The following is a 57,671-nucleotide window of genomic DNA, read 5'->3' on the forward strand; positions in this document are numbered from 1 at the left end:
CGCCCGCTCCCGGGCCGGCGTGCTCACCGGCGGCCGGCTGACCGTCGAGGACGCCTACGCGTACAGCAAGTTCGCGCGCGTGGCCCTCGACACGAACGACATCGACTTCCGCGCGCGCGTGCACAGCGGCGAGGAGGCCGACTTCCTGGCCGCCCGGGTCGCCGGCCGCGGACGGGACCTCGACGGTACGGGCGTCACGTACACCGCACTGGAGAAGGCACCCGCCGTCCTGCTCGCCGGAATCGAGTCCGAGGAGGAGGCGCCCGGCGTCTTCCTGAGGCTGCGCAAGGCCTGGCGCGGACACGGGCAGAAGACCTTCTCCCTGGCCACGCACGCCACCCGCGGCCTGGAGAAGGCGGGCGGCACGCTGCTGCCGGCCGCCCCCGGCACCGAGACCGAGTGGCTGGACGCGCTCGCCTCCGGGGCCGGCCTGGAGGGCGACGGAGCGAAGGCCGCCGAGGCGCTGCGCACCGAGGGCGCCGTGATCGTCCTCGGCGAGCGGCTGGCCTCCGTGGCGGGCGGGCTCACCGCGGCCGTACGGGCCTCCTCCGCGACCGGCGCCCAGCTGGTGTGGATCCCGCGCCGGGCCGGGGAGCGCGGCGCCATCGAGGCGGGGGCACTGCCCTCGCTGCTGCCCGGCGGACGCCCGGCCACCGACCCGCGCGCGCGGGACGAGGTCACCCTCGCCTGGGGCATCGCCGCCCTGCCGCACCGCCACGGCCGCGACACCGGACAGATCGTCGAGGCCGCCGCCACCGGTGAGCTCTCCGCGCTCGTCGTCGCGGGCGTCGAGGTCGCCGACCTTCCCGATCCGGCACGCGCGCGTGAAGCACTGTCCGCGGTGGGCTTCCTGGTATCGCTGGAGCTGCGCCCCAGTGAGGTCACCGAGCACGCGGACGTCGTCTTCCCGGTGGCCGCGGTCGCCGAGAAGGCGGGCACCTTCCTCAACTGGGAAGGCCGCGCACGCCTCTTCGAGTCCGCGCTCAAGCCCGAGCAGCTGACCCGCCGGGTGGCGCCCGCCGACGGACGCGTCCTGCAGATGCTGGCCGACGCCATGGACGTACACCTGGGACTGCCCGACCTGCGCACCGCGCGCGTGGAGCTGGACCGGCTCGGCACCTGGGACGGGGCGCGGGCCACCGACCCCCTGGAGACCGCGGCCGTTCTGCCGCGGCCCGCCTCGGGCGAGGCCGTGCTCGCCGGACACCGGCTGCTGCTCGACCAGGGCCGTCTCCAGGAGGGCGACGAGGCGCTCGCCGGGACGCGGCACGCCGCACACGCGCGCGTGTCGGCCGCCACGGCCGCCGAGGCGGGCGTCAAGAACGGCGACCTGCTCGCCGTGACCGGTCCCTCCGGAGTGGTCGAACTCCCGCTGCAGATCACCGAAATGCCCGACCGTGTGGTCTGGCTCCCGCTGAACTCCGCCGGGGGAGGCGTCGCCTCCGACACGGGCGCGCTGCCCGGCGCACTCGTCCGCATCGGCCCGGCGACACTCGCCGCCGAGACCCCCAAGGAGGTGGAGGCATGACCGGAACTTTCGCCGCGCCCGCGTACCTGGCCGCGGAGGACCTCTCCATGTTCGGCCGCGATCCCTGGTGGCTCGTCGTCATCAAGGCGGTCTTCTGCTTCGCCTTCCTGATGATCACCGTGCTCTTCTCCATCGTGTGGGAGCGCAAGGTCGTCGCCTGGATGCAGCTGCGTATCGGCCCGAACCGGCACGGCCCCTGGGGCATGCTCCAGTCGCTCGCCGACGGCATCAAACTGATGCTCAAGGAAGACCTGATCGTCAAGCGCGCCGACAAGGTCGTCTACATCCTGGCGCCGATCGTGGCCGCGATCCCGGCCTTCATGGCGATCGCCGTGATCCCCTTCGGACCGGCCGACAACCAGATCTCGATCTTCGGCCACCGCACCACGATGCAGCTCACCGACCTCCCGATCGCGATGCTCTACATCCTCGCGGTCGCCTCGGTCGGCATCTACGGGATCGTGCTCGCGGGCTGGTCCTCCGGGTCGACGTATCCGCTCCTCGGCGGTCTGCGCTCCTGCGCGCAGATGATCTCGTACGAGATCGCCATGGGCGCCGCGTTCGCGTCGGTGTTCCTGTACTCCGGCTCGATGTCGACCTCGGAGATCGTCGCCCAGCAGCAGGACCGCTGGTACATCGTCCTGCTGCCGGTGTCGTTCCTGATCTACATCGTGACGATGGTCGGCGAGACCAACCGCGCCCCCTTCGACATGCCGGAGTCCGAGGGCGACCTGGTCGGCGGCTTCAACACCGAGTACTCGTCGATCAAGTTCGCGCTGTTCATGCTCGCCGAGTACGTGAACATGGTGACCGTCTCGGCGGTCTCCGTGACGCTCTTCCTGGGCGGCTGGCGGGCTCCTTGGCCGGTCAGCACCTTCTGGGAGGGCGCGAACCACGGCTGGTGGCCGATGCTCTGGTTCGTCATCAAGGTGCAGTTGCTGTTGTTCTTCTTCATCTGGCTGCGCGGCACGCTGCCCCGCGTCCGCTACGACCAGCTGATGAAGCTCGGCTGGAAGGTCCTCATCCCGGTCTCCGTGGTCTGGCTGATGTGCGTCGCGACCGTACGGACGCTGCGGAACGAGAACTACGACTTCGCCGACATCGCCCTGTACGTGGCGGGCGCGGTCCTTGTCCTGCTGCTGCTCTCCTTCATCGCCGACATGTACCGCGACCGCAAGGGCGCTCAGGAGGCGCCGGACGAACCCGTCGCCTTCGACCCGATGGCGGGCGGATTCCCCGTACCGCCGCTGCCGGGACAGGAGCTGCCGCCGGTGCCGCGGCGACGCCCGCGCCGGGAGCGGGAGTTGATTGTCAGTGGTGGCGTGAATACTGACAGTGACGGAACCGATGGACCTCGTGACGGAAAGGAGGCGTCCGATGGCTGATGAGCAGAAGGAGACCAAACCCGGTTTCCAGAACCCCGTCGCAGGCTTCGGCGTGACCTTCAAGGCCATGTTCAAGAAGCGGCTGACCGAGCAGTATCCGGAGCAGCAGAAGACCACCGCCCCGCGGTTCCACGGCCGGCACCAGCTCAACCGCCATCCTGACGGCCTGGAGAAGTGCATCGGCTGCGAGCTGTGCGCCTGGGCCTGTCCCGCGGACGCCATCTACGTGGAGGGTGCGGAGAACACCGAGGAGGAGCGCTACTCCCCGGGCGAGCGGTACGGCCGCGTCTACCAGATCAACTACGCCCGCTGCATCCTGTGCGGCCTGTGCATCGAGGCGTGCCCCACGCGCGCGCTCACGATGACGAACGAGTTCGAGCTGGCCGACAGCAGCCGCGCCAACCTCATCTACACCAAGGAGCAGCTGCTCGCCGGTCTCGAGGAGGGCATGGTCGAGTCACCGCACTCGATCTTCCCGGGCATGGACGAGGGCGACTACTACCGGGGCCTGGTCACGGAGGCCGCGCCGGGCACGGTGCCCCAGGTCGCCGTCTCCAAGGGCGAGAAGCCTGAGGAAGAGGGGGCGGACGCATGAGCGCACAACTCGCCGCCCACGCCACCTCCCTCGCGGCCTACTCGACGTCCACCGGTGAGGCGTTCCAGTTCTGGATCCTCGGCACCGTCGCCGTGATCGGCGCCCTGTGCACCGTCTTCATGAAGAAGACCGTGCACAGCGCCCTCAGCCTCGCCGGGACCATGATCATCCTGGCGGTGTTCTACCTCGCCAACGGCGCCTACTTCCTGGGCGTCGTGCAGATCATCGTCTACACCGGCGCGATCATGATGCTGTTCCTCTTCGTGGTCATGCTCGTCGGTGTCACCGCGGCGGACTCCCTGAAGGAGACCATCAAGGGCCAGCGCTGGCTGGCCCTCCTGTGCGGCCTCGGCTTCGGCATCCTGCTGTGCGCGGGCATCGGCAACGCGTCGCTGTCGGAGTTCAACGGCCTGACCCAGGCCAACTCCGGAGGCAACGTGGAGGGTCTCGCGGCCCTCCTCTTCACGAAGTACGTCTTCGCCTTCGAAATCACCGGCGCCCTGCTCATCACGGCCGCCGTCGGCGCCATGGTGCTCACCCACCGCGAGCGCACCGAGCGGGCCAAGACCCAGCGCGAACTGGCCGGGGAGCGCGTACGGGCGAACAAGCAGCTCCCGCCGCTGCCCGCCCCCGGCGTCTACGCCCGGCACAACGCGGTGGACATCGCCGGCCTTCTCCCGGACGGCACCCCGTCCGAACTCACGGTCATCAAGACGCTGCGCGACCGCGGCCAGATCCGTGACGTGTCGGACGAGGCGATCAAGGACCTCAAGGCCCTGGAGCAGCGCTCCGAGGAGCGGCTCGGCCGCGAAGAGCGGGAAGAGGAGGCCGCGAAGTGAACCCCGTCAACTACCTCTACCTCGCCGCCCTGTTGTTCACGATCGGCGCCACCGGCGTCCTGATCAGGCGCAACGCGATCGTGGTGTTCATGTGCGTCGAGCTCATGCTCAACGCCTGCAACCTCGCGTTCGTCGCCTTCTCCCGGATGCACGGCAATCTCGACGGCCAGATCATCGCCTTCTTCACGATGGTCGTCGCCGCCGCGGAGGTCGTGGTCGGGCTCGCGATCATCGTGTCGCTGTTCCGTTCCCGCCACTCGGCCTCGGTCGACGACGCCAGCCTGATGAAGCTGTAAGGGGTCGCTGAATCGTGGAGAACCTCATTGCGCTGCTGGTAGCGGCGCCTCTGCTCGGAGCGGCCGTACTGCTGTGCGGCGGCCGGCGGCTCGACGCCGTCGGCCACTGGATCGGTACGGCTCTCTCGTCCGTCTCCTTCGTGATCGGCGTGATCCTCTTCGTCGACATGCTGGGCAAGGACGCCGAACACCGGGCCATGAGCCAGTTCCTGTACAGCTGGATCCCCGTCGAGGGCTTCCAGGCCGACGTGGCCTTCCAGCTCGACCAGTTGTCGATGACGTTCGTGCTGCTGATCACGGGCGTCGGCTCGCTGATCCACGTGTACTCGATCGGGTACATGGAGCACGACGAGCGGCGCCGCCGCTTCTTCGGCTATCTGAACCTGTTCCTCGCGGCGATGCTGCTGCTCGTCCTCGCGGACAACTACCTGCTGCTGTACGTCGGCTGGGAGGGCGTCGGTCTCGCCTCGTACCTCCTGATCGGCTTCTGGCAGCACAAGCCCAGCGCCGCCACCGCCGCGAAGAAGGCCTTCCTGGTCAACCGCGTCGGTGACATGGGCCTGTCGATCGCGATCATGCTGATGTTCACCACCTTCGGGACCTTCGCCTTCGGGCCGGTCCTGGAATCCACCGGTGAGACCAGCGAGGGCAAGCTGACCGCCATCGGCCTGATGCTGTTGCTCGCCGCCTGCGGCAAGTCCGCCCAGGTGCCGCTGCAGTCCTGGCTCGGGGACGCGATGGAGGGCCCGACCCCGGTCTCGGCCCTCATCCACGCCGCGACCATGGTGACCGCGGGCGTGTACCTGATCGTCCGCTCCGGGGAGATCTTCAACGCCGCGCCGGACGCCCAACTGGTCACCACCGTGGTCGGAGCGGTCACGCTCCTCTTCGGTGCGATCGTCGGTTGCGCCAAGGACGACATCAAGAAGGCGCTCGCCGGTTCGACCATGTCGCAGATCGGCTACATGATCCTCGCGGCGGGCCTCGGCCCCATCGGCTACGTCTTCGCGATCATGCACCTGGTGACGCACGGCTTCTTCAAGGCCGGGCTCTTCCTCGGCGCCGGTTCGGTCATGCACGGCATGAACGACGAGGTCGACATGAGGAAGTACGGCGGCCTCAGGAAGTACATGCCGGTCACCTTCGTGACGTTCGGCCTTGGTTACCTGGCCATCATCGGCTTCCCGGGCCTGTCCGGCTTCTTCTCCAAGGACAAGATCATCGAAGCGGCGTTCGCCAAGGGCGGTACCGAGGGCTGGATCCTCGGCAGCGTGGCCCTGCTCGGCGCGGCCATCACCGCGTACTACATGACGCGCGTGATGCTGATGACGTTCTTCGGAGAGAAGCGCTGGCAGCCGGACGAGAAGGGCCACGAGCCGCACCCGCACGAGTCCCCCAGGTCCATGACGATCCCGATGATCGTGCTGGCCTTCGGATCGGTCTTCGCGGGCGGGTTCTTCAGCATCGGCGAGCGCTTCGTGCACTGGCTGGAGCCCGTCACCGAGTTCGAGCACGGTCACCCGCCGGTCAGTGCGACGACGGTCACGCTCGCCACCATGGTCGTGCTCGTCATCGGCGTCGCTCTCGCCTACGCCCAGTACGGGCGCAGCCCGGTCCCGGTGGTCGCCCCGCACGGCTCCCTGCTCACCCGGGCCGCCCGGCGCGACCTCCTCCAGGACGACTTCAACCACGTCGTCCTCGTACGCGGCGGAGAGCACCTCACACGCTCCCTGGTGTACGTCGACCACACCCTGGTCGACGGGGTCGTGAACGGCACGGCGGCCTCGATGGGCGGCCTCTCCGGACGGCTCCGCAAGCTGCAGAACGGCTACGCGCGGTCGTACGCGGTCTCCATGTTCGGCGGTGCTGCGATCCTCATCGCCGCGACCCTGCTGATGAGGGCGGTCTGATACCGATGTCCTTTCCTCTGCTGACAGCGACGGCGGTGCTCCCGGCGATCGGGGCCATCGCCACGGCCGCCGTGCCGGCCGCGCGCCGCACCGCCGCCAAGTGGCTGGCGCTGTTCGTCTCGCTCGCCACCCTGGTGCTCGCCCTGGTCGTCCTGATCCGCTTCGACCCCGACGGCGACCGCTACCAGCTCACCGAATCGCACGCCTGGATCGCGGACTTCGGGGTGCGGTACGACCTGGGCGTGGACGGCATCGGGGTGGCGCTGGTCGCGCTGACCGCGCTGCTGATCCCGTTCGTGATCCTCGCGGGCTGGCACGACGCCGACCCCCTGGAGACCAACAGCAGCCGGTGGCGCCCGACCCAGGGCTTCTTCGCCCTGATCCTCGGCGTCGAGGCGATGGTGATCATCTCCTTCGAGGCCACCGACGTCTTCCTCTTCTACATCTTCTTCGAAGCCATGCTCATCCCGATGTACTTCCTCATCGGTGGCTTCGGAGACCGCGCCCACGCGGGCTCGGACGAGAACGCGGCGGCCCAACGCTCGTACGCCGCCGTGAAGTTCCTCCTCTACAACCTGGTCGGCGGCCTGATCATGCTGGCCGCGGTAATCGGTCTCTACGTAGTGGCCGGAAGCTTCTCGCTCCAGGAGATCGCCGAGGCCCGCGCCAACGGCACGCTGGACATGGCGACCAACACCGAACGATGGCTCTTCCTGGGCTTCTTCTTCGCCTTCGCGGTGAAGGCGCCCCTGTGGCCGCTGCACACCTGGCTGCCCAACGCCATGGGGGAGGCCACCGCCCCGGTCGCCGTCCTCATCACGGCGGTGGTGGACAAGGTCGGCACCTTCGCGATGCTCCGCTTCTGCCTCCAGCTCTTCCCGGAGGCCTCGAAGTGGGCGACGCCGGTCATCCTCGTACTCGCCCTGATCAGCATCATCTACGGGGCGCTGCTCGCGGTCGGCCAGCGGGACATCAAGCGGCTGGTGGCGTATGCGTCGATCTCCCACTTCGGGTTCATCATCATGGGCATCTTCGCGATGACGAGCCAGGGCCAGTCGGGTGCGACGCTCTACATGATCAACCACGGGATCTCGACCGCCGCGCTGATGCTGGTGGCGGGCTTCCTGATCTCGCGGCGCGGCTCGCGCCTGATCGCCGACTACGGAGGGGTGCAGAAAGTCGCGCCGGTGCTCGCCGGAACCTTCCTGATCGGCAGCCTCGCGACGCTGTCCCTGCCGGGGCTCGCACCGTTCGTGAGTGAGTTCCTGGTCCTGGTCGGCACGTTCACGCGCTATCCGGCGGTCGGGATCATCGCCACCTTCGGCATCGTCCTCGCCGCGCTCTACACGCTCGTCCTCTACCAGCGGACGATGACCGGCCCGGTGAAGCCCGAGGTCTCCGCGATGCCCGATCTCCGGGTGCGGGAGCTCGTGGTGGTCGCCCCGCTGATCGCTCTGTTGATCTTCCTCGGCGTCTACCCGAAGCCGATCACCGACATCGTCAACCCGGCGGTCCAGCAGACCATGTCCGACGTACAGAAGAAGGACCCCCAGCCCGAGGTGGAGGCCGCACCGTGAGCGCAACAGCCGTCCACAGCCTGTGGACAACGGCGGCCGACCCGATCACCAAGATCGACGCGCCGAAGATCGAGTACGGGCAATTGTCGCCCACCCTGATCGTCATCGGTGCGGCGATCATCGGGATCCTGGTCGAGGCCTTCGTGCCCCGCAAGTCCCGTTACTACGTCCAGTTGTTCGTGTCCGTCGTCGCCCTCGCCGCCGCCTTCGCCGCGGTGGTCGGGCTCGCGGCGGGCGGATACGGCACCACGAAGGCCGGTATCGCCGCGATGGGCGCCATCGCGGTCGACGGGCCCTCGCTCTTCCTGCAGGGCACGATCCTGCTGGCCGGCGTGCTCGGCGTGTTCACGTTCGCCGAGCGGCGCCTCGACCCGGTGGCGCACGGCAACCGCGTCGACTCGTTCGCCGCACAGGCCGCGTCCGTGCCGGGCAGCGACAGCGAGAAGGCCGCGGTCAAGGCCGGGTTCACCACGACCGAGGTGTTCCCGCTGCTGCTCTTCGCGATCGGCGGCATGCTCGTCTTCCCGTCGGCGAACGACCTGCTGACGCTGTTCATCGCCCTGGAAGTCTTCTCCCTGCCGCTCTACCTGCTCTGTGCCGTGGCCCGCCGCAAGCGGATCATGTCGCAGGAGGCCGCGGTCAAGTACTTCCTGCTCGGCGCCTTCGCCTCCGCGTTCACCCTCTTCGGCATCGCCCTGCTGTACGGCTACGCCGGTTCGGTGTCGTACGCGACGATCGCGCAGGTCGTCGACGGCACCGTCGAGACGGTCAACCCGGCACTCGCCGGCACCATGGGCAACGACGCGCTGCTGCTCATCGGCGCCGCGATGGTCGTCATGGGCCTGCTCTTCAAGGTCGGCGCCGTGCCGTTCCACATGTGGACCCCGGACGTCTACCAGGGAGCGCCGACCCCGGTCACCGGCTTCATGGCCGCCGCGACCAAGGTGGCCGCCTTCGGCGCGCTGCTGCGGCTGCTGTACGTCGTGCTGCCGGGCCTGCGCTGGGACTGGCGGCCGGTGATGATGGGCGTCGCGGTCATCACCATGCTGGGCGGTGCGATCGTCGCGATCACCCAGACCGACATCAAGCGGCTCCTCGCGTACTCGTCGATCGCGCACGCGGGATTCATCCTCGCGGGCGTCATCGCGGCCACGCCGGACGGTGTCTCGTCGGTGCTCTTCTACCTGGGCGCGTACTCGTTCGTCACGATCGGTGCCTTCGCGGTGGTCACCCTCGTACGGGACGCGGGCGGCGAGGCCACGCACCTGTCCAAGTGGGCCGGCCTCGGACGCAGGTCACCCCTGGTGGCCGCCGTGTTCGCGGTCTTCCTGCTGGCCTTCGCGGGCATCCCGCTGACCTCCGGCTTCGCCGGGAAGTTCGCCGTGTTCAAGGCGGCGGCGGAGGGTGGCGCGGGCTCGCTGGTCGTGGTCGGTGTGATCTCGTCGGCCATCGCGGCGTTCTTCTACATCCGCGTGATCGTGCTGATGTTCTTCAGCGAGCCGCGCCCGGAGGGACCGACGGTCGCCGTGCCGTCGCCGCTCACGATGACGGCGATCGCGGTGGGCGTGGCGGTCACGCTGGTCCTGGGTGTGGCACCGCAGTACTTCCTTGATCTGGCAGGTCAGGCGGGCGTCTTCGTCCGCTGACGGTGGGACGGGCGGGCGTTCGCGTCCGCCGACGCTGTGGCTCTTCGGGCCCCGGCTTCCGATGGGAGCCGGGGCCCGAAGCGTTTTTCGGGGCGTGGCGGAGGTGTTTCAAGGCGTGTCGGCGAGTGCGTTGCGCAGATACTCCGTCGCAGCCTGTGGATAACTCTGAGGCTGTCGGTGCGGACCCCTATCGTGGACGCAGTGGTCGAGGCACGACGTACGGGGGACGGGACAATGGGCGGGACGGGTGTGATGACAGAGGTGGCGGAGAGCGAAGCGCTCGGCACGCTCCACCGGGTCTTCGGATACGAGGCCTTTCGCGGCGAGCAGGAAGCCGTCATCGAGCATGTGGTGACGGGCGGTGACGCGGTCGTCCTCATGCCGACGGGCGGCGGCAAGTCGCTCTGCTACCAGATCCCGGCCCTGGTCAGACCGGGTACGGGCGTGGTGGTCTCACCCCTCATCGCGCTGATGCAGGACCAGGTGGACGCGCTGCGGGCGCTCGGCGTGCGCGCCGGGTTCATGAACTCCACGCAGGACTTCGACGAGCGGCGCACCGTCGAGGCCGAGTTCCTCGCGGGCGAGCTCGATCTGATCTACCTCGCGCCCGAGCGGCTGCGCCTGGAATCCACGCTCGACCTGCTCAAGCGCGGCAAGATCTCCGTCTTCGCGATCGACGAGGCGCACTGCGTATCGCAGTGGGGCCACGACTTCCGCCCCGACTATCTGTCGCTCTCCCTGCTCGGCGAGCGCTGGCCCGACGTACCGCGGATCGCGCTGACCGCGACGGCCACGGACGCCACGCACAAGGAGATCACCGAGCGCCTGGGCATGCCGGACGCCCGTCACTTCGTGGCGAGCTTCGACCGGCCCAACATCCAGTACCGGATCGTGCCGAAGGCCGACCCGAAGAAGCAGCTGCTGTCCTTCCTGAAGGAGGAGCACGCGGGAGACGCGGGCATCGTCTACTGCCTGTCGCGCAACTCGGTCGAGAAGACAGCGGAGTTCCTGGCCCGCAACGGCATCGCGGCGGTGCCTTACCACGCGGGCCTGGACGCGGGCACGCGCGCCGCACACCAGTCGCGGTTCCTGCGCGAGGACGGCCTCGTGGTGTGCGCGACCATCGCCTTCGGCATGGGCATCGACAAGCCGGACGTCCGCTTCGTCGCCCACTTCGACCTGCCGAAGTCGGTCGAGGGCTACTACCAGGAGACGGGCCGCGCCGGCCGCGACGGACTGCCGTCCACGGCATGGATGGCCTACGGCCTGAACGACGTCATACAGCAGCGCAAGATGATCCAGTCGAGCGAGGGAGACGAGGCGTTCCGGCGCAGGGCTGCCGCACACCTCGACGCGATGCTCGCGCTGTGCGAGACGGCGCAGTGCCGACGCGGACAGCTGCTCGCCTACTTCGGCCAGGACCCCGAGACCCCGGCGTGTGGGAACTGCGACACGTGTCTCGTCCCGCCCGAGACCTGGGACGGCACGGTCGCGGCGCAGAAGGTGCTGTCCACGGTGGTGCGGCTGCAGCGTGAGCGCGGGCAGAAGTTCGGAGCGGTCCAGATCGTCGACATCCTGCTCGGGCGGAAGACCGCCAAGGTCATCCAGTTCGACCACGACCAGCTGTCCGTGTTCGGCATCGGCGAGGAGCTGGCCGAGGGCGAATGGCGAGGTGTCGTACGGCAGTTGCTGGCCCAGGGCCTCCTCGCGGTCGAGGGCGAGTACGGGACGCTGGTGCTGACCGAGGCCAGCGGGACCGTGCTGCGGCGCGAGCGGGACGTCCCACTGCGCAAGGAGCCGCCGAAGCCGGTGACTTCCCGTTCCTCGTCCTCCTCGTCCTCCTCGTCCGGTTCCGGTCGGAGCGAGCGCAAGGCCAAGGCAGCGGCCGCGGCGGCCGAGCTTCCTCCGGAGCTGGTCCCCGCCTTCGAGGCCCTGCGCGCTTGGCGTGCCGGTCAGGCCAAGGAGCAGGGCGTCCCGGCGTACGTCATCTTCCACGACGCCACGTTGCGGGAGATCGCCACGGTGTGGCCCGGCTCCGTCGCGGAGCTCGGCGGCATCAGCGGGATCGGTGAGAAGAAGCTGGTGACGTACGGGGAGGGTGTGATCGGGGTGCTTGCTGCCCTGGAGCGGCCTTCCGGATCGGCTTCCGGCTCCGACTCCGGCTCCGACTCCGGCTCCGACTCCGGCTCCGGGCCGGAGAGGGTTTCGGGGCCGGGGCCCCGGAGCGACGATGACTCGGGTCTGGACTGGTCGGCGATGGAGACGGAGCCTGAGCCTGAGCCGGACGACTGGATATAGGCGCAGGTCGGTGGGGGCTGGTCGCGCAGTTCCCCGCGCCCCTGAAGAGCGGGGCCGCGCCCCGGCTCTTCAGCCTGTCCGGCGTTTGAGGTCGAGCGCGGAGCCCGATACGGGGGTCTGGGGGCGGAGCCCCCAGGGACGGGAAGGGTAGGGGCGGCGGGGGCGAGGATCGTGGGTGGCGTTCGCCCAGGCGCAGGGCACCGCGTGCGTGTCACAGAGCGCGTGACGCGTACGCCCTGACGTCGGCGTCGGCGTCGGAGTCGGTCGCGGCCGTGGCGAGGGCCTCGCGGGCCGCGGCGACGGCCGTCGCGGTGGAGGCCAGCGAAGCGTCCCCGCCTGTCCCGCCTTCCGAGAGTTCGCCGTGCTCGCCGAACTCGGTTGGCTGCGTATGTCGGACGAGTGCCAGGACGGCGGCCTTGCGGACGTCCGCGTTCGGGTCGGCCAGCGCCTTGGCGAGGGCCGGTACGGCCAACTCGGCGTCAGCCGCGGACAGCGCGGTGGCGGCGGTCGACGGGGCGGCCGTCGGCGAGATGCGTGAGGCGTTCCAGCATGAGGACGGCCGAGCCGCGTGGAGCCCTGCAGCACGGTCGCGGAGCGCGCGTCCGCGTTGACGGCCTCCAGGGTGATCTCGGCGTGCCCGAGCTGCTGCCCGGTGATGGCTTCCAGGAGGCGGAAGACGTCGGTGTTCTCCAGGTCGGCGCCGAGCAGGGCGGTGCCGAGGTCGAGTGGGATGTAGGTGAGGTCGAGGGAGAGCGGGAGGCCGTTCAGCCGCCGCAGCCGCTCGATGTAGAGGACGTCGGCGCCCACGGGCACGCGCAGCCGCTCGGCGACCGGGGCCGGTGCGGCGACCGGGCCCACGGTACGGACCTCGTTGCTGACCCGGCCGTGTTCGCGCAGGGTCTCCGCGAGTCCCATCAGCCGGTCGAGTCCGTGCGGATACTTCTCGGCGACGACGACCAAGTGGCCGCCTCCGCGGGACCTCTCGCGCCGGAGTGGCTGGCTCCGCCGGTCCGCTCCCGCCGGAGTGGCCGCCTCCGCTGGGCTGCTCCCGCTGGGCCGTTGCTGCCCTGCTGCCGATGCTGGACAGCCCCGCCGGGCCGCCGCCGTCGGATCGACCGCCCCCACCGGGGGTGCCCATGCCGGGCCCCGTTGGAACGGCCGTCGCCCTCGCCTACGTACGGGCCGCAGCGGCCGGGGACGGATGGCCGGGCCAGCCCCACCCGAGGGCAGGTAGGGCCGCCGCCCGGGACGGGGTGGCCAGGACCAGGGGACGCGGTGGCAGGGAGACAGGTCCCCGGGGACGCGGGGGCACGGCGGACGGACAGCCGACGAGCGGCGGGCGGCGCCCGGCGGGAGGCGCCCGACCGGGGATGGGCGGCGGCGGATGGGCGGTGGACAGGCGGCGCCTACGTGCCCGGTGCGATCCGGCCCGTCACCTCGCCCAGGCCCACCCGCGTCCCGTCCGGTCCCGGTGCCCACGCCGTCAGGGTCACCACGTCACCGTCCTCCAGGAACGTCCGCTTGCCGTCCGGCAGTTCGAGGGTGTCGCGGCCGTTCCAGGTCAGCTCCAGGAGGGAGCCCCGCTCGTCGGCGGCGGGCCCGCTCACGGTGCCCGACCCGTACAGATCGCCCGTGCGCAGCGACGCGCCGTTCACGGTCATGTGGGCCAACTGCTGGGCGGCCGTCCAGTACATGGTCGAGAAGGGCGGCTCGGAGACGACGTGGCCGTTGATGGCGACGGAGATGCGCAGGTCGTAGCCGCCGGGGTCGTCCGAGGCGTCGTCGGCGTCGTCCAGATACGGCAGCAGCGGATGCGTACGTGTCGGGGGCGCGACCCGGGCGTCCTCCAGGGCGTCGAGCGGCGTGATCCAGGCCGACACCGAGGTGGCGAAGGACTTGCCGAGGAAGGGGCCGAGAGGGACGTACTCCCAGGCCTGGAGGTCGCGCGCGGACCAGTCGTTGAGGAGGCAGAGCCCGAAGACGTGGTCGCGGAAGTCGCTCAGCGGGACGGCCGTGCCCATCGAGGAGGGCGTACCGACCACGAAGCCGACCTCCGCCTCGATGTCCAGCCGGACGGACGGGCCGAAGACCGGCGCCGGGTCGGCCGGGCCCTTGCGCTGGCCCGACGGGCGTACGACCTCGGTCCCGGAGACCACGACGGTGCCCGACCGGCCGTGGTAACCGATCGGCAGATGCTTCCAGTTGGGGGTGAGGGAGTCCGCGGCGTCGGGGCGGAACATCTGGCCGACGTTACGGGCGTGGTTCTCGGAGGCGTAGAAGTCGACGTAGTCGGCGACCTCGAAGGGGAGGTGGAGTGTCACCTCGGAGAGCGGATGCAGCAGGGGTGCGATCGTCTCGCGGTGGGCGGGCACCGTCACCCACGCCGTGATCGCGCGCCGCACGTCCGACCACGCCGTACGGCCGGCCGCGAGCAGTGGGTTCAGCGAGGGACGGGCGAGCAGCGCGGCGTACGGGGAGCCGAGTTCCACGGCCGCGGCCCCCGCGTCCAGGACATGGTCGCCCAGCCGGACACCCACGCTCCGACGGCCGGAGCCGCTGACGGGCCCGCTGTCGGACCCGCCAAGGGAGAACACGCCGTACGGAAGATTGTGCGGGCCAAAGGGATCGCCCTCGGTGACATCGAAGGGGGGCATCGGGTGCTGCCTCGCTTTCCGTGTGGGTGCAGCACACGTTACGGGGCAGTCGGCGCTCTTGGGCAGTGTCTAAAGAGTTCGCAATGTCCGATTAAGGGTGGGGTCGGAGTAGTTGATTCCGGCTTAGCGTCCTTCGGGGGGCGCGGACGGGGTGGGTCCGGGTCCGGTAGAGGGGGACACGTGGGGGGACCCGTGGCCAGACGTTTCGCAGGCGTGCCATTCGGCGCGGACCGGGATGTTCCGGGGCTGATCGTGAAGTTCGGCGACTACCCGCTGCACCACGGCGGAGTGGGCGCGATCCGCAGCCTCGGGCGCCTGGGCGTGCCGATGTACGCCATTACGGAGGACCGATACACGCCCGCCGCGGTCTCGCGGCATCTGCGGCGCGCGTTCGTCTGGCCGACCACGGGGACGGAACGGCCGGAGCGGCTCGTCGAGGGACTGCTGCGCGTGGGGCGCCGGATCGGCCGCCCCACCGTGCTCATCCCGACGGACGAGGAGGCCGCGGTGCTGATCGCCGAGCACCAGGCGGAGCTCGCGGGCCGCTTCCTGTTTCCGCGCGTGGACGCCGGGCTTCCGCGCCGCCTCGCCAGCAAGCAGGGCCTGCACGAACTTTGCCTGGAGCACGGCATACCCAGCCCGGAGTCCGCTTTCCCGGAGTCGTACGAGGAGATCGAGGACTTCGCGGCGAAGGCGAGGTTCCCGCTCGTGGCCAAGAACCGCGAGGCGTTCGTACGCCGCGCACGACCGGCCGTGAACGGGACGACCCGGATCGCGACCCGCGAAGGGCTGCTCGCGCTCGCGCGGGACTGGGGCGAGCACCCCGGCGTGATCCTCCAGGAGTACCTGCCCAGGGAGGACGCCGAGGACTGGATCGTGCACGCGTACTTCGACGCGGACTCGACGCCGCTCGCGATGTTCACCGGCGTCAAGGTCCGCTCCTGGCCGCCGCACGCGGGGATGACGGCGAACGCGTACGTGGTCGACAATCCGGAACTCGCGGACATCGCCGCGCGTTTCATCAAACAGATCGGCTTCAGTGGCGTCATCGACCTCGACCTGCGCTTCGACCGGCGCGACGGCCAGTACAAACTGCTCGACTTCAACCCGCGGATGGGCGCGCAGTTCCGGCTCTTCGAGAACGAGTCGGGGATCGACGTCGTCCGCGCCATGCATCTGGACCTGACCGGCCGCACCGTTCCGGAGGGGGAACAGCTCGCGGGCCGGCGTTACATCGTGGAGAACATCGACCTGCCCGCCCTGCTCGCGTACCGCCGCAGCGGCTACACGACACCGCACGCCCCCGCCCGCGCGAGCGGCACGGAACTGGCGTGGCTGGCGGCGGACGACCTGCGTCCGTTCTTCACCATGCTCGCGCGTTTCGTACGACCCGGCGTGAAGCACGTGTACCAGCTGTGGCGGACCAACCGCCGGAGCGCCCGCGCGAACGCGGGCTGAGGGCTGATGGCCTGTCCGACCACGAACGAGCAGTACCTATGAGCAGTACCTATGACGAGCCGGCAGTGAGACGAGTCGGCTGAACGACGAACCAGCAGCACATCGCACATCTTTTGGTGTGGACCACGAAGTGATGAAGCAGCGTCCTGGGGAGGGGACTTCGTGATGGAGCCGGTGGCAGTGATCGGTGCCGGGCCGTTCGGCCTGTCGACCGCCGCGCATCTGCGAGCGCGCGGCATTCCGGTACGGGTGTTTGGTGAGCCCATGGTGAGCTGGCGTGAGCACATGCCCGAGGGGATGCTTCTGAAGTCGACCCCGGCCGCCTCGAACATCGACGCCCCGCAGCGTGGGCACGACCTCGTCGACTACTGCGACGCGGCCGGCATACGCCGACTCGTCACGGACGAGGACATCGTGCCGGTCGAGACGTTCGTCGCGTACGGGGAGTGGTTCCAGCAGAAGCTCGTGCCGGAACTGGAGCGGGTGCGGGTCGTCTCGGTCGACCGGCTGCCGGGGCCGCGCGGCGGTCGCCAGGGCTCGGGGGGCTTCGAACTCAAGCTGGACTCGGGGGAGTTGTTCACCGCGCGGGCGGTCGTCGTCGCGACCGGTCTGTCCGGGCTGGCCCATCTGCCGCCCGAACTGGCCGCGGCCGCGCCCGACGGACCGACCCCCACGGGGCCCGTCTCGCACAGCTCGCAGCTCCATGACCTGTCCCGGTTCTCCGGCAAGGAGCTGATCGTCGTAGGCGCGGGTCAGTCCGCCCTGGAGACGGCGGCGCTCGCGGCGGAGGCAGGCGCACAGGTGCGCGTAGTGGCGCGCGGTGAGGGATCGGTCGCCTTCGGCGCGCCCCCCTGGAGTCAGCCGAGGCTGCGCCCCGAGTCACCCTTCGGCCGGGCCTGGTCGTTGTGGGCACTTAGCTACTACCCCCACCCGTACCGCCATCTGCCCCCGCAGGTCCGGCACTTCCTCGTCCGCCGCGTGCTCGGCCCGCTCGGAGCCTGGTGGCTGCGGGCGCGGTTCGAGGGGAAGGTGCAGGTGAGCGAGGTGTCTCGGATCGTCCGCTCCGGATCGGTGGCCGGCCGCCCGGCCCTCGCCGTCCAGACCCTCGGCGGGCGGATCGAGGAGCTCTCCGCGGACCACGTCGTGGCCGCGACCGGATACCGCGTAGACCTCGCCGCGATGGACTTCCTCGGGCACGAACTGCGTACGGAGCTGGCGGTGAGCCGGGGGACACCGAAGCTGGGCGCCGGGTTCAGGTCCTCCGTGGCCGGGCTGTACTTCACGGGGCTGCCGGCGGCGGCTTCGTACGGGCCGGTGATGCGGTTCGTGTGCGGAACGGAGTTCGCCTCACCGCGGTTGGTCGGGCATCTGACGCGGGCGCACGGCTGAACGAAGCGAAGCGAAACGAAACGATGGAAGCGAAGCGAACGAAACCAACGAACGAAACCAACGAACGAAACCGACGAACCAAACCGACGAATGAAGCCAGTGAACGGAATCAAACGAAACCAAAGGCGAGGTGAGTGAGGCAAGGCAGGGCGCGTGCGCGGCCGCCCGCGCCGAGCAACTCCTCCTGCATCCGGGCGGGTCGGGAGCGGCCTCAACTGTCCCCTTTCGCCTGCGATTTACCTCCCAAAGGCCAACGGAAGGGGCGAGCGGCGACCCGTGTGCCTGACGAGATACCGGACGACGTCCGGTTCCCGTCGAGTCGTTGGGGCGTTCGATCCGTATTCTCTGATCATGGCCGCACCGATTGCATATTCACTCATCGCCACTGACCTGGACGGGACATTGCTGCGAGGCGACGACACTCTCTCGGACCGGTCACGCGCCGCGCTGGCGATGGCGGTTGCGAGAGGTGCCAGGCATCTCGTGGTCACGGGGCGCCCGGCCCCGCGCGTCCGGCCGCTGCTCGATGAACTGGGCAGTCAGGGCCTGGCGGTGTGCGGGCAGGGGGCGCAGCTGTACGACGCAGGCGCCCACCGCATGGTGTGGTCGGTCACCCTCGACCGCGAGCTGGCCGAGACGGCACTCGGCAAGATCGAGGCGGAGGTCGGGGACGTGTACGCCGCGGTCGACCAGGACGGTGTCGACGGACTCACGCTCATCGAGCCCGGGTACGAGATGCCGCACCCGACGCTCCCGGCGGTGCGCGTCCTGCGTCGCGACGACCTCTGGACGGAACCCATCAGCAAGGTGCTGCTGCGTCATCCCCTGTTGTCCGACGACGCGTTGGCGTCCGCGGCGCGCGGAGCGGTCGGTTCCCTCGCCACGGTCACGATGTCCGGCCCCGGCACCGTCGAACTCCAGCCATGTGGCGTGACCAAGGCGACGGGTCTCGCCCTGGCGGCCGAACACCTCGGCCTCACCCCCGCCGTCACGATCGCCTTCGGGGACATGCCGAACGACATCCCGATGTTCGACTGGGCGGCCCACGGCGTCGCGATGGCCAACGCCCACCCCGAACTCAAGGCGGTGGCCGACGAGGTGACCCTGTCGAACGAGGAGGACGGGATCGCGGTGGTACTGGAGCGCCTCTTCTCCCGTCCCTGGACCCCGCCCGCCGTACGCCTCGCCCACTGGGCCCCGTTCAACCGTCCCAGCTCAAGTAGTCCCGCCTCGGCGATCCCGGCCCCGTAGGCCCGGCTCAGTAGGCCCGGCTCAGTAGGCCCCGAAGACGTTGTCGATCGAGCCGTACCTCGCGGCGGCGTAGTTGCACGCCGCCGTGATGTTGGCGACCGGGTCGAAGGGGTCCATCGAGGTGCCGGGCACGTGGTACGCGCTGAAGGTCGGGTCGATGACCTGGAGGAGCCCCTTCGACGGCGTACCGGCCGCGGCGTTGGAGTCCCAGTTGTTGATGGCCTGCGGGTTGCCCGAGGACTCGCGCATGATGTTGCGGTAGATGCCGTCGTACGACCCCGGGATTCCGTGCTGGGCCATGACGTCCAGCGCCTCCTTGATCCAGCCGTCGAGGTCGTTCGTGTACGTCTTCGCGGCGGCCTGGGTGACGGTGGACGCGGTGGTCGCCTTGGCTGTCTTGGTGCCGACCGTCAGCGTGAGCCCCGGGCGGATGTGCGACGGGTCGTCGCCGATGACCGCGCGGTTGGCCTGGTACAGCTGCTTCCAGTCACCGCTCGACGGGTACTTCCTCGCGATCTTGGACAGGGTGTCGCCCGCGACGACCTTGTACGTGATGAGCGAGACCTGCGGGACTTCGGCCGACGCGACCTGCGCGGCCTGCGCCGGCTGTGCGGCGTGGGCGCCGGTCGCTCCCAAGAGGGGGAGCGCGAGTGCGGCTCCGCCGGTTCCCGCGGCGACGATTCCGCGAGTGAGGGCATTCAGTCTGGTACGGCGGTGCTTACCTTGTGCGGGCATGGCGCTTTTCCTCTCCGGCGCCTGCGAGGTGAGCTGTCGGGTTCGGGCGGGAGATGCCCGGCCGCATGCTGCACGCGGCTTCACCCCGAGCCGTTCCGGAATCCGGACCGGCGACTTATCTGGGTCCCCCGCTCCTGCCGTACGCGAGTGAATGAGTGAGTGGGATCTCCGGGCGGCGGCAGGATTAGGCGGTCCATCCGGAGTGCCGTGAACGTATGCGAGAGCACATGTCGTGAACAAGCCCTGAATTCACACGGAGATGCCATTTGCCCGTTCAGGCTGGAGGGTAATTCTTGATCCATCCGGAAGGTGAAGTTCAACTTGCCTTACGCAAAGGAGAATCGGTCGACCCGGCGCAGTGGCGGTCCCGAATGGACGTGACCCAATTCACTGGCGCAGGTGGGGGATTAAGTGCAACAGGTGCGTAATACGGGCAAGTCGGGCGCACCCTTGGTGTCCACCCGGTCCACATAAGGTGCTACTTGTCCGTAAAGGTGCCGACGTGTCGACGAAGCCCGCGGCTATGTGGCCCGGATACGTGTTCGCGCGTGTTGGTGCGCGTTCGCGATCATTCGGGGAACGTGCGAGTTCACCCCGCCGTCCGTGGAATCCTTTTCTCCCAGGTGCGGTGGAACACGACTTCGTCGCCGTCCTTGCAGATCACTTCGTTCGCGGTGGTGAAGTCCGCCTCGTCGCAGGTGGTTTCGGAGTGCGATTCGACGCTCGCGTCCCACGGCAGATCCGGTCGGTGCAGACGGATGAACCAGTCCGATCGGGCGCGGGCCGACAACGGGTCCGACTCGTCGATCGTGTATGTGTCCAGGGCCTCTTCGGTGAATTCGAGGCCGTCGGGATACACCCGGGTTCCGCCGTACCGCGGGTCCACCTCCAGACGCCACTCGCCCTTGGCGACATCGCGGATGACGAGGCGTTCGGGGCGCGGCTCGTCCAGTGTCGCGGGGAAGTTCACCCCCATGGGCTCCGCCTGCTCCGGTTCCTCGAAGGAGATGGACGGGTCCGACTCCTGTGCGCGGAGCGGGAGTTCCAGCACGCTCCCCGAAGGGGTGAGGGTGAAGCCCGCCTCCGAACCTGGCTGGGGCCAGATCCACGGCCAGTACGCGGAGGAGACGGCGAGACGGATGCGATGGCCCGCAGGGATGGCGTGGCCGATGGCGTTCAGGTCGAGAACCACGTCCTCCGTAGAGCCGGGTTTCCAGGGGATCACCTGGTCACGGCCATGACGGGATGACAGGTTCAGGGCCCCTCGGGTGACGAGGGTCGAGGAGCCGTCGGGGGCCACGTCGCAGATTCGGGCCACTACTTGTCCTCGCGTCGCCTCCGTAGTGAGCCTCAACCGCACGCGCGGGCGGCCCAGCACCCAGATCTCCTCAGGGACCTCGAAGTCGAAGCACGCCGACTTCGCGTCCTCGTCCCGCTGGTCGGGCGGCAGGTCCGCGTCGTTGCCGAAGGGAAAGAAGCGGCCCGCGTCCAGCCCCGTGTGCTGAGGCGACCGCACCACCACGGGCTCACCCTTGAGGGCGTACGTCACCGGGGCCACCAGGGGAGAGGGCCAGGCCGGATCGCCGACCCAGCGGCCCGGCAGTGCCGGGTACACCGTCGCGGGCGGGTGGGAGTCGCTGACGTACGAGCGCAGGAGCGGCTCCGACATGATCCCGGTCTCCGTGCCCTTGAGCCAGTGGTCCCACCACCGCAGCGTCTCCTGGAGGAAGCCGATCGCCGGGCCGGGCGGCAGCCCCCGGTCGGGGTACTGGTGCGACCACGGCCCGATGATCCCCCGTACGCGGTCCGCCGGGAGGTGTTCCACGAGGCGCAGGACCGCGTCCCGGTACGGGTCGTGCCAGCCGCCGACCGTGAGCACCGCCGCCCGGATCGCCGAGTAGTCCTCGCACACGCTGCCGTGGCGCCAGTGGTCGTCCCTCGTCTGGTGCTCCAGCCAGGTGTGCAGGAACGGATCGACGGTCTCCAGTCGTTTGATCCACAGGTCGTGCCAGACCTCGCCCACGTACACCGGATCCGGCGGGCGGGAGACGAACGCGAGCATCGTCGCCGCCCACGCGTGCATGTCGACGGCGAGTACGGAACCACCCATGTAGTGCACATCGTTGTCATAGCGGTCGTCCGTCGAGCAGACCGCGACGACCGCCTTGAGCGGTTCGGGCGCGAGGGCCGCGATCTGGAGGGAGTTGAAGCCGCCCCAGGAGATGCCGAACATGCCGACCTTGCCGGAGCACCAGGGCTGGGCGGCGAGCCAGTTGACGACCTCGACCCCGTCGGCCAGCTCGGTCGCCGAGTACTCGTCGCCCGGCAGCCCCTCGGAGTTGCCGTGCCCACGGACGTCCACGCGTACGGAGGCATAGCCGTGCCCGGCGTACCAGGGATGACGCTGCCGGTCGCGCGGCGCCGTCCAGTCGGTCAGGCGGTAGGGGAGGTATTCGAGCAGGGCCGGTACGGGTTCGTCGGTGAGCGGGCGCCACACGCGCGCGTAGAGCCTGGTTCCGTCCGGGAGGGGGACGCGGAGGTCGTGGTGAGTCGTCTCGTAGGGAAAGGACGTACGGATGCGCATGGCGGTGACCTCAAGGGCTTCTGGAGTCTCAGTGAACCGGGTGCATCGTGCGGCGCAGCCAGGGCGCGGCGGCGATCACGAGCAGGCCCGCGGCGACCGCGATCGCGCCGTTGACGCCGAAGTAGGCGGGCTTGGAGACGTCGTCGTAGAGCTTCACGGTCTGGGCCTGGATGCCGTTGGCGAGGGCCAGCGAGAGGAACCAGAGGGACATCGTCTGGCTGGCGAAAGCCCGCGGGGCGAGCTTCGTGGTGGCCGACATGCCGGAGGTCTCCAGGAGGATGTCGCCGAGCCCCAGCAGGAAGTACGAGCCGACGATCCACCAGGCGGACATCAGGTAGTCCCCGTTGTCGTGGCCCGAGGTCGGCAGCACCATCAGGAGGAAGGACAGGCCTCCCAGCACCACCCCGAACGCGATCTTGTTGGAGGCGTGCGGCTGGCTGTGCCCCATCCGGACCCACAGCGCGGCCACGACCGGGGCGAGCGCCACCTCGAAGGCGCCCAGGGCGGACGCGTACCAGCTGGCGGGGAAGTCGAAGCCGAGGATCGTCGTCTCGGCGTTCGACGCGGCCAGCAGCATCATCGTCGAGTACGCCTGGAAGAGGATGAAGTTGAAGACCGTGGAGGCCAGGAACAGCACGATGTACGGGCGCAGTCGGCCGCGCTCCTCGGGCGCCACCCGGGCGCTCCTGAACATCACCGCGAAGTAGACCACCGGCGCGATCACCGAGATCAGGGTCAGCAGGTCCACGAAGCGGCCCATGGTCAGCCATCCGGCGGCCGTCAGCAGGACCGCGAGGACGGCCGCCACCAGGCCCAGGGCGATCAGACGAACCGCCCTGCGCATCGACGCCGGCGGCAGCGCGAATTCGGCCGCGTTTCTGCGTCCGGCCGCGTTCGTTCGTCCGGCCAGGTGACGGCGGCCCGTGACGTACTGGATCAGGCCGAGGGTCATACCGACCGCGGCCGCCGAGAAGCCCCAGTGCCAGCCCTGGTGGTCGCCGAGCCGGCCGGTGATCAGCGGCCCCGCGAAGGCGCCGATGTTGATCGCCATGTAGTACACGGCGAAACCGGCGTCGCGGCGGTCGTCGTCGGTGCGGTAGAGCTTGCCGACCATGGTGGCGACGTTCGGCTTCAGCAGGCCCGTGCCCGCGCTGATCAGGCCGAGTCCCGCCCAGGTCACCCGCGGTGGGCACCGCCATGGCGTAGTGACCGCAGGCGATCAGGACGCCGCCCCACAGGACCGCCCGGTACGAGCCGAGGATGCGGTCGGCCAGCCGGCCGCCGGCCACCGAGACCAGATAGACCAGCGTTCCGTACGCGGCCGAGACGGACGCGGCCGTTCCGGCGGACATGCCCATGCCGCCGTGGGCCACCGTGTCCGCGAAGTACAGGACGAGGATCGCCTGCATCCCCAGGAACGAGAACCGCTCCCAGACCTCCAGGCCCGAGAGGGTCAGCAGGCCCCTGGGCTGCCCGAAGAAGGAGTGGTCGGCCGCAAGGTCCGAGGGCGGGCCCCAGGGTTCCGGGTCGGGGTCGGGGTCGGCTTCGATCGTGTCGCGGGACAAGGGGCATCACTTCCTGAAAAGTCGCTCGCTTTCAGGACGTATCACATGGATCGGCCGTATCGGTGATATCTGAAGATCAAGAACATACCTTCCGTGATCGGATACCGCCCGGCTGGAACGAGGGGGTAAAAGGGGGCACGCGGAGCGTGTCAGGCAGGGTGATAGCAGGTGACGGGCGGGCGCTCGTTGTGATCGAAAGGCGACCGGATACGCTGACTTGAGTGCGAGCAGCGACACATCGACAAACACTCACAACATCCGCAGCACCCGGCACACTCAGAGCATCCGGACACCGCCGTTGAGAGCATCAGCAGACAGGAGACCCTCGTGACCGTCGTCGGGCCGTTCGGGCTGAGCGTGCGGGACCAGGCTCTCGAAGCCGATGTCCAGGCCGGATTGGCGGCTGTCGAGGAGGGACTGCTCGAAGCCACGAAGAGTGAGGTCCCGTTCATCACGGAGGCCGCGCAGCACCTCGTGCGCGCCGGCGGCAAGCGGTTCCGGCCGCTGCTCGTGACGCTCGCCGCACAGTTCGGTGACCCGTTCGCGCCGGGTGTCGTGCCCTCGGCCGTGGTCGTCGAGCTGACCCACCTCGCCACGCTTTACCACGACGACGTGATGGACGAGGGGGAGGTGCGCCGCGGCGTGCCCAGCGCCAACATCCGCTGGGGCAACTCGGTCGCGGTCCTCACCGGCGACTTCCTCTTCGCCCGCGCCTCGCACATACTGGCCGACCTCGGCCCCGAGGCCGTACGCGTCCAGGCGGAGGCGTTCGAGAGGCTGGTCACCGGCCAGATCCTGGAGACGGCGGGCCCGCGCGACGGGCGCGACCCGATCGACCACTACATGGACGTGCTCAGCGGCAAGACCGGCTCGCTGATCGCCGTGGCGGGACGATTCGGCGCGATGATGTCGGGCGCCGACGAGACGGTCGTCGACGTGCTGACGCAGTACGGCGAGCGGCTCGGCGTCGCCTTCCAGCTCGCCGACGACGTGCTGGACATCGCCAGCGACTCGCACGAGTCCGGCAAGACGCCGGGCACCGACCTGCGCGAAGGCATCCCGACGATGCCGGTGCTGCGGCTGCGTGAGCGCGTGGAACGGCTGGGGCTCGCCGAGGACATCGCACTGTCCGAGCTGCTCGCCTCGGACCTGTCGGACGACGCGCGGCACGCGGAGGCGCTGGCCAGGCTGCGCGTGCACCCCGCCCTGGACCACGCCCGCCGTGACACCGTGCGGTACGCGGAGGACGCCCGCGCCACGCTGGCACCGCTCCCGGAGTGCGAAGCGAAGACCGCACTGGTGGAGCTGTGCGACGCGGTGGTGCACCGGGCGGGCTGACCTGCGCGTCTGGCCGTCTTCCGCAAGATCCCCTCGGGATTCTCCCGCAAGGCACTCCAGTGTGTGACACAGGTCACGACCCTGGAATGAGTCCAATCTAGGATCCGTTCCGTAGTTCATTCACAGAAGCTGACGCAGGGGGTGTCAGTGGAACTACGGGGAGAAAAAAGAATCATGGGGACGATTGTTGCGTTCGCACAGCGTCGTAAGAGCCTCGTCATGACCGGCGTCGCGGTGGCCACCGCGGCCGGAGTCGCCGCCGCCGTCATCCCGGCGGTCGCCGACAGCGGGAGCGCCGGAAAGGGTTCCAGCGCGAGCGCGGGCCACTCGGGGCACGGGGATCAGTCCATCGAGGTACAGAGCGGCGCTCTCGCCGGCGGCAGCGGCGGCACCATCCTCGCCGCGAGCCTGAACGGTGCCAACGAGGTGCCGGTGCAGGGCGGCCCCGCCGTCGGTGACAAGGACGGCGCGGCGCTCGAGTTCGTCAAGGTCAAGGGGGACAAGGTGTCCGTCGCCGTCAAGTGGCGCGGCACCGGCAAGCCGACCCTGCTCCACATCCACCAGGGCGCCAAGGGGGTCAACGGCGGTATCAAGGTCGACTTCACCAAGCTGCTGGACAACGCCAAGGGCCGCACGGTCACCGGCACGGTCAAGGTCAAGGACGCCGCCCTGCTCAGCAGGCTGAAGGCCGACCCGGGCAGCTTCTACGCCAATCTGCACACCGCCGAGTTCCCGGGCGGAGCCGTCCGCGGCCAGCTCCACAAGGTCACGACGAACTTCGACTTCCGGCACGCGCTGAACAACTTCCAGGCGTCCGTCATCAAGGGCAAGCAGATCTACGAGTGCAAGAAGGCGGCCGACGGCACCACGGGCTTCGCCCAGCGTGACGTGCTCGCCGTGCTCGGCGGTCCCATCGCGCACTCGTTCGTGAAGCCCAACTCGGGTACGCCGCAGTGGATCGCGGTCGACCGCAGCGCGGTCACCGGTGCGGTGATCTCCAAGACCCCGAACGGCGACAAGAACATCCCCGAACTGGATCTCAGGGCCACGCAGTCCGGCAAGCACCGGGGGCAGCTCGCGCACACCGCGGAGATCCTGCGGCTGAACACCGTGGGCGGGGTGGCTCCGGCCGGGTCCTGCAAGGTGGGCAAGATCGTGGGAGTGCCGTACGGGGCGGACTACGTGTTCGTGAACCGGTGAGCCAGAGAGCTGGTGGGCCGGTGAACCGGTGGGCTGCTGAGCCGATGGGGCTGGTAAGCCGGTGAGGCTGATGAACGGATGCGGTGGACAGCCCGCTGACCACCGGCTGATCCACCGGATCCGGAAGCGACCCACTCGGATCTGAAAGGGTTTCACCCGGCTCCGACGTGTTACCCGGATGGCGTCTCCCCCGCCCGACCCTTACGGGTTGGGGGAGGCGCCGTCCGCCTGTCTCATACCGCAGGTGTACGCGGAGTTGGCTCCGAGGTCTGACGCTTTCGTCCGGCCGATTTGGTCAGATTGAACACACCACTTCACAGGAGTTCGGGTGACAATGGCGGCCAGGGTGGACGAGTGCATCAGCCGCCGACGACGGAGGTAGGGCACACATGGCACCGTACGAAGCCGACGACAACACGAACGAGGACCTGCGCACCGGCCGACGCAAAGCCGCGCGGTACGTCGTCCCCGTCGCGGTGGTGGGGGTGGCGGCGGCGACCATCGGGCTGGTCCCGGCGTTCGCAGGGTCCGGCGATCCCGACCTGCCCGACATCACTGCCCAGCAGCTCATCGAGAAGATCGCGGCGTCGGACGTACAGCAGCTGTCCGGCACGGTGAAGATCACCACGGACCTCGGCCTGCCGAGCCTCGGCGGCCTGGAGAGCAGCCTCGGCGGCGGAATGGGCCGGGGCGGCGACGACTCGGGTTCCTCCGCGGACCCATCGTCCAAGCTGCTTGAACTGGCGTCCGGTACGCACACATTGCGCTTCGCGTCCGACGGCGAGGACAAGCAGAAGCTCTCGCTGCTCGACAAGGCCGCCGAATACAGCGTGATCCACAATGGCGACGAGGTGTGGGCGTACGACAGCGCGTCGAACGAGGCGTACCACACGAAGGACTCCTCCTCCGCCTCCGCCGAGAAGGGGACGAAGGACAGGTCCGAGGATGTGCCGGCCACGCCCAAGGAGCTGGCCGACGAGGTACTGAAGGCGTCCGACGACACGACGTCCGTGACCGTCGACGGCACGGCGCAGGTCGCGGGCCGCGACGCCTACAAGCTGCTGATCAAGCCCAAGGAGTCCGGTTCGACGGTCGGCGCGATCTCCATCGCGGTGGACTCGAAGACCGGTCTGCCCCTGAAGTTCACGCTGACCCCGGCGAGCGGCGGCGCGGCCGTCATCGACGCGGGCTTCACCAAGGTCGACTTCTCCAAGCCGGCCGCGTCCACCTTCGACTTCAGCCCGCCGAAGGGCGCGAAGGTCACCGAGGGCGACGAGCCGCAGTCCGAGGACAAGGCGGACAAGGCGGAGAAGGCGCAGCCCAAGGGCGGCGAGGAGCTCGGCAAGGAGTTCGAAGGCCTGAAGGTCATCGGTAAGGGCTGGACCTCGATAGCCCAGTTCGACACCGGCGGCGAGGGCCTGTCGTCGGAGGGCTCCGGCGGGGGTGACGCGGGCCGTTTCCTCGACTCGCTGGGCGACCAGGTGAGCGGCAAGTTCGGCTCGGGCACGGTCTTCTCGACCCGCCTGGTCAACGCGCTCATCACGGACGACGGCAAGGTCTACGCGGGCGCGGTCACCAAGGACGCGCTGGTGAAGGCGGCCAACGCGGCGAAGTAGGGAACACGGCGAAGTAGAGAACAAGCGGTCCCTGTAGTCCCTTGTTGTAGTCCCTTGTCGGGCAAGGCGAAGCGGGAGAGTCGATGGCGGAACTGTCCACCGGGGACGGGGCCATGGCGGGTGAGGGAGCCACGACGGACGCGGGCGACCCCGCGGAGGCCGGTGGCGCGGCGGCGGACGCGGAAGCGCCCGTGGCCACGGATGCGGCCGCGGCCGCGGAATCCGTCGTGGCCGTGGCCGGCGCCCCGGCCACGGCCCACGCCGCGGCCGTGGCCGTGGGTGGCGTCGTGGCCGCGGGTGACACCGTGATCGCCACCCGCGGCCTCACCAAGCGCTACCGCGGTGGACAGCTCGCCGTCGACGGTCTCGATCTGGCCGTCCCGGCGGGCAGCGTCTTCGGCTTCCTCGGGCCGAACGGCTCCGGCAAGACGACCACCATCAGAATGCTGATGGGCCTGATCGAGCCGACTTCCGGGACGGCGCGCGTGCTGGGGCAGCCCATGCCGCGCGCCACGCGCACCGTGCTGCCGCACGTCGGCGCACTCATCGAGGGACCGGCTCTCTACGGTTTCCTCTCCGGCCGCGACAACCTCCTGCGATACGACTCCGCCGACCCGACCGCCGACCCGCGCACCCGGCGTGCACGCGTCGCGGCGGCGCTCGACCGTGTCGGTCTGACGGCCGCCGCGGGCAAGAAGGCGAAGGCGTACTCCCTGGGGATGAAGCAGCGGCTCGGGCTCGCGGCCGCGCTGTTGCAGCCCCGGCGGCTGCTCGTGCTGGACGAGCCGACCAACGGACTCGACCCGCAGGGGATGCGAGAAATCCGTTCCCTCGTAAGGGAGTTGGCGTCGGACGGCACCACCGTCTTCCTCTCCTCGCATCTGCTCGACGAGATCGAGCAGGTGTGCACACACGCCGCGGTGATGGCCCAGGGGCGGCTGATCACCCAGGGACCGGTGGCCGACCTCGCGGCGGGCGCACGCAGCCGGCTCGTCGTGACGACACCGGATCCGGGCGACGCGGCCCGCGTGCTGAAGGAGCAGGGCGTGGCCGATGTCGTGGTGGCCGAGGACAGCGTGACCGCCGAGCCACCGGACCGCGATCTCGCCGAGGTGAACGCGGCGCTGGTGACGGCGGGTGTCCGCGTCCGGGGCTTCGGGGTCGAACGGGCCTCGCTGGAGGACGCGTTCGTGGCGCTGACGGGGGAGGGATTCGATGTCGCGGGCTGAACTCGTAGAGCCGACGCCCGGCGCCGCGGAGACGGCCGTCGGCACACGGGCGCCGACCCCGCTGTGGACCCTCGGCCTGCTGCGCAACGAACTGCGGACCACGCTCCGGCGGTGGCGGACGATCGCGCTGCTCGGCGTGCTGGCCACGGTGCCGGTGCTGGTCGGGATCGCTGTGAAGATCGAGACGAGCGACGGATCGTCGGCCGGAGGCGGCGGGGGCGAGGGGCCCGCCTTCATCGCGCAGATCACCAACAACGGACTGTTCCTGGTCTTCACCGCGCTGGCCGCCACACTCCCGTTCTTCCTGCCGATGGCGGTCGGCGTCATCGCGGGCGACGCGATCGCGGGCGAGGCCAATGCGGGGACACTGCGCTATCTGCTGGTCGCCCCGGCCGGGCGTACGCGCCTGCTGATAACCAAGTACGCGACCACGCTGGCCTTCTGCGTCATCGCGACCCTGGTGGTGGCGACCTCGGCACTGATCGTGGGTGCGCTGCTGTTTCCCCTGGGTGAGCTGACGACGATCTCCGGCACGCGGATCAGTTTCGGCGAGGGGCTCGGGCGGGCGCTGCTGATCGCGTTGGCCGTCGCCGCGTCTCTGATCGGGGTCGCGGCCCTCGGCCTGTTCGTCTCGACCCTGACGAACAGCGGGATCGCGGCGATGGCGACGACCGTCGGCCTGCTCATCACCGTGCAGATCCTCGACCAGATTCCCCAGCTCCACGCGATCCAGCCGTACTTCTTCTCGCACTACTGGCTGTCCTTCGCCGACCTCATGCGCGACCCGGTCTACTGGGACGACCTGATACGCAACCTGGAACTCCAGGCGCTGTACGCGGCGGTGTTCGGTGCGGCCGCGTGGGCGCGGTTCACGGCGAAGGACATCACCGCGTAGGGCGGCGCACCGGCCATGGGCCCGGCCGGCGGCGGAGGCCCCATATACGGCGGAGGCGTCAGAGACGGCGGAAGCCTCAGAGACGGCGGAAGCCTCAGCTGTAGCTCCGTCAGCTGAGCGTACGACGACTGCATGCGTATGCGGTATATGCACACGCATGCAGTCGTCGGCTACCTGAATGACGGGCCCGCCGGGCCGGAGTCAGCCGGGCCAGCCTCGCCGACTGGAGTGGGCTGGAGTGGGCTGGAGTCAGCCCGGGTCAGTCGATTCAGCTGGGTCAGCTGGGGTGGGCTGGAGCCGGCCGGGAGTGGGTCGGTCTACTCCGAGAGCTCCCATACCGCGTACGCCAGTGCGTCGCTGTTCCGGTTCAGGGCGGTGTCGTTGATGTTCGACGTGGTGTCGCACGAGGAGTGGTAGCAGCGGTCGAACGACTGGCCCGCCGTGCCGCCCCACTTGGTGGCCTGGGCCGCGGACTTGGTGCTGCTGGCGCCGGTGAAGACGCCGCCGACGGGGATGCCCGCGCTCTTGAAGGGGGCGTGGTCCGAGCGGCCGTCGCCCTCGGTCTCGATCTCGGTGGCGACGCCTATACCCGCGTAGAAGTCCTTGAGAGTCTTCTCGATGGCCGGGTCGTCGTCGTAGACGAAGTAGCCGGGGTTCGGCGATCCGATCATGTCGAAGTTGAGATAGCCGCTGATCTTGGCGCGGTTGGCGGTGGTGAGGCCGTTGACGTAGTTGCGCGAGCCGACCATGCCCAGCTCCTCAGCTCCCCACCAGGCGAACCGCAGATGCTTTGTGGGTTGGTACTGGGTGCTGGACACGGTGAGCGCGGCTTCCAGCAGGGCCGCCGAGCCCGAGCCGTTGTCGTTGATGCCGGCCCCCGCGGTGACGCTGTCGAGGTGGGAGCCCGCCATGACGACCTGGTTGGCGTCGCCGCCGGGCCAGTCGGCGATCAGGTTGTAGCCGACGCGGCTGGAGGCGGTGAACTGCTGGATGGTCGTGGTGAACCCGGCCGCGTCCAGCTTGGCCTTCACGTAGTCGAGGGACGCCTTGTATCCGGTGCGGCCATGGGCGCGGTTGCCACCGTTGGCGGTGGCGATGGACTGCAGTTGGGTGAGGTGGGCCTTGACGTTGGCGACGGGTATGTCGGGTGCGGCGGCCACGCGCGCGGGCGCGGCGTCGGCTATCGCGCTCGTGGTGAGGAGGGCGGCGACGGCTATGACCGCGGCACCTGTGACACGTCTGGGAACAGAGAGCTTCATTGTGGGGGGCTCCGAATTCCTTACGGGAATGGGTGCCTGATGGTGAAGCTGAGGCTGATGTTCCGTCAAGAGCGCAATTCGGTCAAGGGTGTTCGCATAACGGATCCCTGCAGTTCACCCGACGCGGAGTCTCGCGGCGTTCCTGGCGGCTGGCTCCCGGCTGGCTCCCTGCTGCCGGGGCGGGCGGGCTGCTGGCGGTGCTCCGGGGGTGCCGCGGCGGCAGTGGGCGGGCCGCCGCCCGTTGCCGCCGACGGGCGGGCGACCTGGTTGCCGGTTGTCGCGGATGGGCGGCCGCCGCGGTTGCCCCGGGCGGGCGGCCTCCCGGTTGTCGCGAACGGACGGCCGCCCCGTTTGCCGAGGGTCGTCGCGTGGGTCAGTGCGTGGGTCAGTGCACGCAGAACTCGTTCCCCTCCGGGTCCTCCATCACCACCCACTCGCCGCCCTGTTCCTTCACCTCCCGGAGCACCGCCGCCCCCAGCCCGGTCAGCCGCGCGACCTCCGCCTCCCGCTGCCTGTCCCCGGTGTGTACGTCGATGTGCAGCCGGTTCTTCACCGTCTTCGGCTCCGGCACGCGCTGGAAGAGCAGCCGTCGTCCGAGTCCGGTCCCGCTGTCCTTGTCGTACGGATCGTCGGGGTGGCGTACGGCCGCGAGGTCCCGCCAGGCTCGGCGGCCGTGCGACTCGACGGTGATCTCGGGCGGGACGGCGCCGAAACCGAGCAGGCGCTCGACCAGGGCGCTGTGGTCCTCGACCAGATAGCCGAGGGTGGCGGCCCAGAAGTCGGACTGGGCGTGTGGATCGGCGGCGTCGATGACGAGCTTCCAGTGCAGGGGTGCCGGTGTCGACGGGGGTGTCTGGGGCTGAGGCTGGGACGCGGGCTGGGGCTGGGTCTCGGTCATGTAACCAGTTATAGTAGTTACGTGAGTGAGTACGCAATGAAGTCGCACGGGCTGACTCTCGTGTCGCACGGGGGGAAGTCGTTCCGCTTCGATCCCGGGGCGCTGTGCATGGAGCTCGTGACGACGGGCGGGCCGGGAGAGTTCGCGCGGTACGAGGTGCTGCACGAGCCCGCGGATCTGGTGCGCTGGGTGGAGCGCAGTCGGCTTTCGGAGGGTCTTGAAGTGACTGTCACGGAAGAGGAGTTGGCGAAAACGCGGGCCTTGCGCGACGCGATTTTCCTGCTTGCCGCCGACCGGGCCCACGGTCGGCCCCCGCAGGCCCGTCACTTCGACGTCGTCAACGCCGCCGCGGCCGGGGCGCCGCTTGCCGCCCGTATCGAGGCGGACGGTTCGCGCGGGTGGGCGCCGGGGGCCACCGGTGCGCGGCTGCTCGCCACCGTTGCCCGGGACGCGGTGGAACTGTTCACCGGCCCGTACGCGGACCGGATCCGTGAGTGCGGGTCCCACAACTGCGCTCTGCTCTTCGTCGACACCTCGCGGCCCGGGCGGCGGCGCTGGTGCGCCATGGAGCACTGCGGCAACCGTCAGAAGGTACGGGCGCATCGTGCCCGCCGAGCCGAAGGAGACGACTGATGCCTACCGGACTCACTCAGGACGCGGGCTGGAATGTCGGGGTGTCCCGCACGCTGCCCCATCCTCCGGAAGCCGTATGGGAGTTCATCGCGAGCCCCGTGGGGATCGAGCTCTGGCTCGGGGAGGGGGTGATGGAAGGGGTGCGGGCGGAGTTGGGCTGAGGCGGGGTGGTTCGCCCCCGCCGCCCCTACCCATTCCCGTCACTTACTCGGGGGCTCCGCCCCCGAACCCCCGCTCCTCAAACGCCGGAGCGGCTGAGGATTTCGCAGTCCGGGGCCGACAACTCAGCCCGTCCGGCGTTTGAGGACGAGGCCGTTCAGGCCGATAAGCGGGGGTCTGGGGGCGCAGCCCCCAGAAGGGGACGGGAAGGGTAGGGGCGGCGGGGGCGAAGAATCCCCCCTCAGACACCCACCCACCTGCCCGTCATAAGCTTCCCGAGCCGCCGCGATCTCCTTCTGGTGCGCGTACGAAGCCGCCGACGGCCGGAGCGCCTGCCTCAGCTACCACCACCGTAGCCACTGCCGCCACTGCCGACTTCCGCGGCCGTCCCCGACGCGTCCGCCAACCCCACCCCACAGGCCATGAGTTAACGGCTGGCCACACCGGATTTCGCCATACTGTTCGCATGACCGCAGACGCCTCCGCCTCGTCCGCCCAGTCCGCGCAGCCCGCCCACTCCCATCCCCATGCGCGCCCCCAGCGCACCCGCGTCGTCATCGTGGGGGCGGGACCCGCTGGACTCACCCTCGCCAACATCCTTCGGGCCGCTTCCGTCGACTGCGTGGTGCTGGAGAACGAGAGCCGGGAGTTCATCGAGCAGCGGCCGCGCGCGGGCTTCCTGGAGGAGTGGGCGGTCCGCGCGCTGGAGCGGCGCGGCCTCGCGGACCGGCTCCTGGAGAACGCCGTGGCGCACTCCGAGTGCGAGTTCCGGTTCGCCGGAGAGCGCCACAGGTTCCCGTACACCGATGTCTCGGGCCACCGTCACTACGTGTATCCGCAGCCGCTGCTGGTGACGGACCTGGTGCGCGAGTACGCGGACGTCCGGGGCGGCGACATCCGTTTCGGCGTCCGCGACGTCGAGCCGGCCGGGATCGACGCGGATCAGACCGATCGCATGGATCAGACGTATCAGATGTATCAGGCGGGCCGGCCGTCGGTGACGTACACGGATCCCGAGACGGGCGAACGCGTCCGCCTCGACTGCGAGTTCATCGCGGGGTGCGACGGCGCACGCGGTGTGACCCGTGACCTCATGCCCGCGGAGCACGTCACCGTCGCCCGGCACGACTTCGGCGTCGGCTGGCTGGCGCTGCTGGCCGAGGCGCCGCCGTCCTCCGCCTGCGTCGTCTTCGGCATCCATCCGCGCGGGTTCGCCGGCCACATGGCGCGCAGCCCGCAGGTCACCCGCTACTACCTGGAGTGTCCGCCCGACGACGACCCGGAGGACTGGTCGCACGAGCGCGTATGGGCCGAACTCCACGCCCGCCTCGCCGCGGACGGGGCCCAGCCGCTCAACGAGGGCAACCTGATCGAGAAGCGCGTCCTCGCCATGCACAACTACGTGGTGGAGCCCATGGCGTACGGGCGGCTGTATCTGGCCGGCGACTCGGCGCACCTCCTCGCACCGATCGGCGCGAAGGGCATGAACCTCGCGATCCACGACTCCCTGCTGCTCGGCGACGCGCTCGTCGCGTACTACGGCACGGGGGACGACAGCGGGCTGCGCGGCTATTCGGCGGCCTGTCTCCGGCGGGGGTGGCAGTACCAGGAGTTCTCGCAGTGGCTCTCCGAGGTGTACCACGGCGCCTCGTCCGGCGACCCCTTCAAGGCGGGAACCTCCATGGCCAGGCTGCGGCGGATCCTCGCCTCACCCCCCGCGGCACTCGTCTTCGCGGATCTGTTCCTCGGCAAGGACACGGATTACTGACGTCGGAGACCGCCGACGACAGCGGTCACCCATTACTTGTTCGTGCTCGTGCTGGTGCTGGTGCCAGTAGCCGGGCTCGCGCCCGCCGCCTCCCGGGCCGCTTCCGTGGCGGCGTTGGCAGCGGCGGCGGTAGCCGCAGTGGCCGCGGTGGCCGCCTCGCGCAGCACCATCCTGGACCTCCGCGCCGTCCGCAGCGCATCCCACGTCAGCAGCGACAACGCGGCCCACACCAGCGCGAACCCGGCCCACCGTTCGGCGGGCATCGCCTCGTGGAAGTACAGGATGCCGAGCAGGAACTGCAGCGCGGGCGCGAGGTACTGGAGCAGTCCCAGCGTCGACAGCGGTACCCGGATCGCCGCCGCCCCGAAGCACACGAGCGGCAACGCGGTCACCACGCCGGTCGCGGCCAGCAGTGCCGCGTGACCGGTGCCCTCGCCGCCGAAGGTCGCGTCGCCCCGGGACGACAGCCACAGCAGATAGCCGAGCGCGGGCAGGAACTGGATCGCGGTCTCCGCGGCCAGTGACTCCAGACCGCCGAGGTTGACCTTCTTCTTCACCAGCCCGTACGTCGCGAAGGAGAAGGCGAGGCAGAGGGAGATCCACGGCGGTTGGCCGTACCCGACGGTCAGTACGAGCACCGCGGCGAAGCCGATACCCACCGCCGCCCACTGTGCCGGCCGCAGCCGCTCCTTCAGGAGCAGGACGCCCATCGCGATGGTGACGAGCGGGTTGATGAAGTAGCCGAGGGACGCCTCGACCACGTGGCCGGCGTTCACGGCCCAGATGTAGACACCCCAGTTGACCGTGATGGTGGCCGCCGCGATGGTGATCAGGCCCATCCTGCGCGGCTCCCGCAGCAGGGGACCGGCCCAGGCCCAGCGCCGCATCACGACGAGCGCGATCAACACCACGCCCAGCGACCACACCATGCGGTGCGCGAGGATCTCCGCCGCTCCCGCGGGTTCGAGGAGCGGCCAGAAGAGGGGGACGAGCCCCCACATGCCGTACGCCGCGAAGCCGTTCAGCAGACCGATCCGCTGTTCGCCCTTGGAATCCAGCCCTATGTGCTGTGCGCCCTTGGATTCCACCGGCACGGCCCCTCCCTCTCACCAGGCTGCGAACGCGTGGTGTCCGAACCACGCGCAGCCTTCAAGAAGGTAGCGCCGAGCACCCCCACCTGTCATGTACGTATCGCTATACGGTCATGACAGACGGGGGTGCTTCCCGTGGGGCAACGTGGGTGCGTCCCGCGGGGCAACGGGAGTGCTCCCCGTGGAGCGGGGTGTCAGCCCTTCAGCGCCACCGCGATCGACTCCGCGATCGGCGTGGTCGGCCGGCCGGTCAGCCGGGACAGGTCACCGGTGGAGACGACCAGTTCGCCCTTCTCGATCGACGTGTCGACGCCGGCCAGGATCGCGGCGAGCGGCTCGGGGAGCCCGGCGCCGGTCAGGATGCCCTGGTAGGCCTCGACGGGGACGGAGTGGTAGGCGATCTCCTTGCCGGACGCCTTGGCCACCTCGGCCGCGTACTCGGCGAAGCCCCACGCCGTGTCGCCGCCCAGCTCGTACGTCTTGTTCTCGTGGCCCTCGCCGGTCAGGACGGCCACGGCGGCGGCCGCGTAGTCCGCGCGGGAGGCCGAAGAGATCCTGCCCTCGCCGGCCGCCTGGGTGACGGCGTTGTACTCGAGGACGGGGGCGAGGTTCTCGGTGTAGTTCTCGTTGTACCAGCCGTTGCGCAGCAGGGCGTACGTCACGCCGGACTCCAGGATCGCCGCCTCGGTGCCCCGGTGGTCGTCGGCCAGCGCGGCCGTCAGGCTGCCGGGGGCGCTGGTGTACGCGAGGAGCGCGACGCCGGCGGCCTTGGCGGCGTCGAGGACGACCTTGTGCTGGGCGACGCGGCCCTTGTCGAACTCGTTGCCGGAGATGAGCAGCACCTTGTCGCCGGCGGCGAAGAGGCCGTCGAAGGTCTCGGGAGCGTTGTAGTCGGCGACCGCGATCCTCACGCCGCGGGCCGCGAAGCCCGCCGCCTTCTCCTCGCTGCGGACGACGGCCGTGATCCGGTCGGCCGGCACCTTCTCCAGCAGGCCCTCGATGACGAAGCGGCCGAGGTGTCCGGTGGCTCCGGTGACGACAATGCTCATGGTGGAAACAACTCCTTGTGGGGTGGGTATGGCACTAACCATAGGAGCTGCACTAACTGAGGGAAAGTACCCACTTTGAAGTAAGGTACTGGCATGACCGTAAGTACTTCAGCAGCCAGCGGATCCGCAGCCGACAGGAGCGCGGGCGCAGTCGGCACGTACGACACCGGCGAGGCGATGTGCCCGTACCGCCTGGTCCTGGAGCACGTCACCAGCCGCTGGGGCGTCCTCGTACTGATCGAGCTCCTTGATCGTCCCTACCGCTTCAGCGAGCTGCGCCGCGCGATCGGCAGGGTCAGCGAGAAGATGCTCACCCAGACCCTGCAGACCCTGGAGCGCGACGGGCTGGTCCACCGGGACGCCAAGCCGGTCATCCCGCCGCGCGTCGACTACTCGCTGACCGACCTGGGCCGCGAGGCCGCCGAACAGGTGAAGGCGCTCGCGGGCTGGACCGAGGAGCGGATGGACGCCGTACTGAAGGCCCGCCAGACATACGACGAGCTGAAGGCCCGCCAGGCAAACGGCGAGGCCCGGTCCTGAGAAAGCGGGACCGGGCCTCGCGGAGTGCCGCCGTCTAGTGCGTTGGCCACGAACGTTCGCCGGGTCTGGTGATACGCCGGTCGATGTCCGGGGTGCCTGGGTCTGTCAGTCTCACTCTCGATAGCGACGTGGTTGTCGTGGGGAGTGAGGTCATGCATGGCAGAGCCGGTCAGAGCACGGCGGTTGACTGATCAAGAGGGCCAGAGACTGCAGCAGATCGTCCGGCGGGGCCGCCATGAGTCCGTACGGGTCCGTCGGGCACTGATCATCATGGCGTCGGCGTCGGGCACTCCCGTGGCGGCGATCGCACGGCTGGCCGCCGCGCACGAGGACACCGTCCGGGACGTGATCCATGCGTTCAACGAGAAGGGCCTGGCCGCGCTGGACCCTCGGTGGGCGGGAGGCCGTCCCCGCCTGATCAGCGATGACGAACGCGAGTTCATCATCGCGACGGCCAGGACCCGCCCAGTCACGCTGGGACGCCCGTTCACGCACTGGAGCCTTCGCAAGCTCACCGAGTACCTGGCCCGCAACCGGGTCCGGACGGTGAAGGTCGGCCGGGAACGACTGCGGCAGATCCTGCGCGAGCACGGGATCTCGTTTCAGCGGACCCGCACCTGGAAGGAGTCCAGGGATCCCGACAAGGACGCCAAACTCGACCGCATCGAGCACGTGACCAGCCGTTTCCTGGACCGGTGCTTCGCGTTCGACCAGTTCGGTCCGCTGTCGATCCGGCCCTGCCACGGCTCCGGCTGGGCCGGGGAGAAGAAACCGGACCGGCTGCCGGCCACCTATCACCGCACTCACGGTATCCGGTACTTCCACGGCTGCTATTCCCTCGGCGATGACCAGTTGTGGGGCGTGACCCGCCGCCGCAAAGGCGGTGACCACAGCCTCTCGGCGCTGAAGTCGATCCGGGCCGCCCGCCCCGACGGCGCCCCCGTCTACGTGATCATGGACAATTTGTCGGCGAACAAGACCCCGGCCATCCGGACCTGGGCCAGGAAGAACAAGGTCGAGTTGTGCCTGACGCCGACGAGCGCGTCGTGGGCCAACCCGATCGAGGCTCAGTTCGGGCCCCTGCGCAACTTCGTCATGGGCAACTCCAACCACCCCAACCACACCGTCCTGTCCTGGAAGCTTCAGGACTACCTGCGCTGGCGCAACGCCAACGCCCGTCACCCCGACGTCCTGGCCGCCCAGCGCCGCGAACGCGCCAAGGTCCGCAGCGAACGCCAGCAACGCTGGGGCCGACCACGACCCAAAGCCGCCTGATCAAACCCGGCGAACGTTCGTGGCCAACGCACTAGCCGACGACCGTCCAGGTGTCCCCGCCCGCGAGCAGTGCCGAGAGGTCGCCCTTGCCGTTCTGCTCGATGGCTGTGTCGAGCTGGTCGGCCATCTGCGTGTCGTAGACCGGGCGGTCGACGGACCTCAGGACGCCGATCGGTGTGTGGTGCAGTGTGTCCGGGTCGGCGAGGCGGGAGAGCGCGAACGCCGTGGTCGGCGAGGGGGAGTGCGCGTCGTGAACCAGGATCCGCGACTCGTTCTCCGCGGTGACGGTGACGACCTTCAGGTCACCGGTCACAGCGTCGCGCACGACGCCCTTGGAGCCGAGACCGCTGTCGAGCGGTGCCCCGAAACGGATCTGCTTCCCGTGCTCCAGGCGGATCACCGCCTCCTCGGCCTGCTGCCGGTCCTTCAGGACCTCGAACGCGCCGTCGTTGAAGATGTTGCAGTTCTGGTAGATCTCGACGAGGGCCGTGCCCGGGTGGGCTGCCGCCTGCCGCAGCACCTCCGTCAGGTGCTTGCGGTCGGAGTCCACGGTCCGCGCCACGAACGACGCCTCCGCGCCGATCGCCAGCGACACCGGGTTGAAAGGCGCGTCCAGCGAGCCCATCGGCGTCGACTTCGTGATCTTGCCGACCTCTGAAGTCGGGCTGTACTGGCCCTTGGTGAGCCCGTAGATCCGGTTGTTGAACAGCAGGATCTTCAGGTTCACGTTCCGCCGGAGCGCGTGGATCAGGTGGTTGCCGCCGATGGACAGCGCATCGCCGTCACCGGTCACCACCCAGACGCTCAGGTCCCGGCGGGAGGAGGCGAGTCCGGTCGCGATGGCGGGCGCGCGGCCGTGGATGGAGTGCATCCCGTACGTGTTCATGTAGTACGGGAAGCGGGACGAGCACCCGATGCCCGAGACGAAGACGATGTTCTCCTTGGCGAGGCCCAGTTCGGGCATGAAGCCCTGCACCGCCGCGAGGACCGCGTAGTCACCGCAGCCGGGGCACCAGCGCACTTCCTGATCGGACTTGAAGTCCTTCATGGACTGCTTGGCCTCGGCCTTGGGCACCAGAGTGAGCGCCTCGATCGTGCCCGGGCCTTCCGTGGTCGTCTCAGCCATCGATGGCCTCCTTGAGAGCCGTGGCGAGCTGCTCAGCCTTGAACGGCATACCGTTCACCTGGTTGTACGAGTGGGCGTCCACCAGGTACTTCGCCCGGACCAGCGTGGCCAGCTGGCCGAGGTTCATCTCCGGGATGACCACCGTCTCGTAACGCTTCAGCACCGTGCCGAGATTCCCCGGGAACGGGTTGAGGTGCCGCAGATGCGCCTGCGCGATCGGCTCCCCGGCCGCCCGCAGCCGCCGTACCGCCGCCGTGATGGGCCCGTACGTCGAACCCCAGCCCAGGACGAGCGTGGTGGCGCCGTGCGGGTCGTCGACCTCGACATCCGGTACGTCGATGCCGTCGATCTTCGCCTGACGCGTACGCACCATGAAGTCGTGGTTGGCCGGGTCGTACGAGATGTTGCCCGTGCCGTCCTGCTTCTCGATGCCTCCGATGCGGTGCTCCAGACCGGGCGTGCCCGGGATGGCCCACGGGCGGGCCAGGGTCTGCGGGTCGCGCTTGTACGGCCAGAAGACCTCGGTGCCGTCGTCCAGGGTGTGGTTCGGTCCCTGGGCGAACTGCACGCGCAGGTCGGGGAGTTCGTCGGTGTCGGGGATCCGCCAGGGCTCGCTGCCATTGGCCAGGTAGCCGTCGGAGAGGAGCAGGACCGGCGTGCGGTAGGTGAGTGCGATCCGGGCCGCTTCGATGGCCGCCTCGAAACAGTCGGCGGGCGTCTGCGGGGCCACGATCGGGACCGGCGCCTCGCCGTTGCGCCCGAACATCGCCTGGAGCAGGTCGGCCTGCTCGGTCTTGGTGGGCAGACCGGTCGAGGGGCCGCCGCGCTGGATGTCGATGACCAGCAGCGGCAGTTCGAGCGAGACGGCGAGCCCGATCGTCTCCGATTTCAGGGCCACGCCCGGGCCGGACGTCGTCGTCACGGCCAGCGAGCCGCCGAAGGCCGCCCCCAGCGCCGCGCCGATACCCGCGATCTCGTCCTCGGCCTGGAAGGTCCGTACGCCGAAGTTCTTGTGCTTGCTGAGTTCGTGCAGGATGTCCGAGGCCGGGGTGATCGGATACGAGCCCAGGTAGAGGGGCAGGTCCGCCTGGGTCGAGGCCGCGATCAGGCCGTAGGACAGGGCCAGGTTCCCGGAGATGTTGCGGTAGGTGCCGGTCGGGAAGGCCGCGGTGGCCGGCGCGATCTCGTACGAGACCGCGAAGTCCTCGGTCGTCTCGCCGAAGTTCCAGCCCGCGCGGAACGCGGCGATGTTGGCCGCCGCGATGCCGGGTTTCTTGGCGAACTTGGTGGCCAGGAACTTCTCGGTGCCCTCGGTCGGCCGGTGGTACATCCAGCTCAGCAGACCGAGCGCGAACATGTTCTTGCTGCGCTCCGCCTCCTTGCGGGAGAGGTCGAAGTCCTTGAGCGCCTCGACGGTCAGCGTGGTGAGCGGGACGGGGTGGACGCTGTAGCCGTCCAGCGAACCGTCCTCCAGGGGGCTCGCGGCGTAACCGACCTTCGCCATCGCCCGTTTGGTGAACTCGTCCGTGTTGACGATGATCTCCGCGCCGCGCGGCACGTCGGCGATGTTCGCCTTCAGCGCGGCCGGATTCATCGCCACGAGGACGTTCGGCGCGTCGCCCGGAGTGAGGATGTCGTGGTCCGCGAAATGCAGCTGGAAAGACGAAACGCCCGGCAGGGTACCTGCGGGCGCGCGGATCTCGGCGGGGAAGTTCGGCAGTGTCGAAAGGTCGTTTCCGAAGGATGCCGTTTCGGAGGTGAAGCGGTCTCCGGTGAGCTGCATTCCGTCACCGGAGTCCCCCGCGAACCGGATGATCACCCGGTCCAGCCGACGTACGTCCTTCTCGCCCGCCGGTTTGCGCTGTTCTCCTACGACGGCTTCGTCGGCTTCGTCGGCATGCTCCGCTGGACTGCTGACCTGACTGGTCACTGAAGTGAACCTCCTTCGAGGCGGCTGCCCGGGAACGGCCCTCCCGCAGGCCATCCCAGATCCAACCCTACGTCGGTAAGGGTCGCCTTCCCCTGACCGCTCGCATGATGGACCCCATTTTGAGACCGCCGAACGCCCTGATTTGACATCATTTATCCGCCCCCCGGCGTTACCTGTGAAGACGCTCCGTACTCATCCTTTGGTTCTCGTGTTCACACTTGGCCTTCGTGCTCGCGTGGTGGTGGTGTGCGATTCGTGGTGGATCTCTGACACGGTGTCAGGCTGTCAGGATTTCAGGTAGGTGAGGACGGCGAGAACGCGCCGGTGATCCCCGTCACTCGGGGACAGGCCCAGCTTCATGAAGATGTTGCTCACGTGCTTCTCGACCGCGCCGTCACTGACCACGAGCTGTCGTGCGATCGCGGAGTTCGTCCGTCCCTCGGCCATCAGTCCCAGGACCTCCCGCTCGCGCGGCGTGAGCCCCGCGAGGACGTCCTGCTTGCGGCTGCGACCGAGCAGCTGCGCGACGACCTCGGGGTCCAGCGCGGTGCCGCCGCGGGCCACGCGGACGACCGCGTCCACGAACTCCCTCACCTCGGCCACCCGGTCCTTCAGCAGGTAGCCGACACCATGGCTGGAACCGGCGAGCAGTTCGGTGGCGTACTGCTCCTCCACGTACTGCGACAGCACCAGTACCCCGAGCCCGGGGTGCCGCTTGCGCAACTGCACGGCCGCCTTGACGCCCTCGTCGGTGTGCGTCGGCGGCATCCGTACGTCGGCGACCACGACGTCCGGCAGCGCGTCCAGCGCCGCGAACTCCGTGATCGTCTTGATCAACGCCTCCCCGTCGCCGACTCCGGCGATCACGTCGTGCCCACGGTCGGTCAGCAACCGGGTCAGGCCCTCTCTGAGCAGCACTGAATCCTCGGCGATGACCACGCGCACCCTGTCCTCCACGATTTCTCGGCCCCCCACGCTCGTACGTCAACCCTCAGCATTCCAGCATTTGGGACCAACTGAGGGTGGGTGAGGGAATCGTTGTCAGTTTCGTGGGTGGGTGGGCCACCTAATTCGTCGAACGGGGGCCTGTATCCGTCGAACAGGGCCTGGGACGCCCCTGAAGGGGCGTCCTGAAGGGGACGTCCTAGTCCTGTAGGGGGCGTCCTATGGGGGCGCGGGGAACTGCGTGACCAGTTCGGGAAGGGGTGGGTCCGGGGAAGGGAGCGGCTCAGCCCCGCCAGGGCAGCTCCGCCGTTATGCGCGTCGGCCCGCCGACAGGGGAGTCGACCACGAGGATGCCGTCGACCGCGTCGAGCCGCTCGGCAAGCCCCGCGAGCCCCGAGCCGGCGGCGACATCCGCACCGCCCACACCGTCGTCGACGACCTGGAGCATGAGCCGGTTCTCGATCCGCCAGACATCGACCGTGGCCCGGGTGGCCCTCGAGTGCTTGCTGATGTTCTGCAGCAGCTCCGAGACGGTGAAGTAGGCGATGCCCTCGATGGCCGCGGCCGGCCGGGTCGGCAGATCGGCCTCGACCTGCACGGGAACCGTGCAGCGGGAGGCGACCGAGGACAGCGCGGCGTCCAGACCGCGGTCCGTCAGCACGGCGGGATGGATGCCGCGGGCCAGGTCCCGCAGCTCCTGAAGGGCCGTCTTCACCTCGCCGTGCGCCTCGTCCACCATCCGTGCCGCCGCCTGCGGGTCCTCCGTGAGCTTCTCCTTCGCGAGGCCGAGCCCCATCGCGAGGTTCACCAGCCGGGCCTGCGCCCCGTCGTGCAGATCGCGCTCGATGCGCCGCAGGTCGGCGGCCGCCGTGTCGATCACGATGCCCCGGTCCGACTCCAGCTCGACGACCCGCGTGGCCAGCCGCGACGGCCCGAGCAGCCCGTGCACCAGCAGCCGGTCCACCTGCGTCAGCGCCCGCACGATCCACGGCGAGGCCGTCGTGAGCAGCAGCCCCACCAGCGCGGTCACCGTGATCTCGAAGGGGTTGTCCAGATAGACGTTGTGCCCCTGGTCCCCGTACAGCTGGAGCCCGTCCTGCCCGCCGTACATCGGGAACAGCCAGAACCACACCGGATACGTCAGCATCGCCCAGCCGTACAGCCAGAAGCTGATGGCCACGGCGAAGGCGAACACGGCCCAGGGCAAGTGCAGTACCGCGTACAGCAGATGCCGCCAGGACGCTCCGCTCTTCAGCATCGCGCCCATCCACGCCATCGCACCCGGTTTCTGCATCCGCAACCGCTCCGGCGGCGCGACGTCGAGCCCCAGCAGCCCGCGCGCCCGGGTCCGCTCCAGCGCGCCGAACCCACGGCAGCCGGCGAGCGCGGCGGCGAGCACCGGGATGCCGAGGAACGTGATCAGCAGGCCCGCGCCGAGCGCCGACATCGTCACGGCGAAGGTGAACATGATGATGCTCAGCGGGAGGCTCAGCATCAGATACCCGAGCTCACGCCAGCTGCGCGCCTCGAACGGCGCCCGCAGCGCGGCCGGGAGCCGGTGCCGCCGCTCGTCGGAGCCCTCCCCGCGGAACCCGGGCTCGCCGTCCCACCCGTATCCCTGTCCGTACTCCGTGGCCATGGCCGTCGTCCGTTTCTACTCGTCCGCTGTCGTAACTCCACAGTGCTCGGTCCCGCGCCGACGGGACATGGAGCGCGTCGGCGTCTTGGGGCGGGGGTTTTCCCTACCTTCTGAGGGCGGGGGGCTGCCTACTCCACCCGGTCCCGCCACGGCAGCTCCGCCGTGATCGTCGTCGGTCCTCCCACCGGTGAATCGATGACGAACAAGCCGTCCACCGCGCCGAGCCGGTCCGCGAGTCCCGCCATTCCCGTGCCGCCGTCGAGGGCGGCCCCGCCGCGGCCGTCGTCCCGGACCTGGAGGAGGAGGCGGTTCTCGGAGCACCACACGTCGACGGACGCGGACCGTGCCCCGCTGTGCTTGCTCACGTTCTGGAGGAGCTCGGAGACGGTGAAGTACGCGATGCCCTCGATGGCCGCGGCCGGCCGGGTCGGCAGGTCGGCGGTCACCTTCACCGGCACCGTGCAGCGGGAGGCGACCGAGGACAGCGCGGCGTCCAGGCCGCGGTCGGTGAGGACCGCGGGATGGATGCCGCGGGCCAGATCCCGCAGCTCCTGCAAGGCCAGCTTCACCTCGCCGTGCGCCTCGTCGACCATGGACGCGACGGTCTCGTCGGCCTGGCCCTCCAGCAGCTTCTCCTTCGCGAGGCCGAGCCCCATCGCGAGGTTCACCAGCCGGGCCTGCGCCCCGTCGTGCAGATCGCGCTCGATGCGCCGCAGATCGGCCGCGGCCGTGTCGACGACCACTCCCCGGTCGGACTCCAGCTCGGCGATCCGCCGCTCCAGCTCGTCCGAGGGCGAGAGCAGCCCGCGCACCATCGCCCGGTCCGCGTTGGCCAGTCCCCGCGCGATGTACGGAAGCACCGGCCACAGCACGAACAACGAGGTCAGCGTGATGGTGAAGGTGAGAACGCCCCACGGCAGCCGTATGAACTCGTACAGCATCGTGCGCCAGCCGACCGGATCCTTCAGCGACATCCATAACTGCGGGAAGAACCCGCCCCGCCCGTGCAACGGCAGCGGGCTCGACTCGTCCACCCGCACCCCGAGCAGCCCCCTGGCCCGGCCCCGCTCCAGCTTGCCCAGCTGGCGCGCGCCCATCAGCCCCGCCGCGAGCATCGGCAGCCCGATCACCGTCAGGGTCAGGAACGCACCGGTGAACAGCACGGTCACCACGTACGTGAACCCGACCAGCGACACCGGCAGGTTGGCCAGGAGATGCGCGATCTCCTTCCAGGTGTGCCGGTCGTAGGCGAAGCGCGCGGGTGGCGGCCGGTCGGTGCCGCCGTCCGGGATGTCGGCGGCAAGGATGCGTTCGGTCATAGCGCCAGCCTGCCGGGCCGCGGGCCGCGACGCCATGAGGCGGACCGCCCGGATCCCCTGGGGAAAACCCCACCATCCGGAAACCCCCGCCATCCCCGCCCTCAAGGACAACCCGGAGGGCGGCGAGAGAGCAGCTGGAAGGCGGTCGAAGGGCGGTCGAGGAGCGGTCATAGGGCAGTCGAAGGGCGGTCGTAGGGCAGTCGAAGGGCGGCAGTGGGGCGGCTTGAGGAGCCGTCGCGTCATGCCTACCCGTGACGGGCTGCTTACCGTCTCTTTAGCAGGCCCTAGACTCCGGTGCGTACAGATCGTCGAACGCGGCGCATCACGCGGCGCACGCGTAGTCAGTACTTACGGCGCAGGCATAGCCAGTACGGGGTCATACGAGGTCAGGGAGCGAGGGGCGGACGTGCCGGAACCGACCATGGTCGTGGCGACCGGGACCGCTGGGACCGTCGAGACTGCCGGGACCATCGAGAGGGCCGGGACCGTCGTCGCGGCGGACTACTTCGAGTCCTATTCGGTCGTGGGACTGCTCGCCGTGGTCGGCGTGCTGTTCGTCGCCGTCGCCTTCGGAGCGGGCCGCCTGCTGCGGCCCGTCGTTCCGACGCCCGAGAAGCTCATGACGTACGAATGCGGAGTCGACCCCGTCGGCGAGGGCTGGGCCCACACCCAGGTCCGCTACTACGTCTACGCCTTCCTCTACGTGATCTTCGCCGTCGACTCGATCTTCCTCTTCCCCTGGGCGACGGTCTTCGCCGCGCCGGGCTACGGCGCGGCGACGCTCGTGGAGATGTTCATCTTCCTCGGCTTCCTGGCCGTGGGCCTGCTGTACGCATACAAGAAGGGCGTCCTCACATGGACGTGACCCGTCCGCACACGGGCGCGACTCCCTCGGCCACGTCGGCCCCCTTGGCCTCTTCGGGCACTTCGGCCTCCTCGGACCCGTCGGCTTTCTCGGGCTCTTCGGCTCCCGAGCCCGTACTCCTGCCGGAACCGAAGCGGCTGGGCGCCCTCGCCCGCCTGGCCCCCGAGCCGATGAAGGTGGTCCTGAACTGGGGCCGCCGCTACTCGCTCTGGGTCTTCAACTTCGGCCTCGCCTGCTGCGCGATCGAGTTCATCGCGGCGTCGATGGCCCGGCACGACTTCATCCGCCTCGGCGTCATCCCGTTCGCACCGGGCCCCCGCCAGGCCGACCTGATGGTGGTCTCGGGCACGGTCACGGACAAGATGGCCCCGGCCGTGAAGCGCCTGTACGAGCAGATGCCCGAGCCGAAGTACGTCATCTCCTTCGGCGCCTGCTCGAACTGTGGCGGCCCCTACTGGGACTCGTACTCCGTGACGAAGGGCGTCGACCAGATCATCCCGGTCGACGTCTACGTCCCCGGCTGCCCGCCCCGACCGGAGGCTCTCCTCCAGGGCATCCTCAAGCTCCAGGAGAAGATCGCCCGGGAGTCACTGGGGGAGCGCTACGGAACCTCCCGCCCCTCCACGGCTGCCCTCCAGAGCGACCTCGTACGACCGCCGTCCGCGCAGCAGTCGGCCAGGGGGGACGCCCGATGACCGGTTGGCTCCCCGCCCCCGTCGAGGAACTCTTCGGCGCGGACGCCACGGCCGAGGAGTCGTACGAGGTCCTGACGGTCGACGTACCGCCGACATCCTGGCTCGCCTCCCTGGAGGCCGCGCGTGACGCGCTCGGCTGTACGTACTTCGACTGGCTGAGTGCCGTCGACGAACCCGGCACCGGTTTCCGCGTCTCGGCCCACGTCGTCGCCCTGGCACCGGTCCGCCGCCTCCTCGTACGGACGACCGTCCCGCACGATGCCCCCGTACTTCCCTCCGCCGTCGAGGTCTACGCGGGCGCCGCCTGGCACGAACGCGAGACCCACGAGATGTTCGGCGTCACCTTCGAGGGCCATCCCGGCCTGGACCCGCTCCTCCTTCCCGAGGGCTTCGAGGGCCACCCCCTCCGCAAGGACTTCGTCCTGGCCGCGCGCGTGGTCAAGGCCTGGCCGGGCGCGAAGGAACCGGGGGAGTCGGAACACGGCGGCCCGAAGCGCCGCCAGATGCTCCCGCCGGGAGTTCCCGACCCCAACGAATGGGGCCCCCTCAAGGGCCAACTCCCACCGGCCCCGACCCGCCCGGCCCGAGGCGCCGCCCGCGCGGCGGGCGACCGCCCGGTACGGCGAGCTCGCACGGCGGGCGAGGGCTCGGCCAGCCAGACGACCACGCCGGGTGCCGCTCCTGCGGGTGGCCGGGCTGGTGGTGCCGGGTCCGAAGGCGGTCGGGCTGGTGGTGCCGGGTCCGAAGGCGGTCGGGCTGGGGGTGCCGCGTCCGCGGGTGGTCGGGCTGGGGGTGCCGCGTCCGCGGGTGGCCGGGCTAGGGATGTTGCCTCCGGGGATGCCCAGGCTGGGGGTGCCGCGTCCGCAGGTGCCCAAGCTGGGGATGTCGCCTCCGCGGGTGCCGAGCCTGTGAGTGCCGCGTCCGCGGAGGGCGGTGGCTCGGCACCGGAGGCTCGACCCACGGCCCGTCGGGCTCGCAGCGGCAGCGAGGGTTCGGCGCCGCAGCGCCGCGACGACTCGGCGGCGGAGGCTGCCTCGACCCCGGCTGGGGAAGCTGCTCCCGCCCCTGCCGGGGCAGCTGCCCAGGCCCCCGCCACAGACGCTGCTCCCACGCCTGCTGCGGGGGCTGCCTCGGCATCGGCTTCGGAGTCCGCGGATTCCTCGGCGCCGACGCCGGATTCGGATTCGGCCGCGGGTACCGAAGCCCCACCGGCACCGGCACCGGCAACGGCAGCGCCACCCCCTGCGGCACCGACGCCCCCGCGTCGAGCGCGCAGTGCAGGCGAAGGCTCGGCGTCGCAACGCCAGCCATCCGCCCCGCCCGCCGACCAACCCGGCGGCGACCAGCCGACCGGCCCGGCGCGCGCCCGCAGCTCGGACGCCCCCTGGCACCACGCGCGCCCCGCCTTCGACGAGGCTGACGAGAACTCCACCACGGGCAAGCCGCCACCGCCCGAGGCAGCCTCGGCCGAGCAGCCGACGCCACCGCCCGAGCAGACGTCACCGGCGGCCGAGAACTCCTCGGAGCCCGAGCGCTCCGCGTCTACCAAGGCTCCGAAGCCCTCGGAGTCCTCGGAGGACTCCGAAGCCACCGAGCCTGCCGACGCTACCGAAGCCAGTTCCGCCCCGGTCCCCAATCCCACCCCCACCGACGACGAAGACTCCCCAGGAGGCCCGCAGTGAACGACGTGCTCGACGTCGCCCTGCGACTCCTGATCGTCTTCGTCGTGTTCCTCACCTTCCCGCTGATCGTCGGTCAGACGGAACACAAGGTCATGGCCCACATGCAGGGCCGCCTCGGCCCCATGTACGCGGGCGGCTTCCACGGCTGGGCCCAACTCGTCGCGGACGGCGTGAAGTTCGCGCAGAAGGAAGACATCGTCCCCGCGGGCGCGGACCGCCGTATCTTCCAACTCGCCCCCGCCGTCGCCCTCCTGCCGTATCTCCTCGTCCTCCTCGCCATCCCGATCGGCCCGGGCGAGGGCGCGGTCGGGATGGTCATCGACGCGGGCATCTTCTTCGTACTCGCCGTGATGGGCGTGGGCGTCCTCGGCTCGCTCATGGCGGGCTGGGCCTCGGCCAACAAGTTCTCCCTCCTCGGCGGCCTCCGCACCGCCGCCCAACTCCTCGCGTACGAACTCCCCATGCTGCTCACCGCCGCCTCGGTCGCGATGGCGGCGGGCACAGTCTCCCTCCCCGGCATCGTCGACGCCTTCGAGTGGTGGTGGCTGCCCTGGCAGATCGTCGGCGCCATCGTCTTCTTCGTGGCGGGCCTCGCCGAACTCCAGCGCCCGCCCTTCGACATGCCGGTCGCCGACTCGGAGATCATCTTCGGCGCGTACACCGAGTACACGGGCCTCCGCTTCGCGCTCTTCCTCCTCGCCGAGTACGCCGGAATCGTCGTCCTGTGCGGCCTGACCACCGTGCTCTTCCTGGGCGGCTGGCACGGCCCGGGGGGTGCCGACGGCCTCGGCTGGGTCTGGACCCTGCTGAAGGCGGCCGTCCTCGCCTTCGTCGTCATCTGGCTGCGCGTCACCTATCCCCGCCTGCGCGAGGACCAGCTCCAGAAGCTCTCCTGGACCCTCCTCGTCCCCCTCTCCCTCGCCCAGATCGCCCTCACCGGCATCGTCAAGGTGGTGATGTAAACGTGGCCCCCCTCCCCGGATCCGGCCTCGCCAAAGGCCTGGCCGTCACCCTCCGCACGATGACGAAGAAGACCGTCACCGCGCAGTACCCGGACGCCCAGCCCGAACTCCCGCCCCGCACCCGCGGCGTCATCGGCCTCTTCGAGGAGAACTGCACGGTCTGCATGCTGTGCGCCCGCGAGTGCCCGGACTGGTGCATCTACATCGACTCCCACAAGGAGACGGTCCCGGCCGCCGCCCCCGGCGGACGCGAGCGCAGCCGCAACGTCCTCGACCGCTTCGCCATCGACTTCGCCCTCTGCATGTACTGCGGTATCTGCATCGAGGTCTGCCCCTTCGACGCCCTCTTCTGGTCCCCCGAGTTCGAGTACGCCGAGACCGACATCCACGAACTCACCCACGAACGCGACAAGCTCCGCGACTGGATGTGGACCGTCCCGGCCCCACCGGCCCTCGACCCCGGAGCCGAGGAGCCCAAGGAAATCGCCGCCGCCCGCAAGACCACGGAAAAGCTGCTCGCGGCCCAGGCCGAACCCGAACCGGCACCCAAACCCGAACCGGCACCCAAACCCGGGACCGAGCCCGCACCCAAACCCGAGCCCGGGACCGAGCCCGCACCTAAGCCCGGGACCGAGCCCGCATCCGGGCCCACACCCGAGCCCGGAACCCAGCCGGGAACCCCGCCTGGCACCCAAACGGGAACCGCCCCCGGCCCCCAACCCGAGACTGAAGCCGACACCCAACCCGGTACCGCCCCGCAGACCAGGCCCACCGATCCGCAGGACGGTGCATCGTGACCCTCGCCGCAGCCACCGTCACGGCGGTCCACGCCACGACCACCGCCGCCGCCGAGACCCACGGCTTCCTCTCCCCGACCGGCGTCGAGATCGCCTTCCTCCTCGTCGGCCTGGTCACCTTCGGCGCCGCGATCGTCACCGTCACCACGAAGCAGCTGGTGCACGCAGCCCTGTGGCTCGTGGTGACCCTCGGCGGTCTCGCCGTCGAATACCTCCTCCTCACGGCCGAGTTCATCGCCTGGGTGCAGGTCCTCATCTACGTCGGCTCCGTCGTCGTACTCCTCCTCTTCGGTCTGATGCTCACCAGGGCCCCCATCGGCCGCTCCCCGGACGCCGACTCCGGCAACCGCTGGGCCGCCCTGACCGTGGCGATCGCCGCGGGCGCCGCCCTAGTCTGGGTCGTCGTCGATGCCTTCCGGACGACCTGGATCGACCTGGACGGTGCCGCCGCCGGCTCCACCGGGGTCACCGGCGCGAGCCTCTTCCAGAGCTGGGTGCTCCCGTTCGAGGCCCTCTCGGTCCTGCTGCTCGCCGCGCTGGTCGGCGCGATCGTCCTCTCCCGCAAGGCGAAGGCGAACGCACCCACCACCGCGAGCGTCCCGAGCACCCGGAACGACGGCACCGGCAGCAATGGCACTGCAGGCAACGGCACTGCAAGCAACGGCACCGGAAACGCCGCCACCCCGGGCGACGCCCCCCGGAGCGACAAGGAAGGCGCCCGCTGATGCACCTCGCCTACCCCGCCGTGCTCTCCGTCCTCCTCTTCGCCACGGGCCTGTACGGAGTCCTCGCGCGCCGCAACGCGATCCTGGTCCTGATGTCCGTCGAGCTGATGCTCAACGCCGTCAACCTCAACCTCGTCGCCTTCGACGTCTGGCTCAGCAAGACCGCCCAGGACACCCTCCACTCCGGCCAGGCCCTGACCCTGTTCACCATCGCCATCGCCGCCGCCGAGATCGGCATCGGCCTGGCGATCGTCCTCGCCGTCCACCGCAACCGTGGCACCGCGGACATCGACAAGCTCCGCGACACCGCCGAGACGGACGACGACTCCGAGCTCGACGACTCCGGCGCCGCCCGTCCCGAAACGGCCGAGAAGGCTGAGGCCACCGCGTGACCACGACCACCCTCGCCGTCCTCGTCCCCCTCCTTCCGTTCCTCGGCGCCGTGGCCGGCCTGCTCCTGGGCCGCAGGGCCCCCGGCTTCGTACGCCCCCTCGCGGTCCTGCCGCCGCTGGCGGCCCTCGGACTCGCCGTGGTCGTCGCCGTACGACAGGGTGGCGGCCAGGCGGTGAACGCGGCCACCGAGCTCACCCCGACCGGCTCGGTCCCCATCGAACTCGCCCTGTACATCGACGGTTTCGCCGCCCTCGTCGCCGTCCTGGTCGGCCTGGTCGCCACCTGCGTGCAGATCTACTCGACGGGCTACCTGCGCAACGACCCGCGCTACCCCTCGTACGCCGCTCTCGTCTCCCTCTTCACCTCCGCGATGCTGCTCGTCGTCTACTCCGGCGACCTGATGGTGCTGCTGGTCGGCTGGGAGATCATGGGCATCTGCTCGTACTTCCTCGTCGGCCACTACTGGGAGACCCCGGAAGCCCGCGCCGCCTCCATCAAGGCCTTCCTGGTCACCAAGCTCGGCGATGTCCCCTTCCTCATCGGCCTGTTCGCCCTCGCCACGGACGCCGGGTCCTTCCGCATCACGAAGGTCCTCGGCACCGTCGCGAGCGGCGGACTCGATCACCCGACCCTGATCGCCCTGCTGCTCCTCGCCGGTGTGGCGGGCAAGTCGGCGCAGTTCCCGCTCCACACCTGGCTTCCCGACGCGATGGCGGGCCCCACCCCCGTCTCCGCGCTGATCCACGCCGCGACGATGGTCGCCGCCGGTGTCTACTTCATCGCCCGGCTCCTCCCGGTCTTCGCCGCCTCCTCGGCCGCACTGGTCGTCCTCGCCGTCATGGCCGCCGTCACGATGGCCGGCTCGGCCCTCGCCGCACTCGCCCAGGACGACATCAAGCGTGTCCTCGCGTACTCGACGATCGGCCAGCTCGGCTACATGACCGGCGCCCTCGCCGTCGGCGACCGCGGTGCCGCCGTCTTCCACCTCCTCTCGCACGGCGCTTTCAAGGCGCTGTTGTTCCTCGCGGCGGGCGTGATCATCCACGCCGCCGGCACCAACTCGCTGGCCGCCATGTCCCGTATGAAGGACCTGCGCGCCCGCGTCCCCGACGCCTACTGGACGATGACCGTGGCGCTCCTCGCACTCGCCGCGATCCCGCCCTTCAGCGGCTTCTTCACCAAGGAGGCCGTCCTCGGCGCCGCCGAGCACGTCGCCACCGGCCATGCCGAGGGCATCCCCGGCGCCGTCGGCTGGATCGTCCTCGTCGCCGGTCTGGTCACCGCCCTGCTCACCGCCGCGTACGCGATGCGCCTGTGGCTCCTCGTCTTCCGCGGCCATGGACCGGAGGCCCCCGACCACGGCCGACAGCCCATCGCCATGAACGCCGTCCTCTGGGTGCTCGCTGTCCCGTCGCTGGCCTTCGGACTCGCCACCGGCCCGCTGCCCGACTGGTTCGACGGACGCGACCTGACCCCGACCCTCACCACCTCCGTCCTCGGCACGGGCGTGGCTCTGGTCGGCGGCATCATCACGTACGGCGCCTGGCAGCACACCATGGCCATGGCGGCCCGCGTACCGATGGGTGCGGTCGCGGCCCACCCCGAGGGAGACGCCGGACTCGTCGAGGCCGAGGCCATCGCCAGCCACGCGCCCGCCTACGGGGACGTGGCCTCGGCGCCCGACCCGGCGGACCCGGGCCGCCTCCTGCTCGGCCCGCTGCACCGCCACGCGGCCGTCGGCTTCCACCTCGACGCGGTGTACGCGGCGCTGTTCGTCCGCCCGGTCCAGGCCGCGGCCACGCTCGTCCGGTTCCTCGACCGCGAGGTCGTCGACACCTACGTACGCGCCGCGGGCGCCCTGCCCCGCTGGCTCGGCGCGGCCGTCCGGCGTGCCCAGACCGGCAATGTGCAGACCTATGTGAGCGCGCTGCTCGCCGGCACCGTCGTCCTGGTGGTCGCCGCCCTCCTCGTCGCCACAGCGGGAGCGTGAGCAGGCGTGATCGATATCAGTGAATCCGTGATGCAGATCCTTCTGGCATTCATCGTCGTCGGGCCGCTCATCGGCGCCGCCGCGGCTCTCCTGCCCGCTCCGCCCGGGCTGAAGGGGAAGTCACCCGAACAGGCCGTGCTGCGGCACGGCGTGACCGTCACCGGCGCCGTACTCATCGCCGCGATCGTCCTCACGCTCGGCTTCGACCACGACCACCCGTCGAAGATGCAGGCCACGACGGACATCAGCTGGATTCCCGCGCTCGACGTGCGGATCCACCTCGGCATCGACGGCATCTCGCTCCCCCTCCTCGTGCTGACCGCGCTGCTGACCTTCCTGTGCGCGCTGTACTCCTATTTCAAAATGCCGTCGGGCCCGTCCCCGAAGGCATTCGTGGCGCTCGTCCTCGTCCTCGAGTCCGGCACCCTCGCGACCTTCGCCGTCCTCGACCTGCTGCTGTTCTTCCTCGCTTTCGAGATGGTGCTCATCCCGATGTACTTCCTCATCGCCCGCTGGGGCGGTGAACAACGGCAAGCCGCCGCTTGGAAGTTCATCCTCTATACGTTGCTCGGTTCCGTCGTCATGCTGCTGGGCCTGCTCCTGATCGGAATCAAGGCGGGCACATTCGACATGGTGGCACTCGCCACTGACAATCACCCGGCGCTGACCACATCGGTGCAGGTCATCGCCGTTCTGGCGATCGGGATCGGGCTCGCGGTCAAGACGCCGATGTGGCCGCTCCACAGCTGGCTGCCGGACGCGCACACCGCTGCCCCGACCGTCGGCTCGGTCCTGCTGGCCGGCGTTCTGCTGAAGATGGGTACGTACGGGTTCGTCCGGATCCTGCTGCCCATCACACCGGACGGCATGAGCACGTTCGCGCCCTACCTCGCCGCCTTCGCGGTCGTCGGCATCATCTACGGATCCCTCGCCTGCCTGGCCCTCGCCAAGGAGGGCGCGAAGGGTGACCTCAAGCGCCTCATCGCGTACTCCTCCGTCGGCCACATGGGCTTCGTGCTCCTCGGCATCGCGTCGATGACCCCGACCGGCGTGAACGGCGCGCTGTTCGCCAACATCGCCCACGGCCTGATCACCGGCCTCCTGTTCTTCCTGGTCGGCGCGCTCAAGGACCGCACGGGCACGACCGACCTCGACACCCTCGCCCAGCAGACCGGCGCCGCGCTCTACGGCAAGGCACCCCGACTCGGCGGCCTGCTCGCCTTCGCCGCCGTCGCCTCGCTCGGACTGCCGGGCCTGGCAGGGTTCTGGGGCGAGATGCTGGCCCTGTTCGGCGCGTTCGACCCCGCCGACGACCTCAGCCGCCCCGCGTTCCTGACCTTCATGACGATCGCCGCGTTCGGCACCCTGCTCACCGCCGCGTACATGCTCGTCGTGGTCCGCCGCGTCTGCATGGGCGCGGTCCCGCAGGAGGGGCCGAAGCTCGCCGACGTCCAGTCGTACGAGTTCGCCTCGTGGACCCCGCTCGTCGTCCTCACCGTCGTCGCCGGGCTCTGGCCCAAGGCACTCCTCGGCCTGACCGACCCGGCCGTGCAGCAGCTCCTCTCAGGAGGCACCCGATGAGCACCCCGGCCCAGTCCCTGGTCCAGTCCGTCGACTGGCTCGCGATCGCGCCGCCCACCATCGCGGCGGTCGTCGGACTCGTGGTGCTCGTCACCGACCTCTTCGTGGGAGACAACAGGAAGGCCCTGCTCGGCTGGGTCTCCGTCGCAGGACTCGCCATCTCCGCGCTCATGTTGCTGCCCCTCCTGGACGGTGACCGCTCCACCTTCTGCCTGACGGGCGACGCCGCCGTCTGCAGCTACACCGCGGACGGGTTCACGCTGGTCATCCAGTTCCTCGTCCTCGGCGGCGCCCTCCTGGCGGCACTCCTGTCGGTGACCGCCCTCAAGGACGCCAACAGGGAACTCCCCGAAGGGGAGTTCTGGTTCCTGCTGCTCTCCTCCGCCGCGGGCGCCGCCCTGCTGCCCGCCTCCCGCGACCTCGCGACCCTGATCGTCGCCCTGGAGGTCGCCTCCCTGCCCGCCTTCGCCCTCGTAGGCATCAGGCACGGCGACAGGAAGTCCTCAGAAGCGGCTTTGAAGTTCTTCCTGTCCTCGGTCACCGCGACCGCCGTGAGCCTCATGGGCATCAGCTTCGTCTACGCGTCGACGGGCACCCTGTACCTCACCGATATCGCCACCAAGATCGAGAACGTCGACGGCCAGCTGCACACGCTCGCCCAGACGGGCGTCGTCCTCACCCTCGTGGGCTTCGCCTTCAAGACGGCCGCCGTCCCCTTCCACTTCTGGGTACCCGACACCTACGTAGGAGCGCCTCTCCCGGTCGCGGCCTACCTGTCGGTCGTCGGCAAGGCGGTCGGCTTCTCCGGGCTCATCCTCGTCACCGTGATCGCCCTCCCGTCGTACGCGGACGTCTGGGGCCCGGCACTCGCCGCCCTGGCCGCGCTCACCATGACCATCGGCAACGTCGGCGCCCTCAGGCAGCAGGCCACGCGCGCGTACAGCGCGGTCCGCCTGCTCGCCTGGTCCTCCGTCGGCCAGGCCGGCTACCTCCTGGTGCCGATCGCCGCCGCCGCGTACTCCGAGGACGCCGAGAAGGCCATCGGCTCCACCCTCGCGTACGCCCTGATGTACGCCGCGGTGAACCTCGGCGCCTTCGCGGTGGCCGCCCTGGTCGCCCGTACGAAGCCGCTGAACCGCGTCAGCGACTACCGGGGCCTGTACGCCTCACGGCCCCTCGCAGCGCTCGTCCTCGGCTTCTTCCTGCTCTGTCTCGCGGGCCTGCCGCCGGGCATCATCGGCCTCTTCGCGAAGGTCACCGTCTTCTCGGCGGCCGTCGACGCGGGTCTCGGCTGGCTCGCCGTGGTCATGGCCGTCAACGTCGTGATCGCGCTCTTCTACTACCTCCAGTGGACGACCCTCCTGTTCCGTGCCCCGGAGGGCGAGCCCGAGACTCACCGCGTCCCGGCCCCGCTCACGGCCGCGATCGCCCTGACCGCCGCCCTCGGCATCGCGCTCTCCGGAGCACCCCAGCTGGTTCTGCGCTTCTCCGACACAGGCCTCTTCTGACCGTCGCTTCCTGAAGCATCCGCACCTCCACGCGCGTGGACCACCCGAGCCCCACGCGCGCGTGCGGCGTCCCTTCATCACCCGGACGGCCCCCCTCACGTCGCCGCGCGCACAAGGGAACTAGTGCCTCCCGCCTGGCGTTGACCAGTACGGGAGGGTCCACTGGACCGTGGAGCCACGGGCCAGTGACGTCAGATATCGACAAGCAAAGGGTTCCCCTGCCGCACGACTTGGAGGGCGTACCGTGCACCGCCGGCACAACGGGCTCAGGACCGCCGTACTCCTCGGGGGACTGTCCGCACTCATCATTGTCATCGGCAGTTTCTTCGGGCGTACGGGCCTCGTCGTCGCACTCTTCATCGCGATCGGCACGAACGCGTACGCGTACTGGAACAGCGACAAAATGGCGCTACGCGCGATGCGCGCGCGCCCGGTGAGCGAGTTCGAGGCCCCGGCCCTCTACAAGATCGTTCGCGAGCTCTCCACGCAGGCCCGCCAGCCCATGCCCCGCCTGTACATCTCCCCGACGGAGGCGCCGAACGCGTTCGCGACGGGCCGCAACCCGCGCAACGCCGCGGTGTGCTGCACAGAGGGCATCCTGCGCATCCTGAACGAGCGGGAGTTGCGCGGCGTCATCGGCCATGAGCTGAGCCACGTCTACAACCGCGACATCCTGATCTCGTCGGTCGCCGGTGCCCTGGCCTCCGTCATCATGTTCCTGGTCAACTTCGCCTGGCTTATCCCGATCGGCCGTTCGAGCGACGACGACGGGCCCGGCCTTCTCGGGATGCTGTTGATCATGATCCTGGGTCCGCTCGCCGCGTCTCTCATCCAGCTCGCCATCAACCGTTCCA

General features: G+C 69.7%; 44 protein-coding genes, 4 pseudogenes and 1 riboswitch (2 of these 49 only partly in view). Of the genes and pseudogenes, 33 read left to right on the forward strand and 15 right to left on the reverse strand.

The features are described from left to right. The 9 genes from OHA11_RS27480 to recQ form a co-directional block, all read left to right on the forward strand. Positions 1–1,528: the 3' portion of an NADH-quinone oxidoreductase subunit G gene (locus OHA11_RS27480; protein ID WP_266500805.1), read on the forward strand. The gene continues 977 nt to the left of window position 1, outside the view; only the last 1,528 of its 2,505 coding nucleotides appear in the window; its start codon lies off the left edge, out of view; it ends in the stop codon at positions 1,526–1,528. Further along, complete coding sequence (gene nuoH, locus OHA11_RS27485) at positions 1,525–2,913, forward strand: NADH-quinone oxidoreductase subunit NuoH (protein WP_266500808.1); 1,389 nt, start codon at positions 1,525–1,527, stop codon at positions 2,911–2,913. Before OHA11_RS27480 ends, nuoH begins: the two co-directional genes overlap by 4 nt. Then, positions 2,906–3,508 (forward strand): NADH-quinone oxidoreductase subunit NuoI, encoded by a 603-nt coding sequence (gene nuoI, locus OHA11_RS27490; RefSeq protein ID WP_055610923.1) that lies wholly within the window; start codon positions 2,906–2,908, stop codon positions 3,506–3,508. Before nuoH ends, nuoI begins: the two co-directional genes overlap by 8 nt. Continuing rightward, the gene (locus tag OHA11_RS27495; protein ID WP_266500814.1) at positions 3,505–4,347 is read left to right on the forward strand and encodes an NADH-quinone oxidoreductase subunit J; all 843 of its coding nucleotides are present in this window, start codon (positions 3,505–3,507) and stop codon (positions 4,345–4,347) included. The genes nuoI and OHA11_RS27495 overlap by 4 nt, the downstream gene beginning before the upstream one ends. Beyond that, complete coding sequence (gene nuoK, locus OHA11_RS27500; RefSeq protein WP_004927567.1) at positions 4,344–4,643, forward strand: NADH-quinone oxidoreductase subunit NuoK; 300 nt, start codon at positions 4,344–4,346, stop codon at positions 4,641–4,643. Before OHA11_RS27495 ends, nuoK (OHA11_RS27500) begins: the two co-directional genes overlap by 4 nt. Before the next feature lie 14 nt (positions 4,644–4,657). Continuing rightward, on the forward strand, positions 4,658–6,553 hold the full coding sequence (nuoL, locus tag OHA11_RS27505) for an NADH-quinone oxidoreductase subunit L (protein WP_266500816.1): 1,896 nt from the start codon (positions 4,658–4,660) through the stop codon (positions 6,551–6,553). Positions 6,554–6,558: 5 nt separating this feature from the next. Beyond that, complete coding sequence (locus OHA11_RS27510) at positions 6,559–8,130, forward strand: NADH-quinone oxidoreductase subunit M (protein WP_266500818.1); 1,572 nt, start codon at positions 6,559–6,561, stop codon at positions 8,128–8,130. Next, on the forward strand, positions 8,127–9,776 hold the full coding sequence (gene nuoN / locus OHA11_RS27515) for an NADH-quinone oxidoreductase subunit NuoN (RefSeq protein ID WP_266500820.1): 1,650 nt from the start codon (positions 8,127–8,129) through the stop codon (positions 9,774–9,776). The genes OHA11_RS27510 and nuoN overlap by 4 nt, the downstream gene beginning before the upstream one ends. A 234-nt stretch (positions 9,777–10,010) precedes the next feature. Further along, the gene (gene recQ / locus OHA11_RS27520; protein ID WP_266507498.1) at positions 10,011–12,074 is read left to right on the forward strand and encodes a DNA helicase RecQ; all 2,064 of its coding nucleotides are present in this window, start codon (positions 10,011–10,013) and stop codon (positions 12,072–12,074) included. A 211-nt stretch (positions 12,075–12,285) separates the two neighbouring features. Here the strand turns inward: recQ and OHA11_RS27525 are convergent. From OHA11_RS27525 to fahA, 3 genes and pseudogenes are all read right to left on the reverse strand, one after another. Continuing rightward, positions 12,286–12,585: pseudogene (locus OHA11_RS27525) on the reverse strand (hypothetical protein); the annotation flags it as partial. Then, positions 12,554–13,031 (reverse strand): annotated as a pseudogene (locus OHA11_RS27530) (GntR family transcriptional regulator); the annotation flags it as partial. The pseudogenes OHA11_RS27530 and OHA11_RS27525, both read right to left, overlap by 32 nt. 449 nt (positions 13,032–13,480) lie before the next feature. Continuing rightward, on the reverse strand, positions 13,481–14,728 hold the full coding sequence (gene fahA / locus OHA11_RS27535; protein WP_266500823.1) for a fumarylacetoacetase: 1,248 nt from the start codon (positions 14,726–14,728) through the stop codon (positions 13,481–13,483). Between the two features lie 213 nt (positions 14,729–14,941). On the opposite strand from fahA, the gene OHA11_RS27540 reads away from it, so the two are divergent. The 3 genes from OHA11_RS27540 (at position 14,942) to OHA11_RS27550 (ending at position 18,826) form a co-directional block, all read left to right on the forward strand. Continuing rightward, complete coding sequence (locus OHA11_RS27540) at positions 14,942–16,186, forward strand: ATP-grasp domain-containing protein (protein WP_266500825.1); 1,245 nt, start codon at positions 14,942–14,944, stop codon at positions 16,184–16,186. 162 nt (positions 16,187–16,348) lie between these two features. Next, positions 16,349–17,575 carry an FAD-dependent oxidoreductase gene (locus OHA11_RS27545; protein ID WP_266500827.1) on the forward strand — a complete coding sequence of 409 codons (1,227 nt, stop codon included), beginning with the start codon at positions 16,349–16,351 and terminating at the stop codon, positions 17,573–17,575. A gap of 351 nt (positions 17,576–17,926) precedes the next feature. Further along, complete coding sequence (locus tag OHA11_RS27550; protein ID WP_266500830.1) at positions 17,927–18,826, forward strand: HAD family hydrolase; 900 nt, start codon at positions 17,927–17,929, stop codon at positions 18,824–18,826. 21 nt (positions 18,827–18,847) lie between these two features. Here the strand turns inward: OHA11_RS27550 and OHA11_RS27555 are convergent, their stop codons facing one another. The 3 genes and pseudogenes from OHA11_RS27555 to OHA11_RS27565 form a co-directional block, all read right to left on the reverse strand. After that, on the reverse strand, positions 18,848–19,561 hold the full coding sequence (locus OHA11_RS27555) for a LysM peptidoglycan-binding domain-containing protein (protein ID WP_266500834.1): 714 nt from the start codon (positions 19,559–19,561) through the stop codon (positions 18,848–18,850). A gap of 5 nt (positions 19,562–19,566) precedes the next feature. After that, a riboswitch (cyclic di-AMP (ydaO/yuaA leader) is annotated at positions 19,567–19,729 on the reverse strand. Positions 19,730–20,150: 421 nt separating this feature from the next. After that, a complete protein-coding gene (locus OHA11_RS27560; protein WP_266500836.1) occupies positions 20,151–22,145 on the reverse strand; it encodes a CocE/NonD family hydrolase in 1,995 nt (664 codons plus the stop codon). Positions 22,146–22,173: 28 nt separating this feature from the next. Then, positions 22,174–23,695, reverse strand: a pseudogene (locus OHA11_RS27565) (peptide MFS transporter). 342 nt (positions 23,696–24,037) lie between these two features. On the opposite strand from OHA11_RS27565, the gene OHA11_RS27570 reads away from it, so the two are divergent. The 5 genes from OHA11_RS27570 to OHA11_RS27590 all read left to right on the forward strand — a co-directional run bounded on the left by OHA11_RS27570 (position 24,038) and on the right by OHA11_RS27590 (position 29,988). After that, on the forward strand, positions 24,038–25,048 hold the full coding sequence (locus OHA11_RS27570; RefSeq protein WP_266500838.1) for a polyprenyl synthetase family protein: 1,011 nt from the start codon (positions 24,038–24,040) through the stop codon (positions 25,046–25,048). 174 nt (positions 25,049–25,222) lie between these two features. Continuing rightward, positions 25,223–26,248 (forward strand): CHRD domain-containing protein, encoded by a 1,026-nt coding sequence (locus OHA11_RS27575; RefSeq protein WP_266500840.1) that lies wholly within the window; start codon positions 25,223–25,225, stop codon positions 26,246–26,248. A 389-nt stretch (positions 26,249–26,637) separates the two neighbouring features. Further along, a complete protein-coding gene (locus tag OHA11_RS27580; protein WP_266500842.1) occupies positions 26,638–27,864 on the forward strand; it encodes a sigma-E factor regulatory protein RseB domain-containing protein in 1,227 nt (408 codons plus the stop codon). Positions 27,865–27,947: 83 nt separating this feature from the next. Beyond that, complete coding sequence (locus tag OHA11_RS27585) at positions 27,948–29,093, forward strand: ABC transporter ATP-binding protein (protein ID WP_266500843.1); 1,146 nt, start codon at positions 27,948–27,950, stop codon at positions 29,091–29,093. Next, positions 29,080–29,988, forward strand: coding sequence for an ABC transporter permease (locus OHA11_RS27590; RefSeq protein WP_266500845.1), 909 nt, complete (start codon positions 29,080–29,082; stop codon positions 29,986–29,988). Before OHA11_RS27585 ends, OHA11_RS27590 begins: the two co-directional genes overlap by 14 nt. A 317-nt stretch (positions 29,989–30,305) precedes the next feature. On the opposite strand, the gene OHA11_RS27595 is transcribed toward OHA11_RS27590, so the two are convergent. Beyond that, positions 30,306–31,247, reverse strand: coding sequence for a M28 family metallopeptidase (locus OHA11_RS27595; RefSeq protein ID WP_266500846.1), 942 nt, complete (start codon positions 31,245–31,247; stop codon positions 30,306–30,308). A 385-nt stretch (positions 31,248–31,632) separates the two neighbouring features. Then, on the reverse strand, positions 31,633–32,145 hold the full coding sequence (locus tag OHA11_RS27600) for a VOC family protein (RefSeq protein ID WP_266500848.1): 513 nt from the start codon (positions 32,143–32,145) through the stop codon (positions 31,633–31,635). Positions 32,146–32,181: 36 nt separating this feature from the next. Between OHA11_RS27600 and OHA11_RS27605 the strand changes: the two genes are divergently transcribed. The 3 genes and pseudogenes from OHA11_RS27605 (at position 32,182) to OHA11_RS27615 (ending at position 34,705) form a co-directional block, all read left to right on the forward strand. After that, entirely contained in the window at positions 32,182–32,778 is a 597-nt protein-coding gene (locus tag OHA11_RS27605) for an ABATE domain-containing protein (RefSeq protein ID WP_266507500.1), read from the forward strand. Continuing rightward, a pseudogene (locus tag OHA11_RS27610) lies at positions 32,778–32,906 on the forward strand (SRPBCC domain-containing protein); the annotation flags it as partial. The gene OHA11_RS27605 and the pseudogene OHA11_RS27610, both read left to right, overlap by 1 nt. 497 nt (positions 32,907–33,403) lie before the next feature. Beyond that, a complete protein-coding gene (locus OHA11_RS27615; RefSeq protein ID WP_266500850.1) occupies positions 33,404–34,705 on the forward strand; it encodes a 4-hydroxybenzoate 3-monooxygenase in 1,302 nt (433 codons plus the stop codon). Between the two features lie 32 nt (positions 34,706–34,737). Here the strand turns inward: OHA11_RS27615 and rarD are convergent, their stop codons facing one another. Both rarD and OHA11_RS27625 read right to left on the reverse strand, forming a co-directional pair. Next, complete coding sequence (gene rarD, locus OHA11_RS27620) at positions 34,738–35,769, reverse strand: EamA family transporter RarD (RefSeq protein ID WP_266507502.1); 1,032 nt, start codon at positions 35,767–35,769, stop codon at positions 34,738–34,740. 221 nt (positions 35,770–35,990) lie between these two features. Then, positions 35,991–36,845: an SDR family oxidoreductase gene (locus OHA11_RS27625; protein WP_266500851.1), complete on the reverse strand. Its 855-nt coding sequence runs from the start codon at positions 36,843–36,845 to the stop codon at positions 35,991–35,993. A gap of 177 nt (positions 36,846–37,022) precedes the next feature. Here OHA11_RS27625 and OHA11_RS27630 point away from each other — a divergent pair, with 177 nt between their 5' ends. Together OHA11_RS27630 and OHA11_RS27635 are read left to right on the forward strand one after the other, a co-directional pair. After that, a complete protein-coding gene (locus OHA11_RS27630; RefSeq protein WP_266507504.1) occupies positions 37,023–37,385 on the forward strand; it encodes a helix-turn-helix domain-containing protein in 363 nt (120 codons plus the stop codon). 156 nt (positions 37,386–37,541) lie between these two features. Continuing rightward, positions 37,542–38,660, forward strand: coding sequence for an IS630 family transposase (locus OHA11_RS27635; protein ID WP_266493617.1), 1,119 nt, complete (start codon positions 37,542–37,544; stop codon positions 38,658–38,660). Positions 38,661–38,691: 31 nt separating this feature from the next. Here OHA11_RS27635 and OHA11_RS27640 read toward each other — a convergent pair whose 3' ends face one another. The 5 genes from OHA11_RS27640 to OHA11_RS27660 all read right to left on the reverse strand — a co-directional run bounded on the left by OHA11_RS27640 (position 38,692) and on the right by OHA11_RS27660 (position 45,619). Next, on the reverse strand, positions 38,692–39,786 hold the full coding sequence (locus OHA11_RS27640; protein ID WP_266500852.1) for a 2-oxoacid:ferredoxin oxidoreductase subunit beta: 1,095 nt from the start codon (positions 39,784–39,786) through the stop codon (positions 38,692–38,694). Beyond that, positions 39,779–41,716, reverse strand: a complete 1,938-nt coding sequence (locus OHA11_RS27645) for a 2-oxoacid:acceptor oxidoreductase subunit alpha (protein ID WP_266500854.1) — start codon at positions 41,714–41,716, stop codon at positions 39,779–39,781. Before OHA11_RS27645 ends, OHA11_RS27640 begins: the two co-directional genes overlap by 8 nt. A gap of 285 nt (positions 41,717–42,001) precedes the next feature. Next, a complete protein-coding gene (locus OHA11_RS27650; RefSeq protein ID WP_266507506.1) occupies positions 42,002–42,673 on the reverse strand; it encodes a response regulator transcription factor in 672 nt (223 codons plus the stop codon). A 271-nt stretch (positions 42,674–42,944) separates the two neighbouring features. Continuing rightward, on the reverse strand, positions 42,945–44,300 hold the full coding sequence (locus tag OHA11_RS27655; protein WP_266500856.1) for a sensor histidine kinase: 1,356 nt from the start codon (positions 44,298–44,300) through the stop codon (positions 42,945–42,947). 128 nt (positions 44,301–44,428) lie between these two features. Beyond that, the gene (locus OHA11_RS27660) at positions 44,429–45,619 is read right to left on the reverse strand and encodes a sensor domain-containing protein (RefSeq protein ID WP_266500859.1); all 1,191 of its coding nucleotides are present in this window, start codon (positions 45,617–45,619) and stop codon (positions 44,429–44,431) included. Between the two features lie 406 nt (positions 45,620–46,025). Here OHA11_RS27660 and OHA11_RS27665 point away from each other — a divergent pair, with 406 nt between their 5' ends. From OHA11_RS27665 to htpX, 11 genes are all read left to right on the forward strand, one after another. After that, entirely contained in the window at positions 46,026–46,484 is a 459-nt protein-coding gene (locus OHA11_RS27665) for an NADH-quinone oxidoreductase subunit A (RefSeq protein ID WP_266500862.1), read from the forward strand. Beyond that, the gene (locus OHA11_RS27670; protein ID WP_266500864.1) at positions 46,475–47,179 is read left to right on the forward strand and encodes an NADH-quinone oxidoreductase subunit B; all 705 of its coding nucleotides are present in this window, start codon (positions 46,475–46,477) and stop codon (positions 47,177–47,179) included. Before OHA11_RS27665 ends, OHA11_RS27670 begins: the two co-directional genes overlap by 10 nt. Next, entirely contained in the window at positions 47,176–48,861 is a 1,686-nt protein-coding gene (locus tag OHA11_RS27675; RefSeq protein WP_266500866.1) for an NADH-quinone oxidoreductase subunit C, read from the forward strand. The genes OHA11_RS27670 and OHA11_RS27675 overlap by 4 nt, the downstream gene beginning before the upstream one ends. Continuing rightward, positions 48,858–49,823, forward strand: coding sequence for a complex I subunit 1 family protein (locus OHA11_RS27680; protein WP_266500868.1), 966 nt, complete (start codon positions 48,858–48,860; stop codon positions 49,821–49,823). The genes OHA11_RS27675 and OHA11_RS27680 overlap by 4 nt, the downstream gene beginning before the upstream one ends. Before the next feature lie 2 nt (positions 49,824–49,825). Beyond that, a complete protein-coding gene (locus OHA11_RS27685; protein ID WP_266500870.1) occupies positions 49,826–50,620 on the forward strand; it encodes a 4Fe-4S binding protein in 795 nt (264 codons plus the stop codon). Next, the gene (locus OHA11_RS27690; RefSeq protein ID WP_266500873.1) at positions 50,617–51,345 is read left to right on the forward strand and encodes an NADH-quinone oxidoreductase subunit J; all 729 of its coding nucleotides are present in this window, start codon (positions 50,617–50,619) and stop codon (positions 51,343–51,345) included. The genes OHA11_RS27685 and OHA11_RS27690 overlap by 4 nt, the downstream gene beginning before the upstream one ends. After that, positions 51,345–51,737, forward strand: coding sequence for an NADH-quinone oxidoreductase subunit NuoK (nuoK, locus tag OHA11_RS27695; RefSeq protein ID WP_266500876.1), 393 nt, complete (start codon positions 51,345–51,347; stop codon positions 51,735–51,737). The genes OHA11_RS27690 and nuoK (OHA11_RS27695) overlap by 1 nt, the downstream gene beginning before the upstream one ends. Then, positions 51,734–53,728, forward strand: a complete 1,995-nt coding sequence (locus OHA11_RS27700; RefSeq protein ID WP_266500879.1) for an NADH-quinone oxidoreductase subunit L — start codon at positions 51,734–51,736, stop codon at positions 53,726–53,728. The genes nuoK (OHA11_RS27695) and OHA11_RS27700 overlap by 4 nt, the downstream gene beginning before the upstream one ends. Before the next feature lie 6 nt (positions 53,729–53,734). Then, positions 53,735–55,309 carry a NuoM family protein gene (locus OHA11_RS27705; protein ID WP_266500881.1) on the forward strand — a complete coding sequence of 525 codons (1,575 nt, stop codon included), beginning with the start codon at positions 53,735–53,737 and terminating at the stop codon, positions 55,307–55,309. After that, complete coding sequence (locus OHA11_RS27710; protein ID WP_266500883.1) at positions 55,306–56,817, forward strand: NADH-quinone oxidoreductase subunit N; 1,512 nt, start codon at positions 55,306–55,308, stop codon at positions 56,815–56,817. Before OHA11_RS27705 ends, OHA11_RS27710 begins: the two co-directional genes overlap by 4 nt. A gap of 244 nt (positions 56,818–57,061) precedes the next feature. After that, positions 57,062–57,671, forward strand: partial view of a zinc metalloprotease HtpX gene (gene htpX, locus OHA11_RS27715; protein ID WP_266500885.1) — the 5' portion only. The gene runs 254 nt beyond the window's last position; 610 of the gene's 864 nt are visible here — the first part of the coding sequence; its start codon is at positions 57,062–57,064; its stop codon lies beyond the right edge, outside the window.

It is taken from the genome of Streptomyces sp. NBC_00878 (assembly GCF_026341515.1).
Classification (GTDB): Bacteria; Actinomycetota; Actinomycetes; order Streptomycetales; family Streptomycetaceae; genus Streptomyces.

What these genes read in the sequence shown, in the direction of transcription:
- nuoH (WP_266500808.1), top strand. Translation starts at nt 1,525, where the DNA reads ATGACCGGAACTTTCGCCGCGCCCGCGTACCTGGCCGCGGAGGACCTC.
- nuoI (WP_055610923.1), top strand. Translation starts at nt 2,906, where the DNA reads ATGGCTGATGAGCAGAAGGAGACCAAACCCGGTTTCCAGAACCCCGTC.
- OHA11_RS27495 (WP_266500814.1), top strand. Translation starts at nt 3,505, where the DNA reads ATGAGCGCACAACTCGCCGCCCACGCCACCTCCCTCGCGGCCTACTCG.
- OHA11_RS27510 (WP_266500818.1), top strand. Translation starts at nt 6,559, where the DNA reads ATGTCCTTTCCTCTGCTGACAGCGACGGCGGTGCTCCCGGCGATCGGG.
- recQ (WP_266507498.1), top strand. Translation starts at nt 10,011, where the DNA reads ATGGGCGGGACGGGTGTGATGACAGAGGTGGCGGAGAGCGAAGCGCTC.
- fahA (WP_266500823.1), bottom strand. Translation starts at nt 14,728, where the DNA reads ATGCCCCCCTTCGATGTCACCGAGGGCGATCCCTTTGGCCCGCACAAT.
- OHA11_RS27550 (WP_266500830.1), top strand. Translation starts at nt 17,927, where the DNA reads ATGGCCGCACCGATTGCATATTCACTCATCGCCACTGACCTGGACGGG.
- OHA11_RS27555 (WP_266500834.1), bottom strand. Translation starts at nt 19,561, where the DNA reads ATGCCCGCACAAGGTAAGCACCGCCGTACCAGACTGAATGCCCTCACT.
- OHA11_RS27560 (WP_266500836.1), bottom strand. Translation starts at nt 22,145, where the DNA reads ATGCGCATCCGTACGTCCTTTCCCTACGAGACGACTCACCACGACCTC.
- OHA11_RS27575 (WP_266500840.1), top strand. Translation starts at nt 25,223, where the DNA reads ATGGGGACGATTGTTGCGTTCGCACAGCGTCGTAAGAGCCTCGTCATG.
- OHA11_RS27580 (WP_266500842.1), top strand. Translation starts at nt 26,638, where the DNA reads ATGGCACCGTACGAAGCCGACGACAACACGAACGAGGACCTGCGCACC.
- OHA11_RS27585 (WP_266500843.1), top strand. Translation starts at nt 27,948, where the DNA reads ATGGCGGAACTGTCCACCGGGGACGGGGCCATGGCGGGTGAGGGAGCC.
- OHA11_RS27590 (WP_266500845.1), top strand. Translation starts at nt 29,080, where the DNA reads ATGTCGCGGGCTGAACTCGTAGAGCCGACGCCCGGCGCCGCGGAGACG.
- OHA11_RS27595 (WP_266500846.1), bottom strand. Translation starts at nt 31,247, where the DNA reads ATGAAGCTCTCTGTTCCCAGACGTGTCACAGGTGCCGCGGTCATAGCC.
- OHA11_RS27600 (WP_266500848.1), bottom strand. Translation starts at nt 32,145, where the DNA reads ATGACCGAGACCCAGCCCCAGCCCGCGTCCCAGCCTCAGCCCCAGACA.
- OHA11_RS27605 (WP_266507500.1), top strand. Translation starts at nt 32,182, where the DNA reads ATGAAGTCGCACGGGCTGACTCTCGTGTCGCACGGGGGGAAGTCGTTC.
- OHA11_RS27615 (WP_266500850.1), top strand. Translation starts at nt 33,404, where the DNA reads ATGACCGCAGACGCCTCCGCCTCGTCCGCCCAGTCCGCGCAGCCCGCC.
- OHA11_RS27625 (WP_266500851.1), bottom strand. Translation starts at nt 36,845, where the DNA reads ATGAGCATTGTCGTCACCGGAGCCACCGGACACCTCGGCCGCTTCGTC.
- OHA11_RS27630 (WP_266507504.1), top strand. Translation starts at nt 37,023, where the DNA reads ATGTGCCCGTACCGCCTGGTCCTGGAGCACGTCACCAGCCGCTGGGGC.
- OHA11_RS27635 (WP_266493617.1), top strand. Translation starts at nt 37,542, where the DNA reads ATGGCAGAGCCGGTCAGAGCACGGCGGTTGACTGATCAAGAGGGCCAG.
- OHA11_RS27640 (WP_266500852.1), bottom strand. Translation starts at nt 39,786, where the DNA reads ATGGCTGAGACGACCACGGAAGGCCCGGGCACGATCGAGGCGCTCACT.
- OHA11_RS27655 (WP_266500856.1), bottom strand. Translation starts at nt 44,300, where the DNA reads ATGGCCACGGAGTACGGACAGGGATACGGGTGGGACGGCGAGCCCGGG.
- OHA11_RS27660 (WP_266500859.1), bottom strand. Translation starts at nt 45,619, where the DNA reads ATGACCGAACGCATCCTTGCCGCCGACATCCCGGACGGCGGCACCGAC.
- OHA11_RS27670 (WP_266500864.1), top strand. Translation starts at nt 46,475, where the DNA reads ATGGACGTGACCCGTCCGCACACGGGCGCGACTCCCTCGGCCACGTCG.
- OHA11_RS27675 (WP_266500866.1), top strand. Translation starts at nt 47,176, where the DNA reads ATGACCGGTTGGCTCCCCGCCCCCGTCGAGGAACTCTTCGGCGCGGAC.
- nuoK (WP_266500876.1), top strand. Translation starts at nt 51,345, where the DNA reads ATGCACCTCGCCTACCCCGCCGTGCTCTCCGTCCTCCTCTTCGCCACG.
- OHA11_RS27710 (WP_266500883.1), top strand. Translation starts at nt 55,306, where the DNA reads ATGAGCACCCCGGCCCAGTCCCTGGTCCAGTCCGTCGACTGGCTCGCG.